Annotated in this window: 51 protein-coding genes (1 of these 51 running past the window's edge); 37 read left to right on the forward strand and 14 right to left on the reverse strand. The window is 42.7% G+C overall.

The annotated features are described in order from the left end of the window. A partial coding sequence (locus tag ABWP91_RS16875) for an inverse autotransporter beta domain-containing protein (RefSeq protein ID WP_353244207.1) occupies window positions 1–3,650 on the reverse strand: 3,650 nt, incomplete at its 3' end. A gap of 246 nt (window positions 3,651–3,896) precedes the next feature. On the opposite strand from ABWP91_RS16875, the gene rnz reads away from it, so the two are divergent. Then, window positions 3,897–4,811: a ribonuclease Z gene (rnz, locus tag ABWP91_RS16880; RefSeq protein WP_353244208.1), complete on the forward strand. Its 915-nt coding sequence runs from the start codon at window positions 3,897–3,899 to the stop codon at window positions 4,809–4,811. A 38-nt stretch (window positions 4,812–4,849) separates the two neighbouring features. Here the strand turns inward: rnz and deoR are convergent, their stop codons facing one another. After that, window positions 4,850–5,629, reverse strand: a complete 780-nt coding sequence (gene deoR / locus ABWP91_RS16885; RefSeq protein WP_219245562.1) for a DNA-binding transcriptional repressor DeoR — start codon at window positions 5,627–5,629, stop codon at window positions 4,850–4,852. A 55-nt stretch (window positions 5,630–5,684) separates the two neighbouring features. After that, the gene (gene deoC / locus ABWP91_RS16890; RefSeq protein ID WP_353244209.1) at window positions 5,685–6,353 is read right to left on the reverse strand and encodes a deoxyribose-phosphate aldolase; all 669 of its coding nucleotides are present in this window, start codon (window positions 6,351–6,353) and stop codon (window positions 5,685–5,687) included. A gap of 168 nt (window positions 6,354–6,521) precedes the next feature. Here deoC and rbsK point away from each other — a divergent pair, with 168 nt between their 5' ends. From rbsK to ABWP91_RS16905, 3 genes are all read left to right on the forward strand, one after another. Next, a complete protein-coding gene (rbsK, locus tag ABWP91_RS16895; protein ID WP_219245564.1) occupies window positions 6,522–7,451 on the forward strand; it encodes a ribokinase in 930 nt (309 codons plus the stop codon). A 107-nt stretch (window positions 7,452–7,558) separates the two neighbouring features. Next, a complete protein-coding gene (gene fucP / locus ABWP91_RS16900; protein ID WP_353244210.1) occupies window positions 7,559–8,866 on the forward strand; it encodes an L-fucose:H+ symporter permease in 1,308 nt (435 codons plus the stop codon). A 56-nt stretch (window positions 8,867–8,922) separates the two neighbouring features. Continuing rightward, window positions 8,923–9,939 carry an aldose 1-epimerase family protein gene (locus tag ABWP91_RS16905; protein ID WP_353244211.1) on the forward strand — a complete coding sequence of 339 codons (1,017 nt, stop codon included), beginning with the start codon at window positions 8,923–8,925 and terminating at the stop codon, window positions 9,937–9,939. Window positions 9,940–9,973: 34 nt separating this feature from the next. Here ABWP91_RS16905 and ABWP91_RS16910 read toward each other — a convergent pair whose 3' ends face one another. Further along, window positions 9,974–10,381 carry a DUF2750 domain-containing protein gene (locus tag ABWP91_RS16910; RefSeq protein ID WP_353244212.1) on the reverse strand — a complete coding sequence of 136 codons (408 nt, stop codon included), beginning with the start codon at window positions 10,379–10,381 and terminating at the stop codon, window positions 9,974–9,976. A 142-nt stretch (window positions 10,382–10,523) separates the two neighbouring features. Here ABWP91_RS16910 and ABWP91_RS16915 point away from each other — a divergent pair, with 142 nt between their 5' ends. The 8 genes from ABWP91_RS16915 (at window position 10,524) to dusA (ending at window position 18,775) form a co-directional block, all read left to right on the forward strand. After that, window positions 10,524–11,543 carry a mechanosensitive ion channel family protein gene (locus ABWP91_RS16915; RefSeq protein ID WP_353244213.1) on the forward strand — a complete coding sequence of 340 codons (1,020 nt, stop codon included), beginning with the start codon at window positions 10,524–10,526 and terminating at the stop codon, window positions 11,541–11,543. A 272-nt stretch (window positions 11,544–11,815) separates the two neighbouring features. Then, entirely contained in the window at window positions 11,816–13,975 is a 2,160-nt protein-coding gene (locus tag ABWP91_RS16920) for an ornithine decarboxylase (protein ID WP_353244214.1), read from the forward strand. A 97-nt stretch (window positions 13,976–14,072) separates the two neighbouring features. Continuing rightward, a complete protein-coding gene (gene uriH, locus ABWP91_RS16925; RefSeq protein ID WP_353244215.1) occupies window positions 14,073–15,008 on the forward strand; it encodes a uridine-preferring nucleoside hydrolase UriH in 936 nt (311 codons plus the stop codon). Window positions 15,009–15,011: 3 nt separating this feature from the next. Next, the gene (locus ABWP91_RS16930) at window positions 15,012–15,485 is read left to right on the forward strand and encodes a DUF6882 domain-containing protein (RefSeq protein ID WP_219245571.1); all 474 of its coding nucleotides are present in this window, start codon (window positions 15,012–15,014) and stop codon (window positions 15,483–15,485) included. Window positions 15,486–15,582: 97 nt separating this feature from the next. Next, window positions 15,583–16,377, forward strand: a complete 795-nt coding sequence (locus ABWP91_RS16935; RefSeq protein WP_353244216.1) for an inositol monophosphatase family protein — start codon at window positions 15,583–15,585, stop codon at window positions 16,375–16,377. Between the two features lie 224 nt (window positions 16,378–16,601). Beyond that, window positions 16,602–16,811 carry a YdgH/BhsA/McbA-like domain containing protein gene (locus ABWP91_RS16940; RefSeq protein WP_219245572.1) on the forward strand — a complete coding sequence of 70 codons (210 nt, stop codon included), beginning with the start codon at window positions 16,602–16,604 and terminating at the stop codon, window positions 16,809–16,811. 138 nt (window positions 16,812–16,949) lie between these two features. Beyond that, window positions 16,950–17,576 carry an isochorismate family cysteine hydrolase YcaC gene (gene ycaC, locus ABWP91_RS16945; RefSeq protein WP_353244217.1) on the forward strand — a complete coding sequence of 209 codons (627 nt, stop codon included), beginning with the start codon at window positions 16,950–16,952 and terminating at the stop codon, window positions 17,574–17,576. 185 nt (window positions 17,577–17,761) lie between these two features. Then, window positions 17,762–18,775 carry a tRNA dihydrouridine(20/20a) synthase DusA gene (dusA, locus tag ABWP91_RS16950; protein ID WP_353244218.1) on the forward strand — a complete coding sequence of 338 codons (1,014 nt, stop codon included), beginning with the start codon at window positions 17,762–17,764 and terminating at the stop codon, window positions 18,773–18,775. Between the two features lie 140 nt (window positions 18,776–18,915). On the opposite strand, the gene ABWP91_RS16955 is transcribed toward dusA, so the two are convergent. Next, the gene (locus ABWP91_RS16955; protein WP_353244219.1) at window positions 18,916–19,899 is read right to left on the reverse strand and encodes a quinone oxidoreductase; all 984 of its coding nucleotides are present in this window, start codon (window positions 19,897–19,899) and stop codon (window positions 18,916–18,918) included. A 214-nt stretch (window positions 19,900–20,113) separates the two neighbouring features. On the opposite strand from ABWP91_RS16955, the gene dnaB reads away from it, so the two are divergent. The 3 genes from dnaB (at window position 20,114) to ABWP91_RS16970 (ending at window position 24,427) form a co-directional block, all read left to right on the forward strand. Then, window positions 20,114–21,526, forward strand: a complete 1,413-nt coding sequence (gene dnaB, locus ABWP91_RS16960; protein WP_219245576.1) for a replicative DNA helicase — start codon at window positions 20,114–20,116, stop codon at window positions 21,524–21,526. A gap of 521 nt (window positions 21,527–22,047) precedes the next feature. Beyond that, window positions 22,048–23,130: an alanine racemase gene (gene alr / locus ABWP91_RS16965; RefSeq protein WP_353244220.1), complete on the forward strand. Its 1,083-nt coding sequence runs from the start codon at window positions 22,048–22,050 to the stop codon at window positions 23,128–23,130. A 100-nt stretch (window positions 23,131–23,230) separates the two neighbouring features. Then, window positions 23,231–24,427, forward strand: a complete 1,197-nt coding sequence (locus ABWP91_RS16970; RefSeq protein ID WP_353244221.1) for an amino acid aminotransferase — start codon at window positions 23,231–23,233, stop codon at window positions 24,425–24,427. 114 nt (window positions 24,428–24,541) lie between these two features. Here ABWP91_RS16970 and ABWP91_RS16975 read toward each other — a convergent pair whose 3' ends face one another. Then, window positions 24,542–24,985 carry a VOC family protein gene (locus ABWP91_RS16975; protein WP_353244222.1) on the reverse strand — a complete coding sequence of 148 codons (444 nt, stop codon included), beginning with the start codon at window positions 24,983–24,985 and terminating at the stop codon, window positions 24,542–24,544. A gap of 112 nt (window positions 24,986–25,097) precedes the next feature. Continuing rightward, window positions 25,098–25,886 (reverse strand): DJ-1/PfpI family protein, encoded by a 789-nt coding sequence (locus tag ABWP91_RS16980; protein ID WP_353244223.1) that lies wholly within the window; start codon window positions 25,884–25,886, stop codon window positions 25,098–25,100. A gap of 97 nt (window positions 25,887–25,983) precedes the next feature. On the opposite strand from ABWP91_RS16980, the gene ABWP91_RS16985 reads away from it, so the two are divergent. Both ABWP91_RS16985 and ABWP91_RS16990 read left to right on the forward strand, forming a co-directional pair. Further along, entirely contained in the window at window positions 25,984–26,595 is a 612-nt protein-coding gene (locus ABWP91_RS16985) for a TetR/AcrR family transcriptional regulator (RefSeq protein ID WP_353244224.1), read from the forward strand. Between the two features lie 58 nt (window positions 26,596–26,653). Next, window positions 26,654–26,794, forward strand: a complete 141-nt coding sequence (locus tag ABWP91_RS16990) for a hypothetical protein (protein ID WP_502935823.1) — start codon at window positions 26,654–26,656, stop codon at window positions 26,792–26,794. A 158-nt stretch (window positions 26,795–26,952) separates the two neighbouring features. On the opposite strand, the gene uvrA is transcribed toward ABWP91_RS16990, so the two are convergent. Then, a complete protein-coding gene (uvrA, locus tag ABWP91_RS16995; protein WP_353244225.1) occupies window positions 26,953–29,787 on the reverse strand; it encodes an excinuclease ABC subunit UvrA in 2,835 nt (944 codons plus the stop codon). A gap of 453 nt (window positions 29,788–30,240) precedes the next feature. Here uvrA and ABWP91_RS17000 point away from each other — a divergent pair, with 453 nt between their 5' ends. Continuing rightward, entirely contained in the window at window positions 30,241–30,762 is a 522-nt protein-coding gene (locus ABWP91_RS17000; RefSeq protein ID WP_353244226.1) for a single-stranded DNA-binding protein, read from the forward strand. 259 nt (window positions 30,763–31,021) lie between these two features. On the opposite strand, the gene ABWP91_RS17005 is transcribed toward ABWP91_RS17000, so the two are convergent. Further along, window positions 31,022–31,429, reverse strand: a complete 408-nt coding sequence (locus tag ABWP91_RS17005) for a helix-turn-helix domain-containing protein (RefSeq protein ID WP_219245580.1) — start codon at window positions 31,427–31,429, stop codon at window positions 31,022–31,024. Between the two features lie 254 nt (window positions 31,430–31,683). After that, window positions 31,684–32,853, reverse strand: a complete 1,170-nt coding sequence (locus ABWP91_RS17010) for an MFS transporter (RefSeq protein WP_353244227.1) — start codon at window positions 32,851–32,853, stop codon at window positions 31,684–31,686. A 336-nt stretch (window positions 32,854–33,189) separates the two neighbouring features. Here ABWP91_RS17010 and ivbL point away from each other — a divergent pair, with 336 nt between their 5' ends. The 4 genes from ivbL to ABWP91_RS17030 all read left to right on the forward strand — a co-directional run bounded on the left by ivbL (window position 33,190) and on the right by ABWP91_RS17030 (window position 36,195). Next, entirely contained in the window at window positions 33,190–33,279 is a 90-nt protein-coding gene (ivbL, locus tag ABWP91_RS17015; protein ID WP_219249565.1) for an ilvB operon leader peptide IvbL, read from the forward strand. Between the two features lie 103 nt (window positions 33,280–33,382). Continuing rightward, entirely contained in the window at window positions 33,383–35,080 is a 1,698-nt protein-coding gene (ilvB, locus tag ABWP91_RS17020; RefSeq protein ID WP_353244255.1) for an acetolactate synthase large subunit, read from the forward strand. A gap of 2 nt (window positions 35,081–35,082) precedes the next feature. After that, complete coding sequence (gene ilvN, locus ABWP91_RS17025; protein ID WP_047756595.1) at window positions 35,083–35,367, forward strand: acetolactate synthase small subunit; 285 nt, start codon at window positions 35,083–35,085, stop codon at window positions 35,365–35,367. A 165-nt stretch (window positions 35,368–35,532) separates the two neighbouring features. Beyond that, window positions 35,533–36,195 (forward strand): alanyl-tRNA editing protein, encoded by a 663-nt coding sequence (locus tag ABWP91_RS17030; protein WP_353244228.1) that lies wholly within the window; start codon window positions 35,533–35,535, stop codon window positions 36,193–36,195. Here ABWP91_RS17030 and ABWP91_RS17035 read toward each other — a convergent pair. After that, window positions 36,192–36,752: a helix-turn-helix domain-containing protein gene (locus ABWP91_RS17035; protein WP_353244229.1), complete on the reverse strand. Its 561-nt coding sequence runs from the start codon at window positions 36,750–36,752 to the stop codon at window positions 36,192–36,194. The genes ABWP91_RS17030 and ABWP91_RS17035 overlap by 4 nt on opposite strands. 211 nt (window positions 36,753–36,963) lie before the next feature. On the opposite strand from ABWP91_RS17035, the gene ABWP91_RS17040 reads away from it, so the two are divergent. After that, entirely contained in the window at window positions 36,964–37,716 is a 753-nt protein-coding gene (locus ABWP91_RS17040; RefSeq protein WP_353244230.1) for a sulfite exporter TauE/SafE family protein, read from the forward strand. 187 nt (window positions 37,717–37,903) lie between these two features. Continuing rightward, complete coding sequence (locus tag ABWP91_RS17045; RefSeq protein ID WP_353244231.1) at window positions 37,904–39,100, forward strand: MFS transporter; 1,197 nt, start codon at window positions 37,904–37,906, stop codon at window positions 39,098–39,100. A 30-nt stretch (window positions 39,101–39,130) separates the two neighbouring features. On the opposite strand, the gene ABWP91_RS17050 is transcribed toward ABWP91_RS17045, so the two are convergent. Next, entirely contained in the window at window positions 39,131–40,816 is a 1,686-nt protein-coding gene (locus ABWP91_RS17050; protein ID WP_353244256.1) for an ArnT family glycosyltransferase, read from the reverse strand. 640 nt (window positions 40,817–41,456) lie between these two features. Between ABWP91_RS17050 and ABWP91_RS17055 the strand changes: the two genes are divergently transcribed. From ABWP91_RS17055 to ABWP91_RS17065, 3 genes are all read left to right on the forward strand, one after another. Beyond that, the gene (locus ABWP91_RS17055) at window positions 41,457–42,803 is read left to right on the forward strand and encodes an NCS2 family permease (RefSeq protein WP_353244232.1); all 1,347 of its coding nucleotides are present in this window, start codon (window positions 41,457–41,459) and stop codon (window positions 42,801–42,803) included. Between the two features lie 258 nt (window positions 42,804–43,061). Then, window positions 43,062–44,711 carry a Na+/H+ antiporter gene (locus ABWP91_RS17060; protein ID WP_353244233.1) on the forward strand — a complete coding sequence of 550 codons (1,650 nt, stop codon included), beginning with the start codon at window positions 43,062–43,064 and terminating at the stop codon, window positions 44,709–44,711. 57 nt (window positions 44,712–44,768) lie between these two features. Further along, a complete protein-coding gene (locus tag ABWP91_RS17065) occupies window positions 44,769–45,668 on the forward strand; it encodes a carboxylate/amino acid/amine transporter (protein WP_353244234.1) in 900 nt (299 codons plus the stop codon). Here ABWP91_RS17065 and metR read toward each other — a convergent pair. Continuing rightward, window positions 45,553–46,509, reverse strand: coding sequence for an HTH-type transcriptional regulator MetR (metR, locus tag ABWP91_RS17070; protein WP_353244235.1), 957 nt, complete (start codon window positions 46,507–46,509; stop codon window positions 45,553–45,555). The two genes, ABWP91_RS17065 and metR, sit on opposite strands and share 116 nt — an antisense overlap. A gap of 108 nt (window positions 46,510–46,617) precedes the next feature. Here metR and metE point away from each other — a divergent pair, with 108 nt between their 5' ends. After that, window positions 46,618–48,897: a 5-methyltetrahydropteroyltriglutamate--homocysteine S-methyltransferase gene (gene metE / locus ABWP91_RS17075; RefSeq protein WP_353244236.1), complete on the forward strand. Its 2,280-nt coding sequence runs from the start codon at window positions 46,618–46,620 to the stop codon at window positions 48,895–48,897. A 218-nt stretch (window positions 48,898–49,115) separates the two neighbouring features. Here the strand turns inward: metE and ABWP91_RS17080 are convergent, their stop codons facing one another. After that, entirely contained in the window at window positions 49,116–49,508 is a 393-nt protein-coding gene (locus tag ABWP91_RS17080) for a YidB family protein (protein WP_353244237.1), read from the reverse strand. Between the two features lie 448 nt (window positions 49,509–49,956). Here ABWP91_RS17080 and udp point away from each other — a divergent pair, with 448 nt between their 5' ends. The 9 genes from udp to tatB form a co-directional block, all read left to right on the forward strand. Next, on the forward strand, window positions 49,957–50,715 hold the full coding sequence (udp, locus tag ABWP91_RS17085; protein ID WP_353244238.1) for a uridine phosphorylase: 759 nt from the start codon (window positions 49,957–49,959) through the stop codon (window positions 50,713–50,715). Between the two features lie 275 nt (window positions 50,716–50,990). After that, on the forward strand, window positions 50,991–51,773 hold the full coding sequence (locus ABWP91_RS17090) for a tyrosine-protein phosphatase (protein ID WP_353244239.1): 783 nt from the start codon (window positions 50,991–50,993) through the stop codon (window positions 51,771–51,773). A 137-nt stretch (window positions 51,774–51,910) separates the two neighbouring features. Then, window positions 51,911–52,441, forward strand: coding sequence for a DedA family protein (locus ABWP91_RS17095; protein WP_353244240.1), 531 nt, complete (start codon window positions 51,911–51,913; stop codon window positions 52,439–52,441). A 107-nt stretch (window positions 52,442–52,548) separates the two neighbouring features. Then, a complete protein-coding gene (gene rmuC / locus ABWP91_RS17100) occupies window positions 52,549–53,904 on the forward strand; it encodes a DNA recombination protein RmuC (RefSeq protein ID WP_353244241.1) in 1,356 nt (451 codons plus the stop codon). Window positions 53,905–53,978: 74 nt separating this feature from the next. Next, entirely contained in the window at window positions 53,979–54,734 is a 756-nt protein-coding gene (ubiE, locus tag ABWP91_RS17105; RefSeq protein WP_219245596.1) for a bifunctional demethylmenaquinone methyltransferase/2-methoxy-6-polyprenyl-1,4-benzoquinol methylase UbiE, read from the forward strand. 1 nt (window position 54,735) lies between these two features. Continuing rightward, a complete protein-coding gene (locus ABWP91_RS17110) occupies window positions 54,736–55,389 on the forward strand; it encodes a ubiquinone biosynthesis accessory factor UbiJ (RefSeq protein ID WP_353244242.1) in 654 nt (217 codons plus the stop codon). Continuing rightward, complete coding sequence (gene ubiB, locus ABWP91_RS17115) at window positions 55,376–57,010, forward strand: ubiquinone biosynthesis regulatory protein kinase UbiB (RefSeq protein ID WP_353244243.1); 1,635 nt, start codon at window positions 55,376–55,378, stop codon at window positions 57,008–57,010. Before ABWP91_RS17110 ends, ubiB begins: the two co-directional genes overlap by 14 nt. Window positions 57,011–57,123: 113 nt before the next feature. Further along, window positions 57,124–57,405 (forward strand): twin-arginine translocase TatA/TatE family subunit, encoded by a 282-nt coding sequence (tatA, locus tag ABWP91_RS17120; RefSeq protein ID WP_219245599.1) that lies wholly within the window; start codon window positions 57,124–57,126, stop codon window positions 57,403–57,405. A gap of 3 nt (window positions 57,406–57,408) precedes the next feature. Beyond that, window positions 57,409–57,671, forward strand: the 5' portion of a protein-coding gene (gene tatB, locus ABWP91_RS17125; protein ID WP_353244244.1) for a Sec-independent protein translocase protein TatB. It continues 298 nt past the right edge of the window; the window shows 263 of its 561 coding nt (coding positions 1–263); the start codon lies at window positions 57,409–57,411; the stop codon falls past the right edge of the window.

Raw genomic sequence — 57,671 nt, forward strand, 5'->3', positions numbered from 1 at the left:
TTCACCACACCTTGTTGGCCTGTCTGCCCTTGGTTGTTTGGTGAGACGGGCGCAGATGGCTGCACATTCAGCGTTTCTTGGTTCGAGTCCTTGCCGTTCACCGAGGCCTGAAGTTGTTTATCACCACTTTGCTGTGCAGGCAGCTCGGCGGTGTAACTGCCATCGGCGTTGGGGGTTACAGGCAAGGTGTGTGTGTTGCCATCAATGGTGACATCAATGCTTTGAATGTCTTTGACTTGATTGCCGTTTTTGTCGGTAAGTTCCACTTTAATGGTGGGCTTATCCCCTGCGTTCGGGGTTGTGGTGTTTGGCGTAACAACGATATTTTGCACACTGCTATCGCCCGTGGCGTTGCCCACAGTAATGTCAGTTTGTTGGCTGTTGATGCCGTTTAAGGACGCGGTTAAATCGATATTACCGAGATCTTTAAGGGGAACTTGAGCGGTGTAGCTGCCATCATTGTTATCGACCCAATTTAACGTGTCACCTTTCAGGTTGCCTAAGTTAAGGTTGTTTTTGTCTAACCCAGTGATGCCATTACCAAAAGCGTCGGTCGCCGTGACAGTGACCTCCAGCGTATCGCCAGACTTCAAGTTTGTGGTAGGGCCTGTTTTGATGTCGAGCGTATTCACCACACCTTGTTGGCCTGTCTGCCCTTGGTTGTTTGGTGAGACGGGCGCAGGTGGCTGCACATTCAGGGTTTCTTGGTTCGAGTCCTTGCCATTCACAGTGATATTGATTTCTTTGTTGCCACTTTGCTGTGCAGGCAGTTCGGCGGTGTAGCTGCCATCGGCGTTGGGTGTCACAGGCAAGGTGTGTGTGTTGCCATCAATGGTGACATCAATGCTTTGAATGTCTTTGACTTGATTGCCGTTTTTGTCGGTAATTTCCACCTTGATTGTGGGCTTATCCCCCGCGTTAGGGGTGGGGGTATTGGGGGTGATAACGATATTTTCAACTTTTGAAATATCAGTATTATGGCTGACCGTTAAAACGGTTTTTGGGCTAAATATGCCATTCACATTTGCAGTGATATCAATATCACCAAGCGTTGTTAAGGAAAGGTTAACAGCATAGTCGCTATGTCCATCATCACGCCAAGCAAGGTCTTTTCCTTTCATATTCCCTAGGTGAATGTGATCAAAGTCGATATCTTCGATTGCATTACCAAAAATATCTTTTAGTGTGACTAGGATCAGAGGGTTTTCACCAGATTTAAATGTCGTACGATCGGGGTTAATATCTATCTCGATGCTGGCGATAACACCTAACGCCCCAATTTGGCCACTTCCGTCAGGGGTAACTGATTTAACAGACGTTGCTACGCGAGTGGTAAAAGTATGCTCAAGAGAGATAACTTTGCCAATAGCAATTTGAATTTTATGATCTCCCGGTTGTTGACCTGAGATAGTCGAGGCATATATTCCTTTATCAATATCGGCACTCCAAATTTGAGTTAACTCTGTATTTTTATCAATAATGACCGTGACATCATTATTAGCATTAATGGTTGGGTTGCCTTGATTATCAAGTAATTGAAATAAAACTTGGCTTTCTCTACCTGCATAGACTTCATCTACTTCGAGGATAGAAATTTGATGTATTTTTCCACTCACGAATTCAACGGCCTTAGTTTCACTATGATGATTGACTGAAGCCGTAATTTCACTCACACCTGCTTTGAAACTAGTTAATGTCACTTCAACAATTCCATCTTCATTGGTGATTGCTTTATCGACAACGTTGGCATGGGTTGCTGAAAAGAAAACTTCTTGGTTAGTGATAGGATTTCCATTATTATCAGTAATATAGGCTTTGACTGAATTGGTTGTATTGCCATCAGCAACAGCCCCCGTCTGAGTCACGCTAAAGTGACGGATGTGTGCTTCAGTAATATCCGACTTGAAAACCACTTGAGTTTTGACAGGCTGATGGTTGCCAGTGTATGCGCCAATTTCGTATGTCCCCGCATTTTGTGACGTAAACTGTACTTGTGCTTCGCCTTTTGAATTGGTGGTTGCTGTGTATTCCCAGGGTTTAGCGACTTTCATCGCTTGCATTTTTTTTCGTAATTCCCGTTGAAATTCAGATTGGGTTACTGCGCCCGTTTTTGTTTTTTTGGCCGCAAGTTTTAGCGCGTTTGGCAAAATAAAAACAACTTTGGCGTTAGGAACGACGTTTCCATGGGAGTCTCTGGCTATTACATTGATGCTGTTGACATCATTACCATTGGCGAGACCTTTTCCTTGGTATTTAATATCATTGGGGCTAATGCTAATAACCCCCGAATTGGTAATTTCAATCAAAGTTTCTGCGACCGGAGAGGCATTACCTTTGGTATCAAAGGCGGTTCCTTGTAAGCGGTAACGGTTAAGTTTTTGAGCAGCTTCCAGCGTATTTGCCGTTTTATAAGTTGGTAAAATGACGGTTGCGGTTTGATCGGTTGAGCTAATAGAACCGCCTGCAGCTAGTAATTCAGGTGCTTGCCAGACAATCTGCTTAAGTGGATATTTGCTGGTGAAGGATTTAACGAGTGATACAGTTTGCCCTGTTTCGCCTTGAATTTTTGCAGGTAATGACAGGTGCAATAAGGTTTTCTTTTGGTAATCGAGAATAATATTGTTATTACGCTCGACAAAATCATAGCGATTTCCTGATAGGCGACGAGCGTCAGCCACTTTACTTGGGTCTAAATGATGAGCCAAGCTTTTACCAAGCGTCCACGTAAATTGAATTTTAGCTTGAGTCTCTTTTTTGCCCTGACTCCCGATTTTATGGTTAGCATTTAACGTTAAGAGTGGGAATGGTGTCCAGTGAGCTCCAAGTGTCGCGGCTTTCGGGTTTTTTTGACGTTTTGTTTTTCCGAAGAGCGCAACGCTATCACCATAATATTGTTCATATTTAAGGTTTCCACCTAAGTGTGGATAAGCAGGTAACCAGCCTTCAGCTTGAATATCCCAGCCATTAGCAGGCTTGGCATTGAAATCATGGTTTAATTCAGAGGCACTTTTCCATGAAGTCAGTGCGAAGTAGGTATTGGCGTTAACTTTAAGGTAATCTTGCCAGTATTCCACACCAACACCCGCACGGGTATGGTAGTGAGAAAGGTCGTGGTCGATAAAGGCATTAACACCAAAAGTATTTTTTTCCTGAAAGCGACGCAAACCAATGCCATTATTTGTTTGCAGTCGTCCATCATTGCGGTGAATACTATGTTGCGTAAATAACAGTGTATCGTTTTGGTCATACCAAGGGATCAGCCAATCCAACTGGGAGTTTTTAACCGATAATTTCTTATCAAGATTGATGCTTAGCTTGGCATTACCTGATTTGGATAACCAACTTTCAATCTCTTTTGTGGCTTCATTGGTCGCTTTATTTCGCGCGTAATTTTGCGCCATATCGGACAGATCTTTGGTCTTTTTCTTCTGTGAAAGAAAGGTTCCCAGTGTTTTACTGTATTCTGCGACTAAGCGCTCAGTATTATCTTCAGCAATAATATTATCACTGCCTAATGATGGCAGGTCATTGTTATCCAACATTTTTGCATAACTTGGGATAACGGGCATAATGGCGGATGACCAGATTGCCGTAAATATGACAAAGCCGTTAGCGATTTTTTGTTTAACGGTTAAAGACGCGGAGCTCATTCAATATATTCCTAATAGCTAAAATTAACGCGGCTATTTTGGAACGCACTTTAGGGTAAGAGCTTGTGAATTAATTTGACTTAAAGAGAAGCGGATTTTGCAAGTTGGAAAAGATAAGAATGTTAGGTCTTGTCGCGACGAAAATTACAATAGGAAAAATACAATGCAAAAAACAACGTAGATCCAATTGGAAAATTTTGGAATCTTTTCTTCTCAAGATAAAACAAAGAGATAAATAGAGGAATTATGGAACTGACTTTTTTGGGCACCAGTGCTGGCGTGCCAACGAAGGAACGGAATGTCACCAGTATGATATTAAATTTGGTCGGTATTCGAAAAAGTTATTGGTTGTTTGACTGTGGCGAGGGGACACAACACCGTATCCTCAATAGCCCATTTAAAGCGCCAAAAATTGAGAAGATATTTATTACCCATTTGCATGGTGACCATATCTTTGGGCTGCCGGGGCTATTGTGCAGCCGCTCAATGGGGGGCTCGACAGACCCTCTAACACTTTATGGGCCTAAAGGGCTCAAGCAGTATATTGAAACGGTGTTGTCCGTCAGTGTGTCTTATATGACTTATCCACTTGAAATTATTGAAATTGAAGCAGGGCAATTATTTGATGATGGTGAGTTGATTGTGACGGCTTACCCCCTTGATCACCGTGTAGAATGTTATGGCTATCGCATTGAAGAACACGCCAAAAGCGGGCAGTTAGAGGCGAATAAATTGGCGAGTGATAACATTCCCCGTGGCCCATGGATGCAAGCGCTTAAAGCAGGGGAAACGATTACCCTTGAAGATGGCCGTGTGGTGAATGGCGCAGATTACCTTGGTGAACCTATCCCCGGTAAGGTTATTGCCATTTTTGGTGACACACAACCGACACCGCAAGCCCTTGAACTGGCTAGAAATGCGGATGTGATGGTGCATGAAGCCACGTTAGAGGCAGCTTTTGCAGAAAAAGCGAATGAACGCGGGCACTCAACAACAGCCCAAGCGGCACAATTAGCCCGTGAAGCTGGGGTAAAACGTTTTATTGCCACTCATTTGAGTGGGCGTTATATGAGCGAAGATATTCCAAGGCTACTCGCAGAATGCCAAGCTGAATTTGCTGCGACCGAAATCGCGGAAGATTATTTGACGGTGAAGATTTGATTTTGCGGGCAATAGTGAGCCCGCCACCTATTTTTGACTCAGTAAATCACTTTCACAAAACCATTACGGCAATAGGTTTCATACTCATCGGAAAGCTGCCTGTTTGTGACTATCACATCAAATTGTGACAATTCCCCCATATTGGCTGTCGCGACTTCATCAAACAGGTTATAAGGTGCCAATAAAATTTTACGAATGGATTTTTCCATCGCTTTTTTCTTCATCGGCAAATCGTCGATATTATAACAAGTTACACCATAAGTGCCGTGGACACCTGCGGCAGAAATAAAGGCTTTTTTGGGGTTAATTGAGTCGAGCAAGGAAGGTAAAGAAGGGTTGTAAAATGAATCACTTTTGGGACGATACTCTCCGCCACATAATAAGGCTGTGGCGTTTTTTTTCTGACTAAGGGCAAGAAAAACGTTATGGGAATAACAAATCCCCGTAAAGCTGATTTCTTCGGGGATCAGCGAAATCAAGGTTGCCATTTCAATGCCATTATCAAAGAAAATAACGTCATCTTCCGTAACCATGCTGGCTGCGAGGTTAGGAATGTAGAGTTCTTCGGTTTGATCTGGCGTGAAAACATCGGCTTGCTGCTCTTGGGCAACTAAGTTAGCAGGTTGGGTAACAGAAACAATGTAGCCACCAAGCAGTGACATCGGAATAGGACCTTCTGCGTCTGCACTGAGGTCTCGGCGGATGGTCATTTCAGAGACTTCGAGTATCCTAGCGGCTTCTTTCAGATGAATGCGTCCTGAACGTTTCAAGCATTCACTTAAGCGGCGAAGGCGTTCTTTTTGTTTAGTTTCTATCACCCTACAATCCTTTTATGATATACAAAATTGGCGCGGTTAGACCGCGCCTCATCACTTAGTAGTCACTCGGCTTTGTTGCCGTTCCTGTGACAATCGAAACACTGGCACTTGCGCCAACACGGTTTGCGCCTGCTTCAATCATTTTAATCGCAGTTTCACGGTCACGTACGCCACCAGATGCTTTTACGCCCACTTCGCTGCCAACCACTTTACGCATTAATGCAACATGGTGTTCGGTCGCACCCATTGTACTGAAACCTGTTGAAGTTTTCACAAAACCGACGTTAATTGTGCGGCAAATTTCACAAACTTGTGTAATTTCTTCATCAGTTAACAGGCAGTTTTCTAAAATTACTTTTAATGTAGCATTACCGCAGGCAGCAAATACGGCTTCAATGTCTTTACGAACAAAGTCTAAATCACCGCTTTTTAACATGCCAACGTTAATCACCATATCCACTTCATCTGCACCGCGGCGTACAGCTTCAGCGGCTTCAAAGGCTTTTGCTTCGGTTAAACAAGCACCTAAGGGGAAGCCTACCACACAGCAAACTTTTACGTCGCTATTTTTTAAAAGCTCACTGGCTAAAGGGACGTAGCCTGTATTTACACATACGGAAGCAAAGTGGTATTCAGCCGCCTCTGCACATAATTTTGTAATATCACTGACAGTCGCGTTAGCAGCAAGTAAAGTGTGATCAATATATTTTGCTAAGTCTTGCATTTTCAACTTTCCTATATAAATGTGGGATAGACAACAAAGAATGAGGAAATGTGGTAGATGTAACACTTGATCATTCGTTATTCGAGATCCTAATCACAAATGATATTTTTGCAACATGATAATGTTACTATCATATCATTATGTGATTTATTTAACACGAGGGGCATCATGGATATAGCAGTTATTGGTTCAAACATGGTTGATTTGATCACTTACATCGATCAAATGCCAAAAGAAGGCGAAACGTTAGAAGCGCCCGCTTTCAAAATTGGTTGTGGTGGTAAAGGTGCAAATCAGGCGGTTGCTGCTGCTAAATTAAATTCGAAAGTGATTATGTTAACCAAAGTTGGGGATGACATTTTCGCGGATAACACCATCCGTAACCTTGAGTCTTACGGTATTAACACCCGTTATGTTGAAAAAGTGCCTTGCACATCGAGCGGTGTTGCGCCGATTTTCGTCAATCAAAACTCATCAAACAGTATTTTGATCGTTAAAGGGGCCAATAAATTCTTATCACCAGAAGATATCGACCGTGCAGCGGAAGATCTAAAAAAATGTAAGTTGATCGTCCTGCAGTTAGAAGTGCAGTTAGAAACGGTTTACCACGCAATTTCATTTGGTAATAAAAATGGCATCCCTGTGCTGCTTAACCCAGCCCCTGCGCAACGTTCGCTTGATTTGGATTTTGCTTGTCGCTGTGATTTCTTTGTCCCGAATGAAACGGAATTAGAAATTTTAACCAATATGCCAGTAGATACAATGGATAACGTCCGCCGTGCAGCACAATCTCTGCTGGATAAAGGGTTGAAAAATCTCATTGTGACCTTAGGGGAAAAAGGCGCACTGTGGATGACTCGCGATAGCGAGTTACATATACCGGCAATCAAAGTGAATGCCATCGATACGAGTGGTGCGGGGGATGCCTTTATCGGCTGCTTCTCTCATTACTATGTACACACGGGGAATATTGAAGAAGCACTGAAAAAAGCAGTGATGTTTTCTGCATTTAGTGTGACAGGGAAAGGGACTCAATCTTCTTATCCAAGTGTTGAGCAATTCAATGAATTTGTGCAAATCAACACTTCAAACGCATAGCTAAATAATAAAACTCAACGTAGCTGTATACCCTTTGATGGTTTAATCCGCCATTAGAGCTGAATAGGAACTCATAGGGTATAAATTATAAAAATATAAGGGTTACTATGAACATTAAGAACATCACTCAGTTACCTGATGGGTACCTGAGCCGGACTCCTCTATTCCAATTTATCCTACTATCGTGCTTATTCCCTTTGTGGGGATGTGCCGCAGCATTAAATGATATTTTAATTACCCAGTTCAAAAGTGTCTTTGAACTCAGTAACTTCGCGTCAGCTTTAGTACAAAGTGCGTTCTATGGCGGGTACTTTTTAATCGCTATTCCTGCCTCTTTAGTGATCAAAAAAACCAGCTATAAATATGCGATTATGGTGGGGTTAATTCTCTATATCGCTGGTTGCAGTATGTTCTTCCCTGCGTCCCATATGGCGACTTATACCATGTTCTTGGCGGCAATCTTTGCTATTGCGATTGGTTTAAGCTTCCTTGAAACCGCCGCGAACACTTATAGTTCAATGATTGGCCCTAAACAATACGCCACATTACGCTTAAATATCAGCCAAACCTTCTACCCAATCGGAGCTGCGGGTGGGATATTACTGGGCAAATATTTAGTGTTCTCTGAAGGGGATAGCTTACAAAGCCAGATGGCAGGCATGAATGCAGAGCAAATTCATGAGTTCCGTTTAGCGATGTTGGAAAACACCCTTGAACCATACCGCTATATGATTATGGTCTTGGTCGTCGTGATGATCCTCTTCCTTATTACCAAGTTCCCGAAATGTAAAGTGGCAGAAACCCAAGATCATAAACGCCCAACCGCATTAGAAACCTTAAGATATTTAGCAAAAAATAGCCGCTTTAGAAAAGGGATCATCGCCCAATTCTTATATGTAGGTATGCAAGTTGCGGTCTGGTCATTCACTATCCGTTTAGCGTTGGAAATGGGTGATATTAATGAGCGTGATGCTTCGAATTTCATGGTGTACAGCTTTGCATGTTTCTTTATTGGTAAGTTTATCGCCAATATATTAATGACTCGCTTTAATGCAGAAAAAGTCCTGATTATTTACTCGGTGATTGGTGCGCTATTCTTAATTTATGTTGCATTTATTCCTAGCTTCACTGCGGTCTATGCAGCGGTGATGGTGAGTATTCTGTTTGGGCCTTGCTGGGCAACAATTTATGCAGGTACATTGGAGACGGTAGATAACGAGCACACCGAAATGGCGGGTGCGGTGATTGTGATGGCAATTGTTGGTGCTGCTGTTGTGCCCGCTATTCAAGGATACGTGGCTGACGTACTGCACTCTCTGCAACTTTCTTTCTTAGTCTCCATGCTGTGCTTTGTATATGTCGGTATTTACTTTGTGGGTGAACGCCGCTTTAAAGCCAGACAAGAGGCTAAATAACGTCTAGCTTGGGCGGTGAAAGCTGCCCAATTCTGTTAACTCACGTGAGTATGAAAATGAATACACGAATTCCTCTTCACAAAAGCGTATTTACGGAAAACCCGACGCTTATTCTAAAAAATGACCAATTCACCGCCACTGCATTTCGTTATCACACTGGCGTGGAAGGTTTACGTATTGAAAACCAACAAGGTTACTTAACTATTTTGCCTTTTCTCGGGCAAATGATTTGGGATGCTGAATTTTGTGGCCAAAATCTGAAAATGGAAAATATGTTTTCAGCACCTAAATCAGTTCCTACGGTTATTGAGACCTATGGTTGTTTTGCTTTTCACTCAGGTTTAATTAGTAATGGCTGCCCTTCACCAGAGGATAACCACCCATTGCATGGTGAAATGCCGTGTGCCCCGATGGAGAGTGCTTGGCTAGAATTGACTGAAAATCGTTTAAAAATTTGTGGTGAATATGAGTATGTCATGGGGTTTGGCCATCATTACCGCGCTGCGCCGTTTGTGTCATTAAAGGCGAATAGTTCGCTGTTTGATATTCATATGTCTGTGACTAATTTGTCGTCAGTGCCAATGCCACTTCAATATATGTGCCATATGAATTATGCCTACGTGGATAATGCAACATTGACGCAAAACATCCCTGAACAGGCGATTAAACTTCGCGAATCAATACCAGGACATGTGCACCCAACGGAAAAGTGGCTCGAATTTAACGAGGCATTGAAATCTGGCACGATAAAATTAAATCAGCTTAACCAACCACAAATGTGTGACCCAGAAATTGTGTTCTTTATGGATAATCTGAGCCAATACACAGAAAACCCTGAGTTTAGAATGACATCACCAGCGGGGAACACCTTTGTCACGCAATTTAAGTCCAGCGAACTGAACTATGCAACACGGTGGATTTTATATAATGGCGACCAAAAAGTGGGGGCATTTGTATTGCCTGCAACGTGCCGACCAGAAGGTTTCTTGGCGGCGAAGAATAACCAAACCCTAATTTGGCTCGACGCAGGGCAAACCCGTGAATTTACGGTGACTACAGGTGTTGAACAGTAGTTTTTCACGACTAAAGGCAGCAAGATGCTGCCTTTTACTCATATTGCTGGCATTCATCTTCTAAATCGGCAAGTAGCTGTGCGGCATCATTCACAGGTGTTTTTTTCCCATCAGGTTGCATCATTAGCGCGACCTTAATATTCGCTTCATGCATATCAGGTAAAATTTCTGTCATTAAGTGTTCAAGGGTAAATGGCATTGGCGTAAAATTAGCCCATTCGCCTGTTAAGCACGACTCCACATACGCTTTTGCAGGCCATAGGGGGAGAGAGAGGCACTTGTCATTATCCCATGTCGTGACGAGGTTCTGCCCATCGCCGATGCTCCAAACTTGCTGCCAATCGGCGATTTTACCGACAAAATAGCGGTACTTTTCGGGTGAACTTAGCGCCGAAACATTTTGAATTTCTTTCTCATTAGGGGAAAATATTGGGTTATTCATTATTGGATGATCTAAAAAGTAATTGATAATTATTGGGAAAATAATATTTATAATTGTTATCTTAATAACACGATAACGTAAAACAACGCACAGTAAAACGATTAAAAAAATATCTATCAGATGAATTTTAGGGCGGTTAGAGATGATAGAAGTATTACTTGAAAAATATGCCATTGGCATGACTATTATTGCAGTGTGTCTCATGCTGTATGTTGGTTTCGAGATATTCCATAAGCGACGTAAACATAAGCACAAACATAAAAGCATTATTATTCACATTATTCAAACGGTTGTGTTATGTAGTGTCGTGGTGGTGGCTGCGCAATATGTTGATATGGCCGCGGCAGATTTTGATTTGAATTTTATTTCTACACCATTGGTTAATTTTATCACGATCGCATTGATTGCTTTGATTTTAATGCGAAAATTATTCCAGCTTGCCAACCGGTTAGAAAAGACACAAATTAAAAAAGGCAGTGACCCCACTTCGGCTCGTATCGTTGCTCGTGTGTTTAAAACTACCGTATTTGTCATTATGGTACTGCTATTTGGTGAACATTTTGGCTTGAGTCTGTCAGGGCTGATGGCGTTTGGGGGCATCGGCGGTATTGCTATCGGTATGGCGGGTAAAGATATCTTGAGTAACTTTTTCTCAGGATTGATGCTGTATTTTGACCGGCCGTTTAACATTGGGGATTGGGTTAGCTCGCCCGATCGAAACATAGAAGGCACGGTAGTGGAAATTGGCTGGCGGATCACCAAGATCATCACCTTTGACCATCGACCATTGTATATCCCCAACTCGGTATTTTCGTCCATTAGTGTGGAAAACCCTGGTCGCATGACCAACCGTCGGATCAAAACGGAAATCGGCTTACGCTACGAAGATTCCGATAAAATTGGCGCGATCGTCGACGATATTCGCACTATGTTGCAGCAAGATGAAAATATCGATACCAGCCAAACTCTGCTGGTGTATTTTGATACGTTTGCAGATTCATCGTTAAATATTATGGTGTACTGCTTTACCAAAACCACGGTTTGGGCTGAGTGGTTAGCGGCGCAACAGGGCGTTTATTTAAAGATCATTGAGATTGTTAAACGCCACGGTGCAGACTTCGCTTTCCCATCACAAACATTGTATGTGGAAAAAAACCACTAACGTCCCATACAGGATAAATTGACCGACTGATTTCATAGATTACGGTTATTAGTTGGTCATTTTATCTGTAAATTTAAAATTATTTGATTTTATATTTTGGGGGAGTTGCTGGGGGGCATGAGTATTTTTATGCTATTAACCAGTGGCTTATAAAAAATATTCGACTCCACGTATTTTCTGTTTTTTTACCGCAGCGCAAATCATTTCAATTCCCTGATCTATCAAGTATATTGACCGCCTCTTTTCCTCCGCTAACTAAGAGCCAGACTGCTATGAACAAAATCAATGTGGCATGTAGCCAGGGGGTCGCAATCTATTTCACTAACCAATTCCAGTGGGTAGATATTCGCGATGCACAGTTAAACAATATTGCTGCGGTGGTGCTATCTGAACAAGATGCCAACCAAGGGCTGTGGGAAAGGATCGCACAGAGTCAACTGAGTATTCCGCTGTTTATCATCAGTGATAAACAGCTGCCAACAGATGAAAACTTACCGCCTTATATCACGGCATTATTGCCACCCGCGCCCTCCGAGCGGGAAGAAAACAGCCGCCAATTGCTTGATGCTGCGAATCAGTATCTTGAGCAGTTATTACCGCCATTTTTTGCGCGAATGATGGATTATGCTGCGGGCCATAACGTCACGTTTGCTTGCCCAGGCCACCAAGGTGGGCAATTTTTCCGCCGCCACCCAACGGGTGAACAATTTTACCAATTTTATGGTGAGAATTTATTCCGTACGGATTTATGCAATGCGGATGTAGCGATGGGGGATTTGCTGATCCACGAAGGTGCAGCAAAAGAAGCCCAAAAGTTTGCGGCAAAAGTGTTTAATGCAGACAAAACCTATTTTGTCCTCAATGGCACATCGTCTTCCAATAAAGTGGTGCTTAATGCATTATTAACACCAGGCGATTTGGTGTTATTTGACCGCAATAACCATAAATCCAACCACCACGGCGCGCTAATTCAAGCAGGTGCAACCCCCGTTTATTTAGAAACGGCGCGTAATCCGTTTGGTTTTATTGGTGGTATTGATGCCCATTGTTTTGAAGAGCATTATTTACGTGAGCTAATCCAAGATGTGATGCCAGAAAAAGCCCAGCAAACACGGCCTTTTCGCTTGGCGGTGATCCAACTCGGTACTTACGACGGCACGGTGTACAACGCAAGGCAAGTGGTCGATAAAATCGGTCACTTATGCGATTATATTTTGTTCGATTCGGCGTGGGTCGGCTATGAACAATTCATCCCAATGATGCGCCAGTGTTCACCATTGTTGCTTGAATTAAATGAAAACGACCCAGGCATTATGGTTACTCAGTCAGTGCACAAGCAGCTGGCAGGCTTTTCACAAGCGTCACAGATTCACAAAAAAGATAACCATATCAAAGGGCAAGAACGTTTTGTTTCCCATAAGAAACTGAATAATGCCTTTATGATGCACGCCTCGACCAGCCCATTTTATCCCTTATTTGCCTCGTTAGATGTTAATGCGCGTATTCACCAAGGTGCAGCGGGTGAAATGATGTGGATGGATTGCGTGAAAACAGGTATTGAAGTGCGCAAATCAATTTTTCAGCACTGCCGCTATTTTAGGCCGTTTGTACCTGAATTGATTGAGGGCAAGGCGTGGCATGAATACCCGACAGAGCAAATTGCCTCTGAGCAACGTTTCTTTAATTTTATTCCAAAAGAGCGTTGGCATGCCTTTGAGGGGTATGCCCAAGACCAATATTTCGTCGACCCATGCAAACTGATGCTAACAACGCCGGGTATTGATGTGGAAAGTGGGGAATATGAGTCGTTTGGTGTTCCTGCGACTATTTTTGCGCATTTTTTACGTGAGCACGGTGTGATCCCCGAAAAATGCGACTTAAACTCGATTCTGTTTTTATTAACCCCTGCGGAAACGACGGAAAAACTCGCGCTGTTAGTCTCTCATTTGGTACGTTTTGAGCAATTATTGGATGAAGATGCATTATTAGAAGATGTACTCCCATCAGTATATCAACGCTACCAAGCGCATTATCAAGGTTATACGTTACGCCGTTTATGCCAAGAAATGCACCAATTGAGCGTTAATGACAATATCAAGCAGCTGCAAAAAGAGATGTTCCGCAAGGCGCATTTCCCTGAAGTAAAAATGAACCCACAACAAGCGCATTTGGAATTTATACGTGGTAACTGCGAATTATTGCCACTTGATGAACTTGAAGGACGCGTTGCGGTAGAAGGGGCATTGCCATACCCACCGGGTGTTTTGTGTGTTGTGCCGGGAGAGGTGTGGTCAGGCCCTGTGCTGCGTTATTTCAAAGCGCTTGAAGCGGGCATCAATGCACTACCGGGCTTCGCACCTGAGTTACAAGGCGTGTATATTTCGAAAAACGAAGGCGAGAAAAAACGTGTCTATGCGCATGTTTTAAAATAATTTCCTTCGTATTCAGACTTTAAGCGTAGATTTTGCCTTATAGGGTGGTTACATTGGAGTTAGGGCCATCTCTGACTCCAATTTTATAAGGTAAGGTATGAGCAAAAAAATCATCCTCGATTGTGACCCGGGCCATGATGATGCTATCGCATTATTACTGGCTTACGGTAACCCTGATATCGATTTATTGGCTGTAACGACCGTTGCAGGTAACCAAACCCTTGAAAAAGTCACTCATAATGCGCTGGCAATTGCGGAAATGGCCAAGATCACAGGCATTCCATTTGCCGCGGGTTCTGTTCGTCCATTAGTTCGAGATATTGAAGTTGCGCCAGATATTCACGGTGATTCAGGGCTAGATGGGCCTGTTTTACCCACCCCAACTTTGCAACTTGATGAAAGGCATGCAGTTTCATTGATTATCGATACCATCATGTCACATCCCCCTAAAACAGTAACATTAGTCCCGACAGGGGCACTGACAAATATTGCACTGGCTGCCCGCCTTGAACCGCGTATTGTTCAGCGGGTGAAAGAGGTGGTTTTGATGGGAGGCGGCTACCATGTGGGTAATTGGAGCGCCGTAGCTGAGTTCAATATCAAAATTGACCCTGAAGCGGCACATATCGTCTTCAATGAAAAATGGCCATTGACGATGGTCGGGTTAGACTTGACCCATCAGGCACTGGCAACGCCTGATATCGTGAAAGAAATTGCAGCGATTGGTAGTGATTGTTCGCAGTTTGTCGTCGAACTACTGGATTTTTTCGGCAAGATGTACAAACAAGCTCAAGGTTTTGATGCCCCACCTGTTCATGACCCTTGCGCGGTCGCTTATGTGATTGACCCTTCTGTGATGACCACGCAAAAGGTACCTGTGGATGTCGAACTGACGGGTTCGTTAACGCTTGGTATGACGGTTGCTGATTTCCGCCATTCTGCTCCAGCGGATTGCCATACTCAGGTTGCCGTCAAACTTGATCATCAGAAGTTTTGGCAGTTAATTGTGAATGCTTTAAAAAATATTGGATAATCAATGAGTAATGAATTAGAACAATTGCCTTACGAGGCATTGATTGAACGTAGCATGAACAGCTTACAAGCGAAAAACCAATTTCATTGTGAGACATGGAAGTTGGATGAGGCTGATTGGTCCGTTGACCAAGACGAAGGTACCATTATCTTTCATGCCCCTGATAACATTATGGCGACAGCACCCGTGCAGATTATTGGCACTTACGACCAAAGCCAAGGAAGTTGGATGTGGAGCTGGGCAAATACGTCAATTGATAGTGCGCTAGCTCAAGACGCGATTGCGGTAAAAGCCTATGGTGAGCGTAAAGACAATGCATTACTGACTGCACGCGTTAGCCAAATTGAAGAGTATGATGCGTGGCAATTAACAGCACTTGCGTGCGAGCTAAACCAGCAGCAAGGTGTTTACCGTGGCATTGCTGGGCATACCTTGATTTTTATGACATTTGGTGATGTTTCCCTCCAACAAAACTAGTTTTTTGGTGCCTTGTTGCTACTCAATAAGGCACTTTCGCATCCTCACTAATTGGCTCTATTTTTTATACTTATTTTTTCTAAACGGGAGCTGCCTTATGCTAACCATTGCACTCGACGCTGCAAATTCAGTCAAAAATCTCGCGCTTGATGCTTTCCAAAGTGCAGGGAAATTCGATTACAAACCAGACCGCTCGGTGGTCACCGAAACGGATTTGCGTGTTGAAGAACAAATTCGTGAACTATTTGCCAAGCGCACGCCAAACATACCCGTTTTAGGTGAAGAGTTCGGTTTTACTGGAGAGCAAAAATTTACTTCGGGCTGGGTGATTGACCCAATTGATGGGACTCGTGCATTTATCTATGGCGTGCCACTGTTTAGTACTTTGATTGCTTATGTAGAAAATGGTGAGCCATTACTCAGCGTGATCAGCTTCCCTGCGATTTCGACTATGGTATATGCATCCCAAGGAGAAGGGTGCTGGATAGATACCAGCGGGCAGCCGTTACGGCAGCTAACATTAGGGGAAAATTCGCCAAAATCACTTTCAAACTCGGTGATTAGTGCATCGGGTATCCATAGTAGCAGCTACAACAGCCGTGAGGGCACGCATGCGTATAACCTTGATGCGGTAGTGGGGCAAGCTCGTGATTTTATTTTCGCTAACGATGCATACCAGCATGCAATGGTTGCAGCAGGGCGCATTCATGGCGCGATTGATACCATTATGAAGCCATGGGACAGTGCCGCGTTAATTCCCTGTATTCGTGAAGCGGGTGGTGAAGTTTGTGCACTTAATGGCGAGCGAGAGCAAGCCATGTTTGCAGGGAGCCTTTTGTCTGCCGCTAGCCCTGAGCTTGCAGACCAACTCATTGAATTGCTCAATAGCTAATCATCAATGGCGGGGTTGGTTTACCTCGCCATATTGTTATCCATAATACTGACCCTTCTATTTTCCTTCATCATTAATTAAAACTAAGTGATTTTACTTATTCAATTTATTTGAGAAAGATAAGCGATTTTATTAGCTTTAACTCAAATAACCTTTGGGGCTATGATACATCCATCGAAGGCAACACGGGTTGCCTCCCCAAATAAACACCGAAGGAATTTATTATGAACATGTTTAAAACTCTGATGGCAGCTTCTGTATTATCTATGATGGCATTTGGTGCTTCAGCAGCAACCTTAACTGCAACAAGCGATACACTGGACTCAGCAGAAGCGATTATTGCCGCTAAAGCAAAAGCAGCAGGTGCAGATAGCTACACAATTACCAGTGCTCGTATGGGTAATGTAGTCACAATGAGTGCAGAAACCAAATAATTTGGTGAATAGACAAACTTATTGAAATATTTTATCTGAAATGGCAATTGATATTTTTAAATATCAATTGCCATCAATAAAATCATCTTCTTCTATACTATATAAGATGGCTTCCCCTTGTTTTAAGGAGTTGTTGCGATGAGCTTCAAATATAACCGTTTAGATAAAGACAATGCTGCAGTATTACTTGTTGACCACCAAACAGGTTTGTTATCACTAGTTCGTGACCAAGACCCTGATAAATTTAAGAATAGTGTTTTAGCATTAGCCTCACTTGCTAAGTATTTTAACTTACCAACGATTCTAACAACCTCCTTCGAAAATGGCCCTAATGGCCCATTAGTTCCTGAATTAAAAGAAATGTTTCCTGATGCGCCTTATATCGCACGTCCAGGGCAAATCAACGCTTGGGATAACGAAGAGTTTGTTAAAGCAGTGAAAGCAACAGGTAAAAAACAGTTAATTATTGCAGGTGTGGTAACAGAGGTCTGTGTGGCATTCCCTGCGTTGTCTGCTTTAGAAGAAGACTATGAAGTATTCGTCATAACGGACGCGTCGGGAACGTTCAACCCAATTACACGTGATGCCGCGTGGGATAGAATGTCCAAAGCGGGAGCTCAGCTCATGAGTTGGTTTGGTGCAGCCTGTGAATTACACCGTGACTGGCGTAATGACGTGGAAGGTTTAGGAACGCTATTCTCAAACCATATCCCTGACTACCGTAACCTGATGACTAGCTACGCATTACTTTCAGAGAAAAAATAGCTTTTATTTTAATCGGATAACGAATATATCAACCCTTGGTACCAAATGGTACTGAGGGTTTTTTGCTCATCAAAAACACGAGTTAGCCATCACACAACGAGAGCGCTATGGTATACTCGCACATCGTTTTTCCTTGGCCCGTTATTTTTTGGGCTATCCCATTGATTTTATAAAGCAAGTAAACCATGCAGCAAAATACACCAAAACAAGGTTATCAAAATTTAAACCGCTTTTCCGTTGCTCCTATGCTCGATTGGACAGACCGCCATTGTCGCTATTTCCATCGCTTATTAAGCAAAAATACCTTGTTGTACACCGAAATGGTGACAACGGGGGCTATCATTTATGGAAAGGGAAACTACCTTGCGTTTAGTGAAGAAGAACACCCTGTTTCATTGCAACTGGGTGGCAGCGACCCTGCGGCGTTAGCCCAGTGCGCTAAGCTTGCTGAAGAACACGGTTACGATGAAATTAATTTAAACGTGGGTTGCCCATCTGACCGTGTGCAAAATGGCCGTTTTGGTGCGTGCTTGATGGGGGATGCGCAGTTGGTGGCGGATTGCATTAAAGCGATGCAAGACGTGGTATCCATTCCTGTGACGGTTAAGACCCGTATTGGTATTGATGAGCAAGATAGCTACGAGTTTTTGTGTGATTTTATCGAAACCGTTTCTACCAAGGGCGGTTGTGAAATGTTTATTATCCATGCACGCAAAGCATGGTTATCAGGCCTAAGCCCAAAAGAAAACCGCGAAATCCCCCCTTTAGATTACCCCCGTGTTTACCAATTAAAGCGTGATTTTCCGCATTTAACGATGGCGATTAACGGCGGCATTAAAACGCTAGAAGAAGCAAAAGAACACCTTCAACATTTAGATGGCGTAATGGTGGGGCGCGAAGCGTATCAAAACCCGTCTATTTTAACGGCGGTTGATAACCAATTGTTTGGTGAGCACTTTCCTGTGACAAATGGTATTGACGCAGTGCGGGCGATGTACCCGTATATTGAAAGTGAATTGGCTAAGGGCGCTTATTTAGGCCATATGACACGCCACATGTTAGGTATCTTCCAAGGTATCCCGGGGGCTCGCCAATGGCGTCGCCATCTAAGTGAAAACGCCCACAAAAAAGGCGCTGACTTAGCGGTGGTTGAACAGGCTCTGGAGTTTGTAACTCGCGGTGAAGAGCAGGTTGGATAGGTTTTGAAAATAAACTAGGAAAATCAACTCATTGATTTTCGGCGGATAACACAAAGCAGGAAAAACCACGCTTTTATCCTGCTTTGTCAACAACCTAAATGCGCCTAAATAGGCGCTTTTTTTGAATGACGAGAAAGCCATTACGGGATCAACAAGCTTGACCCTTGGGTTTTTCTCGACTCAATCGTGGTGTGGGCTTTTTGCGCGTCTTTCAGGGCAAAAATTTGCGATGGCGGTACATCTACATTCACATTGCCACTTAAAATCATATCAAACAACGCATTACTGGCTTGGTCTAGCTCAGCACGGTTCGTGACATACACGCCCAAAGATGGGCGAGTGACGTATAAACCGCCTTTTTGGTTGAGAATGCCCAAATTCACCCCTGTCACAGGGCCCGAGGCGTTACCAAAACTCACCATCAACCCGCGACGTTTCAGTGAATCTAAAGAGGCAAGCCATGTGGATTGCCCCACAGAGTCGTATGCGACACTGACTTTTTCGCCTTGCGTGATCTCTTTAACGCGCGCTGAAATGTCCTCGGTTTGGTAGTTAATCACATCCCATGCGCCAGCTTCTTTTGCACGTAATGCTTTATCCGCAGAACCCACAGTACCAATCATTTTTGCGCCAAGTGCTTTTGCCCATTGGCAGGCAATTAAGCCCACACCACCCGCGGCAGCGTGGAACAAAAACACTTCATCACGTTGGAGTTGATATGTTTGATGGAATAAATAGTAGACTGTCATACCTTTGAGTGAGCTCGCCGCGGCTTGTTCAAAGGTAATACCATCGGGTAAGTGGGCAACAGCGTGCTCAGGCACATTGTGTACTTCGCTGTATGCACCCAGTGGGCCTTGGGCGTACACCACGCGGTCACCGGGTTTGAAACCCGTGACGTGGGCGCCAGTTTTGACGACCACACCAGCCGCTTCGGTACCGAGGCCACTGGGTAATTTAGCCACAGGGTAGAGGCCGCTGCGAACATAGGTGTCGATAAAGTTGATGCCGATTGCGCGGTTTTCGATTTGAATTTCGTTATCGGCAGGTGCGGTTGGGGAATAATCTACAAAGTTTAGAACGTCAGCGCCGCCATGCTGCGCGAACTCGATACGTTTTGCCATGACAATCTCCAATAAGAACCATTCAGTTTCGTTTACAATATCAATCGTTTTACTATAACGCCATGTTTCAATCAGAAGAATTATTGGTTTGTGCTTTTTGTTGAAAACGTTAGCAGGCAATTCTCTCGCCTGAAAGCGCAAAGAAAGCCACAACAAAAATCAGATTGGCGTATACTAGAAGCTGTTCGTTAATTATAGACTTGGAAGCAAATGTATGGCTAAAAAACCCTCATCGAATTTTAAAACAGATGCCCCACGGGATCACCAAATGGAAGGTTTGAAACTTCCCCCGCACTCTCTTGAGGCGGAGCAATCTGTTTTAGGCGGTTTGATGTTGGATAACGAACGCTGGGATACCGTTTCTGAACGGGTCACGCACGCTGACTTTTTTAGCCGTCCTCACCGCACGATTTTCTCGCAGATGCAAATATTGCTAGAGCGGGGCAAGCCTATTGACTTAATAACCTTGTCAGAATCGTTAGAGCAAGAAGGTGAGCTTGATAGCGTCGGGGGCTTTGCCTACCTAGCTGAGTTATCAAAAAATACGCCAAGTGCGGCGAACATCAATGCTTATGCGGACATCGTCCGCGAACGTGCCGTTGTGCGTGATATGATTTCTGTCGCTAATGAAATTGCAGATGCGGGTTACGACCCACAAGGGCGTAGCAGTGAAGACTTGCTGGATTTAGCAGAAAGCAAAGTTTTCCAAATCGCGGAGTCGCGCGCGAACAAAGATGAAGGGCCAAAAGGCATTGAAGCCATTTTGTCCGAAACGGTTGAAAAAATTGAGCAGCTCTACCAGCAACCTCATGATGGGGTGACAGGGGTTTCTACAGGTTATCAAGACCTTGATAAAAAAACTGCAGGGTTACAAGGCTCAGATTTAATTATCGTGGCAGCACGTCCATCCATGGGTAAAACCACCTTTGCGATGAACTTGTGTGAAAATGCGGCGATGACAGAAGAAAAGCCGGTGCTAATTTTCAGCTTGGAGATGCCCGGTAACCAGATCATGATGCGTATGCTCGCGTCACTTTCGCGTGTTGACCAAACGCGCATTCGTACTGGCCAATTAGACGATGAAGATTGGGCGCGTATTTCCAGCACAATGGGAATTTTGATGGAAAAGCGCAACATGTATATCGATGACTCATCTGGTCTGACGCCTACAGAGGTACGTTCCCGTGCGAGGCGTATTTACCGTGAACACGGCGGCTTAAGCCTGATCATGATTGACTACCTTCAGCTAATGCGTGTTCCTTCGCTCTCCGATAACCGTACTCTTGAAATTGCCGAAATCTCACGATCGCTCAAAGCCTTAGCGAAAGAGCTTAATGTGCCTGTGGTGGCGTTATCACAGCTTAACCGTAGCCTTGAGCAACGTGCAGATAAACGCCCTGTTAACTCCGACTTGCGTGAATCAGGGTCTATCGAGCAGGATGCGGACTTAATCATGTTTATCTACCGTGATGAGGTTTACCACGATAACAGCGAGCTCAAAGGGGTTGCGGAGATTATTTTAGGTAAGCAACGTAATGGGCCGATTGGTACGGTAAGGTTGACGTTTAACGGGCAGTGGTCGCGCTTTGATAACTACGCGGGGCCTGCGTATAACGATGAAGACTAAATACTCGTCATATTTTGCGCTGTCGCGGTGTTGGCTACACTCAGCTACGCGGGTCACATACTTGTGTATGCTCCCCGCGATATCTTCGTTTGCCGCCTAGCGACAACTCAAACTATTTAGAGCATTGGAATTATTCGTCATATTTTGCGCTGTCGCGGTGTTGGCTACACTCAGCTACGCGGGTCACATACTTGTGTATGCTCCCCGCGATATCTTCGTTTGCCGCCTAGCGACAACCCAAACTATTTAGAGTATTAAAATTACTCGTCATATTTTGCGCTGTCGTGGTGTTAGCTGCACTCAGCTACGCGAGTCACACACTTGTGTATGCTCCTAGGATTAGCTCAATCGCGGCCTAGCGACGACCCAAACTATTTAGAGTATTAAATGATCCATAAAAATAAAAAAAACTATCGAATGGAAATTGATATTATTTAGCGTATAACAAATAGAGAATATATTGAGCTGCCAACGTGCAGCTTAATTTTTGGCCAAATTAGAGAGAAACAAACGAGGGGATCATGAAAGCGGCAACCGCATTGATAAACCGCCGCGCTCTGCGACACAACTTGCTACGGGTGAAAGAAATTGCCCCAAATAGCCAACTGATTGCAGTTGTTAAAGCGAACGCTTATGGTCATGGGTTAGTTGGAGTGGGAAGTACAGTGGAAGCGTTGGTTGATGGCTTTGGTGTGGCAAGGTTGAATGAGGCATTGCTACTGCGCCAACATGGCATCACAAAACCCGTTGTCTTGCTGGAAGGTTTTTTTGAGCAAGCAGACCTCGAGTTGATGGCAGAGCGCAAAATTGACACCGTTATTCACTGCGTTGAACAACTTGAAATGCTTGAAGCGGCTAAGTTACCGCATTCCCTCAAAGTTTGGATGAAATTGGATACTGGAATGCACCGCCTTGGTGTATTGCCAAAAGACGCTGAGGCTTTTTATCAACGCCTACAACGCTGCCAAAACGTTGAATTACCTATCAATATAGTGAGTCACTTCTGCCAAGCAGATGCACCACACTTACCAACCACTCAGCACCAAATTGACTGCTTCAGACAGTTTATCGCAGGAAAAGAGGGTGAAAAGTCCATTGCGGCATCCGCAGGTATCCTATTATGGCCTGAAGCGCACTATGACTGGGTTCGTCCCGGGATCATGATGTACGGCGCTTCACCTCAAGAAGGAAAAAGTGCGGCGGATTTCGGCTTACAGCCAGTCATGACCTTAAAGTCCACCTTAATCGCCGTGAGAGAACATTCAGCAGGCCAATGTGTTGGCTATGGTGAAACGTGGTGTAGTGAGAAAGATACTCGCCTTGGGGTTGTTGCCATTGGTTATGGGGATGGCTATCCACGTAATGTGCCCTCAGGGACGCCAGTCTTAATTAATGGGCGAAAAGTGCCGATTATTGGCCGTATTTCGATGGATATGACTGTCGTGGATTTAGGGCTAAATGCCACCGATAAAGTGGGTGATGACGTGGTTTTGTGGGGGAATGGGCTGCCAGTTGAAGAAATTGCCGCACAAACGGGCATTATCAACTATGAGTTACTCACCAAATTGACCTCACGAGTTGCGATGGAATATGTAGACGAATAGTCAACAAAGGGTTATTTTCAAGTAACAACGTAATAATCACGCTGAATAACGCTATGAGCGCTAACACTACCAGCGCCAAATAATGATTAGGAGATGTCCTGTGTTTGAACATGTTGATGCTTATCCGGGCGACCCAATTCTGTCGTTAATGGATGAATTTAATAAAGATACTCGCGATAACAAAATTAATTTGAGTATTGGTCTTTACTACGATGGCGAAGGTAAAACGCCTGAGCTGGCAACGGTGGGTACCGCTAAAGCGTCACTCAACAAGTTACCTGCAAGTGCCTCTTTGTATTTGCCAATGGAAGGTTTAAAAGATTACCGTCTTGAATTGCAAAAACTGGTATTTGGTGAAGATTGCCCGTTAATCGCACAAGAGCGTATTGCAACAGTGCAAACTATCGGCGGTTCTGGCGCATTAAAAATCGGCGCTGATTTCTTACATCAATACTACCCTGACTCAGAAGTTTGGTGCAGTGACCCAACGTGGGAAAACCATGCGTCTATTTTCTCTGGTGCGGGTACAAAAGTTCATTATTACCCATACTTCGATGAAAAAACCAAAGGTGTTAAATTCGATGAAATGCTTGCAACGTTCAAGAAATTGCCAGCAAATAGCATCATTTTAATGCACCCATGCTGCCATAACCCAACGGGTTCTGACTTAACGCCAGCGCAGTGGGATGAAGTCACTAAAGTGGCGATTGAACACAAACTGATCCCATTCTTAGACATTGCTTACCAAGGTTTTGCCGAAGGTATCAACGAAGATGCTTACGCGATTAGAGCGATGGTTAAAGCAGGCTTGACTGTGTTTGTCAGTAATTCATTCTCTAAAATCTTTGGTATCTACGGCGAACGTGCGGGTGGGTTATCAGTTATTTGTGAAAATACCGATGAGCGCGACCGCGTATTAGGTCAACTAAAAGCGGGTGTACGCCGTTTATATTCGAGCCCTCCATCTAATGGGGCAAAAATTGTGGCTGCGGTACTGACCAACAGCGCAGAAAAAGCAAAATGGTTAGCAGAAGTGGAAGAAATGCGTTTACGTATTTTAGATATGCGTACTGTGCTGGTGGATGAACTGAAAAAAGCGTTACCAGCCAAAAACTTCGACCATCTATTGAAACAGCGCGGAATGTTCAGTTATACCGGCTTCACTAAAGAACAAGTGGCTCGCCTAAAAGATGAGTTTGCAGTGTATTTAGTGGGCACAGGCCGTGTATGTATGGCAGGCGTCAACCGTCATAATGTAAAACGTATCGTTGAGGCATTTGCTGCTGTTAGCCAGTAAAGTGCTCTTATTCAACTAACTCAAATATTTTCAAAACCTATCCAACCTGCAGCCAAACCTAATCGGTTTGTCAGCAGTCTGAAGGGAGCTAAGCTCCCTTTTTAATGGTAATTTCTAACTGTGATTAGGGCTCTTTGCATGAATAATTTCGAGTCCCACGCGCTGACCATCAGAAAGCTCAAGCGTATTCCCGTCGGGATCAGCAAAGAAGACATAGTAGCCAACAGGGTAGCCTAGCTGCTCTGGTTCTTTGCGCAACACACCTTCAGATCGTGCCATTACTATTTTTTTATCAATCTCTTCTTTACTCGCACAAGCAACACCAAGGTGACCGAAAGGGCCTAATGGCGTATCCTCAGGTTGATCTTCTTCAACGAGTACTAGCGCAAATGAACGGGTGAGATCGCTTAGCCAAGCGACTTTGCGTGCAGTTGGTTGATTAGGTTCTCGCTGGTGAATAACGACCATTGAAGTGTAGCGAGTATAAAAATCAATACTACGAGAGAGCGATCGTACGCTGAAAGCGACATGGGTAAAACCGACATCGACAGGTTGCATAAAGCCTCCATTATTCGAAGTGAAAATAGCCCTATAAAAGTGAGCTATTTTCAAACTATTCGTTTTTCAATTTGAGCTAGTTACCCGTTTCCGCTGTATAAAAATGAGTAACTTAAGTATTTTTTGTATTTTTTTGATACAACGCGTAGCCTTGTTGCGATGAAATACTGTACTGCCTGTTTAATGGCGCAATCATGTCCTGCGCTATTTTTGTCATAATCGGGCCTGCGAGCTCAGGTGATCCTGTACCAAATGGAGGCCGAGGATCGTATTCAATCGCCAGTTCTACCATGGCAGCCAGATCCTGACCCACCAAATCTTTTAAGGCGAGCAGTGAAGCATCAAAAGAACCTGTTGCAGGGCCAGAAGTGTATATATTACCGTCAATAACGACATCGCTACCCGCAACAGCTATAGCACCTAGGTCTTCTAACATATTGACTACATTAGCATTACTTGTTGCTCTCTTACCAACAAGCAGGCCTGCTGCGCCGAGCATTAAGGAGCCTGAACAAGTGCCAATGACACACTTGGCTGTTTTTCCTTTTTCCGCAAAAAAATTGATAACTTCAAGATCTTCCATCACTTCTGGTGGGATCATACCCACAGTAAGAACATCAAGGTCATCAGGGCACTCCTCGAAGGTCATCGTTGGCATAGTTGGCCAGCCACTATAGCCTTCAATGAGCTCTTTACGTTTCCAAATAAAATGGATTTCTGCATTGACGATGGTGAAAACAGAATGGGTGCCATTGATATCCATGGGTAAAAAACCAGGGCATACGAAAATGCCTACTTTTAGCGGTTGAGGTTGATTTTCTCTACCATCAGATACAAATTTCTGAATTGACCGTGCATTTAGTCCCCAAGGGGTATCAACGGTATAGCTTTCTTTTACCATGTAAATATTCTCTTTCTATGGTGATGTTTTATACTGATCGGTAATATAATCATGGTATTGATCAATGTAAATTATTTTTATACTAATCGGTAATAAAATGGCACAAAAAGGTAGGCCTCGAAATTATGATAGTGATCGTGCGCTCGATGAGATCATGATGCAGTTTTGGCGTAAAGGATACACAGCAACGTCAATGGATGATCTCGCCACAATAACTGAAATGAAAAAACCGAGTCTTTATGCCGCTTTTGGCAATAAAGAACGGCTCTATCAATTGGCGATAGACAAGTTTAGTCAGGTGGCACAACAGCGCTATACGGCAGCTTTGAACCCTAAATATGAAGGAGAACCGTTATACGAAAAACTGAGTCGTTTTTTACAGACTGCGATTGTTTTTTATACTGAAAATGAGGGTCTACAAGGCTGTATGGTCTTATCGACGGCGGCAGCCGAAGTTCATCATCCACAAATACAAACACTCTTATCTCAAGTTGTCTGTGCACAAGAAAAAATGATTTTTGATTATCTAACGAGAGAGAAAGATGCTTTACTTGAACCAGCTACAATCCCGTTATTAGCCAAAACGTTATTGGCTTTTTTACATAGTATTTCTGTGCGAGCGAGAGCGGGTGAAAATAAGGAGCAGCTATCTGGAATGTTAGACGCAGGGCAACAATTCTTACGCTTTGTGCTCAAAATAGAAAAATAGCACATAATAGACTAGCTCAGTTAACTCATTGGAAGCCTGTGAATTAATGAGGGAGAGAATGTATGTTATTCCGCAAGGAGTGATGGATAAAACCAGTGCTAATTCTGAGGTGCAAATCATGATCATCGAGCCTCGTGGCATCTTCAACACAGGTGACGAAGAAAGCACGAGAACCGCAGAAAATGACGTATGGATTTAATCATATAATGATTGCCGTGTTGAGTGATGGGATTGGCATCAGTCCATATAGTTTAAATGACGTAACGTATTTGTAGAATAAAAATGCCCGATGAAAATATCATCGGGCATTTCTAGACTTAACGAGATGGAGACAAGCAATGAATAGTGAGGGTTTATTTAGTATCCACGCTCTAAAATAGTTTTTAAGAACCTTGAAGTATGGGATTTCTCGCATTCAGCTACTTCTTCTGGCGTACCTGCAATGAGAATTTCACCGCCGCCGCTGCCCCCTTCTGGACCTAAATCAACAATCCAGTCTGCTGTTTTAATCACATCAAGGTTATGTTCAATGACCACAATGGTGTTGCCTTGGTCACGTAGCTGATGCAGAACGACCAAAAGCTGTTGGATATCCGCAAAGTGCAGGCCTGTCGTTGGCTCATCCAAAATATAAATGGTTTGTCCAGTGCCGCGCTTGGAGAGCTCTTTCGCCAGTTTAACACGCTGTGCTTCACCACCTGATAAGGTGGTCGCTGACTGACCAAGGCGAATATAAGATAAACCCACATCCATCAAGGTTTGCAGCTTACGAGCAAGGGCAGGAACCGCATCAAAGAACTCACGAGATTCTTCGATAGTCATATCGAGAACTTCATGAATGCTCTTACCTTTGTATTTGATTTCCAAGGTTTCGCGGTTATAACGCTTACCTTTACACTGGTCACACGGTACGTAGACGTCAGGTAAGAAGTGCATCTCAACCTTGATAACGCCATCACCTTGGCAGGCTTCACAGCGCCCGCCTTTTACGTTAAAGCTAAAGCGACCTGGGTTATAACCACGGGTACGGGACTCTGGTACCCCTGCAAATAATTCACGAACTGGGGTAAATACACCAGTATAAGTCGCAGGGTTAGAACGCGGTGTTCGCCCGATTGGGCTTTGGTCAATATCGATGACTTTATCGAAATGCTCTAAGCCTTCAACATCCAAATAAGGCGCAGGGGTGATGGTGGTTGCCCCATTGAGTTGGCGTTGAGCAATTGGGAATAATGTGTCGTTAATCAGTGTGGATTTACCTGACCCTGATACACCTGTAACACAGGTAAATAACCCAACTGGCACTTTTAAGGTTACATTTTTCAGGTTGTTACCTTTTGCGCCAAATACCGTCAGCATTTTGTCCTTATTGACAGGAACACGCTGTTTCGGAATTTCAATTCGGCGCTCGCCACTTAAGAATTTACCGGTTAAAGAGTCTGGATTAGCAACGATATCTTCTAATGTACCTTGAGCGACAATTTGGCCACCATGCACACCAGCACCTGGGCCGATATCAATCACATGATCAGCTGCACGAATAGCGTCTTCATCGTGCTCTACGACGATCACGGTATTGCCTAAATCACGCAGGTGGATCAAAGTTTCTAACAGGCGGTCATTATCCCGTTGATGCAGACCAATTGACGGCTCATCAAGCACATACATCACACCGACTAAACCTGCACCAATTTGGCTGGCAAGGCGAATACGCTGTGCTTCACCACCCGATAAGGTATCGGCAGAGCGTGACAAACTTAAGTAGTTTAAGCCAACGTTAACTAAGAATTTAAGGCGATCACCAATTTCTTTCAGAACTTTTTCAGCAATTTGTGCGCGCTGGCCACTGAGTTTTAAGTTTTGGAAAAACTCCATGGCATGGCCGATGCTATAATCCGCAATTTCAGGTAACGTGGTGTTTTCAACAAACACAAAGCGCGCTTCTTTACGTAAACGCGTTCCATTACAAGAAACACAAGGGCGGTTACTGATGTATTTCGCCAGTTCTTCGCGAACGGCGGTGGATTCCGTTTCTTTATAACGGCGCTCCATATTATTGAGGACACCTTCGAATGGATGGCGGCGAACGGTAATATCCCCGCGGTCATTACGATATTTAAACTCAATGGTTTCTTTGCCTGAGCCGTACAAAATAATTTTTTGTACTGCTGGGCTGAGTGAGTCATAAGGCGCTTCGACATCAAACTTATAGTGCTCAGCCAATGACATCAGCATCTGGAAATAATAAAAGTTACGACGATCCCAACCGCGAATAGCGCCGCCAGCTAAAGAAATTTCGGTGTTTTGCAGTACACGCTCAGGGTCAAAAAATTGCTGAACCCCTAAGCCGTCGCAGCTTGGGCAAGCCCCTGCTGGGTTATTAAAGGAAAACAGGCGCGGTTCTAATTCCACCATGCTATAGCCACAAACGGAGCACGCGAAATTAGCAGAGAAGACCAGCTCTTCTGCTTGTGGGTCGTCCATATCGGCAACAACGGCGGTGCCACCAGAAAGCTCTAGTGCGGTTTCAAATGACTCAGCTAAACGTTGGGCAATGTCATCGCGAATTTTAAAACGATCAACCACGACTTCAATGGTGTGCTTTTTCTGTAATTCGAGTTTAGGGGGATCTGACAGATCGCAAACTTCCCCATCAATTCGTGCACGAATATAGCCTTGGCTCGCTAAGTTATCGAGTAATTTAACGTGCTCCCCTTTACGCTCTTTGACGACGGGGGCAAGTAGCATCATGCGGCGATCCGTTGGCTGCGCTAAAACATTGTCAACCATTTGGCTGACAGTTTGCGCCGCTAATGGAATGTCATGATCAGGGCAACGAGGCTCACCAACCCGTGCAAACAATAACCGCAGATAGTCATGTATTTCAGTGATGGTCCCCACCGTAGAACGCGGGTTATGTGAAGTGGATTTTTGTTCAATCGAAATCGCAGGAGAAAGCCCTTCAATATGGTCTACATCAGGCTTTTCCATTAAGGAGAGGAACTGGCGCGCGTAGGCAGATAGAGACTCAACATACCGGCGCTGACCCTCTGCATACAGGGTATCAAAGGCTAAAGATGATTTTCCTGAACCAGACAAACCCGTGATAACAATTAGTTTGTCACGAGGAATAACGAGATTGATGTTCTTCAGATTATGCGTGCGTGCGCCGCGGACTTCGATATTATCCATTTACCACTTCCCGGATGATTTGATATTGAACAATCGCAAGCGATCATTATCACATAATTTTCCCTGAATGGATATACAGTAGTCGTTATATTTTCCTACTCGTCATATTTCAACCCACAGCGGTGTTGGCTGCGCTCAGCTACGCAGGTCACATACTTATGTATGCTCCCTGCGATATCTTTGCTTGCCGCCTAGCTGTGAATTGAACTATTTAGAGTAGGACGTTTTAATGATGAAATTGGGAAACAAAAGCCAGAATTTATCGAAAAGATAGATGCGGTGTATATTATTTTTTGTCTATACTGGCAAAAGCACTATGAAATTTAACTAAAAGCTGGAAAGCGTTTCGCAAGTTTAGATGCGCAATTTCAATTGTTGGTGCAAATCGGCTCGGTCGTTGGTAAACTTCAGGGCTAATCCAGAGATCAAAATTCAATGCATCAGGAGTAATAAATGGCCAGCAGAGGCGTAAATAAAGTAATTCTTATCGGTAACCTAGGGCAAGATCCTGAAATCCGTTATATGCCTAACGGCGGAGCGGTGGCAAACCTGACTCTGGCAACTTCTGAAAGCTGGCGTGATAAGCAAACTGGCGAGATGCGTGAAAAAACAGAATGGCATCGCGTGGTAATTTTCGGCAAATTAGCTGAGGTTGCAGGTGAATACCTGAAAAAAGGTTCACAGGTCTATATCGAAGGTTCTTTGCAAACGCGTAAATGGCAAGATCAAAGCGGTCAAGATCGCTACACAACCGAAGTGGTTGTGAACATTGGCGGTTCAATGCAAATGTTAGGTGGTCGTGGCGGTGATGCGCCATCACAAGGCCAAGGTGGTCAAGGTGGTTGGGGTCAACCTCAGCAACCACAAGCAGCTGCACAACAGTTCAGTGGCGGCGGGGCACCAGCACGCTCACAAGCGCCAGCTCCACAGACGAATGAACCACCAATGGATTTCGATGACGATATTCCATTCTAATTCGTTACTGTAATAAATTAACAATATTAAAGGCTTCTTAGAGAGGCCTTTATTTTATCTGAAAATCACATTTAAAATATTAACTGATAATAAAGTTTTTTTATTAGAATAATAAAATAAAATTTTTTCTTAAACCTTAAGAAATTATTAAATATGTTTTTTATAAATAATAAAAAAGCTCCAGTAATTAACTTACGTGGAGCTTTGTATTGAAGGTGGAATAAAAAAGTAAGTGCAAATTGTATTTTCATATTGCGTATCAGGCTACTTTAGGTTCCAGTAGTAAAGGGTCATTTTGACTTTCACCGGAAATTCGGTAGATTGACGGCGATGTGCCTAAATAAGCACGGAACCGCTTTGCAAAAGATTGTTGGGAGTCAAATTGATATTTTAATGCAATATCAATTACTTGTAGTTCTGTGGTGCAGAGGTCTTTTGCTGCCTCACAAATCCGTCTTCGGCGAATATATTCACCCAAGGGCATACCAACAACCTTACGAAATACTCTTTGTAAATGCCATTTTGTATATCCAGATTTTAGTGCGATGTCATCCAGTAATAGACGACTGGTTAAGTTCATTTCAATCCAAACGATTATTTCATTAACAACTGTAGATTGAAATTCTGTGTATTTCCCATTATAGGGAACAGGGATTTCTTTATACATAATGTTTTTCCTACTAGTTACTTTTTAATCATATCCCTCATTAAGTAAACCGCCAATAAATAAATACTAAACAAGTACAAATACAGGCTGTTAATTTGTTAAATGGCATTAATAGCGAATTTAAATTAATCTATAACCAGTAGTGTTTGCCTTAAGATAATATATTTATCAGGAAGCGGGCTAAATGAACGATAACTGTGCCTCGATCCTATGCTAAGCAATATAACCGTCAGGATCGAGACTGTTCATACCGATCAGTGTGTTGGAATGTATTTTTTGAGGCCCAAAAAACTGATCAAGATAGCGATTGAAATTGCAATGGATAATATATTCATTGTTTGCCATCCTAAGGTAAAAAAGAGTACACCCGCTCCTAGGCTACCAACACCACCAAAAAAGTAGATTAGAAAATCGGTCATTCCTTGCACTTTTGCTCTCTCGTGAGCTTCATAGCTGTGGGGAAGTAAATTAGTTGTACTGATTAAAATGAGATTCCAAGCCACCCCAACAAAAATACCTGCGAATAAATAGTGATAAAAATCATTACCTAATAAATTCATTACAGCAGATAAAATCAATAAAATGATGCCACATAAAATAATGCGTTTTGCCCCTAAATGGTGAATTAATGTTCCTGTAAAAAATGAGGGGGCAAACATTCCCAATACGTGAAACTGAAACACAATTGCAATTGATGAAAATGGAAAATCATGTTGCTTCATTGATAATGGGATTGACGCAAAAGTAAAGACGACAATGGCATAACCAATGGCGCTAACAATCGCGATTAATCTCAGAATAGGTTGTGAATACAATGTTTTATAACTTCGTTTAATTAAATTTTCATCGTGTGGTGCTTTCTCCACTTTTTTCAGCGGTACGATGAGCAATAAAATAAATGCGATAACATAAATACCCGCTAATGTGACGAAAGGGCCTGCGAACGGATACTTTGCAAAAAATCCTTGAGTCGTAATAGCCAGTGTTGGGCCAATTAAGGCAGCGGCGATACCACCGCTCATCACAAGGCCAATCGCTTTCGCCCGTAGGGAAACAGGGGCTTCTTCGATAGCGGCAAAACGAAATTGTTGTGCAGTTCCAATCGCAATACCCGTGAAAAATAAGCCAATAGAAAAATAGACTAAATTACTTTCTAAAACCCCCACGATGGATAAGCCAGCACCAATCAGGCCACCAATATTGCCAATAATAAACCCAATCCTTCTTGAGTATTTTTGCATCAAAAAGGCAATGGGAATTGTTGCCAGTATTAAGCCAACATACTGACTTAACAGAGGAATTGTTGCATTTTTTGGGTCGGTTGCGAGGTTTTCGCCAATGACCACGGCAACTGACAGAACAATAGCATTCCCTGTGATAAATAATGCAAGCGTAGTGGCTAACCACCAGACAGACCTTGGCATAGAAACCTCTTTCTTGTAAAGGTAATAAAATCAATTCATTAAGTATGATTTCTGTTTTAGAGTTCATGCTTTGAGCTTCTATGCTACAACTTCAAGTTAACTTTAAGTCAAGTGATAAAATGAACCTTAGTGGATTAGTTGATAAAACTTTATTTTGGCTAAAATTAAGTTAATAACGCTGATTTCATTGAGTGTGATGACGTTCGCATTTAGGAGGGATTAGGGCTGAAAAGCGAAAAAATGATTGTCAGGATAAAAAAATTATGTTTTCTTAAAGGGAGTTAAGAAAATAACAAAAACTAAGCAAACAGACTAAAACAGGAAAAACCCGTGAACATGACTTTTAATCACTCAAACCTACTACTAACCGCGCCACGTGCTGCGGTGGTCGTGCGTGTGGTGGTGGTCGTGGGCTTAGCGCCGTAACGGGTACAAATCAACGCAGATTTAGAAACCCCGCCGGCGCAAACCGAGCGGGGTTTTTTATTCACTCTCGCTCAAATCCGCAGGCTAGCAAAGGATAATTATGATGAGCGAATCGGGCAACACATCACCACAAAAAAAACGTTTTACGGGTGCAGAGTTAATTGTACATTTACTTGAAAAACATGGGATTACTATTGTTTCAGGTATTCCAGGCGGGGCAGCTCTGCCTTTTTATGACGCATTAGGAAAAAGTAAAAAAATTCGCCATATCCTTGCTCGTCATGAGCAAGGCGCAGGGTTTATTGCCCAAGGTATTGCTCGTACAACGGGCAAAGCTGCCGTGTGCATTTCGTCGAGTGGCCCTGGAGCAACCAATTTAGTGACTGCAATTGCCGACGCAAAATTAGATTCTATCCCATTGGTTTGTATTACAGCACAGGTGCCTTCTTCAATGATAGGGACCGATGCGTTCCAAGAAGTTGATACTTATGGTATTTCTATCCCTGTGACTAAGCATAACTATTTGGTTCGTAGCATCAATGATTTACCACAAGTGATTTGTGATGCTTTTCGTATCGCTGAATCAGGTCGCCCAGGGCCAGTCTGGATTGATATACCTAAAGATGTTCAAACCGCGACCATTGAATTAACTGAGATACCTGAAGTTTTACCGAAAGATAAAGCGCCAACATTTGATATGGAAAAAGTGATCCAAGCGGCGCAGATGATTAATGAAGCCAAACGTCCAGTGTTGTATTTTGGTGGTGGTGTAATCAGTTCTGCATCGACAGAAACGGCGGTTGCATTTGCTGAAAAAGCTTCTTTACCTACAACCATGACCTTGATGGCATTGGGTACTGTACCTATGCGACACCCGTTGTACTTAGGGATGCTTGGGATGCATGCCGCAGCAAGTACCAATATGGCTATGGAAGAATCGGATTTACTGATTGTTATTGGTGCACGTTTTGACGATAGAGCCATCGGAAAAGCCGAAAAATTCTGCCCTAATGCAAAAATTATTCACGTTGATATCGATAAAGCGGAAATCAGTAAAATTAAGCGCCCAGATATTGCTATCCATGCAGATGCAGGGCAAATTTTAGAATTATTACTGCCATTGGTTGAGCGAAATACGCGAACTGAATGGGTCAAACGAGTTGATGAGCTAAAAGAAAAATACCCATTAAACTTGAGTGAAGCAGATAACCCATTAAATCACTATGGGCTGGTGTTAGCGGCTGCCCGTGCAGCGGGTGAAGATGCCATTGTCACGACAGATGTTGGCCAGCATCAAATGTGGGCTGCGCAGGTATATCCGTTATCTCGTCCCCGCCAATGGTTGACTTCAGGTGGTTTAGGTACGATGGGCTTTGGTTTACCTGCTGCGATTGGTGCCGCTTTGGCTGAGCCTGAAAAAAACATCGTTTGTTTTTCTGGTGATGGCAGCCTAATGATGAATATTCAGGAATTAGCGACAGCAGCTGAGCACCAATTAAATATCAAAATTGTTTTGATGAATAACCAAGCGCTGGGCATGGTTCATCAGCAACAAGATTTATTTTTTGAAAATCGCATATTTGCTGCAGCTTATCCGTACCAAACTGACTTTATTAAGATAGCGGCAGGGTTTGGTTTACAAACCTGTGATTTGAATAATGAGGCAGATCCTGCAATGGCGCTGGAAGCAGTAATGAATACCAAAGGCCCTTGTTTAATTCATGCCCTGATCGATGTGAATCAGAAGGTATATCCAATGGTTCCACCGGGTGCCGCTAATATTGATATGATTGGAGCGTAATTATGGTACTTGAACATCACCCAATTGCTTTAGAATTAATTGTTCGTAACCACCCTGGGGTTATGTCGCATATTTGTGGCCTGTTTGCGCGTCGAGCATTTAACGTTGATGGCATTCTTTGTATGCCAATTAAAGATAAAGACGAAAGCCGAATTTGGTTATTAGTCCAAAAAGATGAACGCTTATCGCAAATGATTAACCAAGTTGAAAAACTCGAAGATGTTAGGGAAGTGCGTTTCAGCGATAACCTACAGCTGTTTGAAACAATGCAAAATTATTTGCAGTAATTCTTAAGCTTAGATTTCCAATAAGCTCATACTTTGGTATGGGCTTATTTTTTAGCCTAATAATATTAATCTCAGGGTTTCCTAAAACGAACGATGGTGGTATAACATTAAAAGATAAATAAAAAGTTTCTAAGTTTATGATGCCAAATAAAAGGAACAAAAGTGATGCAAAACAACATCTATCTTTCAAATACCTATCAATATGAAGTTGAAACAAAACTAGTTAATAAAGGGCGTGATGAGGAAGGGGACTGGGTTGCGCTTGAGGAGAATATTTTCCATCCTCAAGGTGGTGGCCAACCTGCGGATACCGCTTGGATTAATGGACTTGCTGTTCGTATTAAGAAACACTTAGATGGGTTGATTGTCGCTTATTTACCCGAAGGGACTTCTTTCAATGCTGAAGAAAGGGTCACTGCGAAAGTGGATAGTGAGAAGCGCCAACGTTATGCGGCACTCCATACTGCAGGGCATTTATTGAATTGGGAATTGCGTCGTTTTGGCTGGATGGCACAAAAAGGGCATCACTTCCCAGATGAGTCCCGGGTGGAATTTACCATGATGGAAAGTCAGGTAACACCTTTTGAAGAGCTGGATAGCGCACAAATTGAAGATATTATAAATCAAAGCTTACAGAGTGCTCGCAAGGTTGATATTAAACAAAATGGCGAAATGCGGATAAGTTACATCGACCAAACAGAAGAGATGCCATGCGGGGGAACGCATGTTGCTTCATTAGATAGCATTTGCCATTTTTCAATTAAGTCGATGAAATTTAAAAAAGGGACTTTACGTATCAGCTATGATGCGCAGCATGCCGTCGCTTAAACACCATCACTGATGTGTGAATATGTCATGACTACCGTAGCTTGAAGTTCTCCGTCCATACACAGGTAGGAATGCGGAAAATCACCACTGAATGCATAAAAATCCCCTGCTTCTAAGACAACATTTTGATCGTTGTTTAAGCGTAACATAAGCGAACCTGAGTTAACCATAATATGTTCATGGGTTCCTGTCATATGAGCGGGGCTATTAATGATTGCGCCTCGTTTCATTGTTAATTGCCAGATTTCCGAGATATTTCCCATGCTGATACGAAATTTAAATTGTTGGGAGTACTCGCTTTCATCACCCGGTGTAGATTTTACGAAATAAGGGTAGGCTTCGTGCTGTCGCGTAAATAAATCGCTTAGGGGAAAGCGAAGGGCAACGGCAATGGATTCTAATGTGTCGATGCGTGGGTTTGAATCACCTGATTCTAATTTTGATAGTGCAGCTTTAGATATGCCGGAAAGGCGAGAAAGTTCGTTAAGCGAAAGATTTCTCGCTTGTCGGAGTAAACGAACCTTTTGGCCAATTTTTATATTAATTTTTTTATCCACGTCATACCTTTCCCTGAATATTGGTTTATTGTGCTAATTCTACATCACTCAGTGAATCAAATCACATACTCTTGGTTATCCATACTATTTCAATGTGTTATTTGATTTTTTGATAGAGATTTGAATTTTTAAAAATCAAAAAAATAAAACTATTTAATAAATTTGATAGTAACTATAGTTTGAGTGTTAAAAACTTTCGGAGTTCAGTGCTATGCCGTTTGAATTATTCTCACCAGAAATGGCGATTTGTTTTGCGACATTGTTGTTTGCTTATATTGTTTTTGGAATGGCGGGGTTCGGCTCTGCACTCATTGCTACGCCTGTACTAGCAATGTATTTGCCATTGAATATGATTGTTCCTATTTTGGCTTTAATTGACTTAACAGCTGCTGTATTAAATTTATTTAAAGATGGAAAAAACGCGGATTATCAGGAAATAAAATGGATAATTCCACTCATGGTAGTGGGAAGCTTAATTGGCGCTGCCATTTTATTAAAAACACGGCCGGATATTTTAGTTTTATTATTAGGGGTTTTTGTTATTGGTTACGTATTGAATGCTTTTTTTTCAAAAAAAGCCCAAAAACCCTTTTCAAAAGCACTAGTTGTGCCCTTTAGCCTGATAGGGGGCGTTTTTAGCGCATTATTTGGTAGTGGTGGTTTTATTTATGCAATGTATTTATCAAGCCGTATTGAAGATAAACAGCGTTTTCGTATTACCCAAATGACGTTAATTGGCTTTAGTACACTAACTCGCGTGGTGATCTTTCTCGTTATGGGGGTGTATCTTAATCTTGATATTTTATTGATTGCATTAGCATTTAGCCCTGCAATGTTACTTGGAACTTGGGTGGGAAGGCATATTACATTAAAAATTTCCCGCGAAGCCTTTTTGAAAATTATTAATCTCGTTATTTTAGTTTCAGGTATTGTCTTATTATATCGATATTTCTTTGTTCTTTAATTATAAAATTTGCGTAAAGACGAAGATTTATTTTATAAAGATAAATAGCAGAATATAGGCGGCATGCTACAATCACCGCTGGCATTATTAGGTTTATTAATAATGCGGCGGTTTTTTATATTGTTAATAATTAATTTTATGGAGTTAAAATCTAATTCTTTAATTAAGGATTCAGATTAATACTAAAATGAGCTCTGATAATCAGTGTTTACACAATTTTCGACATTCCCCTTCATTTGCTATTTTTACCATTACTACCAGTATTGCCGTTATCGGTATCGTCATTGGGCTAAGTATTCCAATGGTGGCATTGAGATTAAACAATTATGGTGTTAATGAGCTCACAATCGGTATCATTTCCGCGGCACCAGCTTTAGGGATGTTTTTAATTGCTCCTGTTGTACAACGTATTGTGCAATGGTCAGGCAAGCGCAAGGCGATGTTAATTGCCACCATTATTTCAGGTATTAGTTTATTACCGTTATTAAGCTCACTGCCTCTTTGGTTATTATTTCCTTTACGGCTGATAACCGGGCTTGCCAGTGGTGTCATGATTTGCTTAGGTGAAACATGGATTAATGAGCTATCACCTGAAAATAAGCGAGGGCGAATTTTAGCGATTTATACCACAGTATTTACGGTGAGCCAGTTACTTGGACCTTCTTTTATTGCTTATTATGGTGTAGAAGATAAATCCCCTTTGCTTATTTGTACCCTGATCCACCTGATTTCAGTTGTGTTATTTATCTTAATGGATCAAAAAGTGGGTGACCGTATCGCAGCCACAGCAGAAAAATCAAATTTTTCCATTATCCAATTTGTGAAAGTTGCACCGGGAATTTGTGGGGGGATTTTATTTTTCGCCTTTTTTGATGGCACAATTTTATCCATGTTCCCTATCTATGGAATGGGGATGGGGCACACTGAAGCGGTGGCTGCACTGATGATCAGCGCGATTTTAGCGGGTGATGCAATCATGCAACTGCCTTTTGGTTGGCTTGCCGACCATATGAATCGAGAGAAACTCTATCGAATTTGTGGTGTAGTAACATTGGCTGCCAGTATTTTACTGCCATTCACCATCACTCAGCCTTATTTAATCTGGGTATTATTGTTTGTGTTGGGTGCAACGGCAGGTGCAATTTATACCATTGCATTGGTGCAAATTGGCCAATATTTTAAAGCGAATGAGCTAATTATTGCGAATGCGGCAGCAGCGATGCTATGGGGGATTGGTAACCTATCCGGCCCTCTACTCGCTGGGGTGGCGACATCAATTTCACCGTCAGGCTTACCTATTTTACTGATTTTGTCCGCGGCTATTTTCTTGTGGTTTACCCGTGAGAAATACAGTGCTCAAGTTGCTGAGCAAACAACATATTAGCTTTTAGCGGGTGTGTGCACCCGCTCTAGTCTATTCTGTGATTTTATAAACCACTAAGTTTTCACGGTATTCATCTGGCCTATGGCTATGCCAAAACAGTGTCATACCTTGTGGGGCAGGCTGTACCTCTTTTGATAACACAATTAACCAGCGGCAGTGCTCCGGTTTTTCGAACCTATCTTGCCTTTGGTGCAAAACTTTTGTGTAGTAGTAAAGCATTGGTGCTTCAGATTCCCCAATGTTATCGGATGCCATGCAATCATTTGCTGTATATTGCCCTGCTAAATGTTGTTCTAAATCGACAAAGACCCCTTCGAAACCTTTTGTGTAATCAATCCAACCCAAAAATAACGTTAAGATCACGCCCCAAACGGTGCAGAGGCCAAGCACCCAGTTTTTCATCATTTGAAAAGCAGGGGAAAGGTTTGGAATGATTCGGTTACGTAAGAACCAAACGAGTGTAATAAATACCCCGCAGAAAAAAGTGATAGCGGAAAAAGGCATTTGGTAACTCATAGGAAGCCAGCGGCTAAACAGTGTTAAGTATTCTTGATGGTGGCCCGTTAGTACAATGAAATAGCTGACCCACAAAAACACGACCAATAATGACCAAAATACCGCACAGAAGCGCGAAACCCCATTTACGATTTTTTCAGGAATGGTCAACAGTACAGGTGTGCCAATAATGGCCATCGGTGCAATAAAAGGAAGAAGGTATAATGCTCGACCTGAGGCCGAAATTTGCAAAAATACGATACCTAAGAGTGGAAATAATACCAGTAAGTAGGTGTTGGTATTCATTAAGCGTTTGATTGGGTGGCGTAAGAAGTAGGCCACGGATAATAAACCTGATGGCAATGCAAACAATGAAACGGCTGCGGGAATTCGTGTTAAATTCGCTTTTGCACCTAGTTTTTCAACAGAAAAGCCAAAAAAACGCCCGACATTATTTTCCCAAAACCAAACTATAAATAAATCTGGGTGCTGCAAGTAAAGCAGAATTGGCCAAGGGAGAATAGCAAGAAGGGCGACTAAGCCAGCAGCAACACTGTAGAGCCAAAATTGTTTTGTACGACATTGGGCTAAAAATACAGGGGCTAACAATAGACAAATCCACAGAACACCAGGAATAAAGACGCCTTTTGAGAGCATCGTTACAATGGTGCCTACGCAAAGCCAAACAGCAGACGTTCCCATTTTTTGTTGTTGAATCAAGCCTAATAACCCATAAAGCCCGATAGTTGCACCTGCTATTAGGGCGACATCAGTAAACATATCATGGCTATGGCGGATGATCCCCGGCGCACAAGCATACAGTGCAAATGCAATCCAAATACGAGTATCAGTAAAATCTTTTGCGATAAAAAAGCGACGAGCCAAAAGAATAAAAAATGAAAAATTAACCACCGAAAAAAACAGACTGGCGGTTCGTGCAGCATCATAAAGGGGCATAAACCCTGAAAATAAATGGGATGTTAGTGTGGCAACCCAATAATACAGCGGAGGTTTTTCCATAAAAGGCTCACCCGCGTTGGTTGGGACGAGCCACTGCCCCGTTTCATACATGGTTTGAATAATACCAAAACTGTAATTTTCATCTTGTTTCCATGGGCTGTGGCTATAAATACCGGGGAGTAAATATAGGGCAAGAAAACCGATAAAAAGCAGTAAAACACCCCGTTGCAACGTGATGAATGGTGTATTTCTATTTGGCATATTCATTTAAGACTTTAATTCGTTGTGATAAAAATAAAATAGTAAACATGGTAAATAATAATTCAGTTTATATATTAAAAAATAATATTTACGGAGTAACAGATATATATATTCTGTTAAAAAAATATTATTTGATAACGCATGTTTAAACTATTTTACCATGAAATAATAATGAGTTAGCTAAACGTTTTGTAAGCAAATATTCAGTGATTGTACCAAAGAAAATAATCGCGTGGCCTAAACAAAGTCTATATGAAAATGAATTAGTTGTTTTTACCTGGTTTTATTTTTAATAAAGGGTGATAAATAATAAGCATAATTAACAGAACGCTCTTTATCAGTGGAGGCTTTATTCTATTTTTTGTGGTGGAAAATGGGGTGAATGTAGACAAAAAAACTAAAAACACTTGATCATTTACCTGCTTTCGAACGATAATTGCTCTCCTCACAATACGCCTTATTCTTATTTTTAAGCCAAACGATTGCGCCATTGTTTTGATTGGGTTTTTTTCTCAGTCAATTTAGCTTTTATAAAAACGTAATCGTTTACGTCAGCGGATGTATGATGAGCCAATAAGATGGGCATATAGACTTATTGGTTTTTAGAATGTCCGTTTACCATTAACAGCAGAGGTACACCATGTCAGGCCAACAGGCTTCATCCAACTGCAAATTGGATTCATTTTTTAAGATCACAGCTCGCGGCTCTTCTGTTCGCCGTGAAATCATCGCAGGGTTAACCACATTCTTAGCGATGGTTTACTCTGTTATTGTTGTGCCTGGTATGTTGGGGCAAGCTGGTTTCCCGCCTACTGCTGTGTTTATTGCGACTTGCTTAGTGGCAGGTTTCGGCTCGTTATTAATGGGTCTATGGGCAAATTTACCGATGGCCATTGGTTGTGCGATTTCACTCACCGCATTTACCGCTTTCAGCTTGGTATTAGGCCAGCAAATTAGTATCCCTGTTGCGTTAGGCGCAGTATTTCTCATGGGGTGCTTGTTTACCATTATTTCTGTAACAGGTATTCGTAGTTGGATTTTACGTAATATGCCAATGGGGATTGCTCATGGTACAGGGATTGGTATTGGTTTATTTTTATTATTAATCGCGGCAAATGGGGTCGGTTTAGTAATTAAAAATCCAAATGCAGGCCTACCGGTTGCTTTAGGTGAATTTACCTCCTTCCCTGTATTAATGTCTCTAGCAGGTCTTGCTGTTATTTTCGGATTGGAAAAACGCCGTGTACCAGGTGGCGTGTTATTAGTAATTATTGCGATTTCAATCATTGGTTTGATTTTCGACCCCGCGGTGAAATATCAAGGCCTATTTAAATTACCATCATTGGGTGATGATGGTCTTTCCTTGGTGTTCAACATGGATATCATGGGGGCGTTACAACCAATGGTATTACCAAGTTTATTGGCATTGGTAATGACCGCGGTATTTGATGCGACGGGTACTATCCGTGCAGTGGCTGGGCAAGCTAATCTATTAGACAAAGATGGCCAAATCATTGATGGTGGAAAAGCATTAACCGCTGACTCCGTAAGCAGCATTTTTGCAGGTGCAATTGGTGCTTCACCCGCGGCGGTTTATATTGAGTCCGCTGCCGGTACCGCCGCAGGTGGTCGAACAGGCTTAACCGCTGTTGTTGTCGGTGTTTTATTCTTGTTAATCCTATTCTTATCCCCATTGTCATACCTCGTACCAGCTTATGCGACAGCACCAGCACTGATGTACGTTGGTTTGTTAATGTTAAGTAACGTTTCAAAACTAGACTTTGATGACTTTGTTGATTCGATGTCTGGCCTGTTGTGTGCAGTGTTTATCGTCCTGACGTGCAATATCGTAACAGGTATTATGCTTGGCTTTGCTGCGTTAGTGATTGGCCGTATTTGCGCAGGTGAATGGCGTAAACTGAATATCGGAACTGTTGTGATTGCGGTACTTTTGGTGGCATTTTATGCTGCTGACTTAGCAATCTAAAGTTAATTCTATTTGCAAGGCGGGGGTTGTTACCGCCTTGTAACGCATTATTTCGATTAATCGCAATGTATAAATTTTTTTCCCATAGAACGGTAGCTAGGGATAGAATAGATATAGGGCGGTGAGTTAAGTGGATGGACTGTTTTTCCACTCGTAGCTGCTTGATTGTCATAATCGAGGTCTGGACGGTGCTATCTCTTACTATGCGGCGGCAGGCAATTTTGAGTTCTGGTCGTCAGGTTAATCAGTAAGGGCAACATGGAAATTTTCTTTACTATTCTTATTTTGATTTTAGCCGTCTCTGTTTCAGGGGTTGCTGCTAAAATTCTTCCTATCCATATTCCGCTTCCGCTTATTCAAATCGCTATTGGTGCGTTGTTGGCTTGGCCACAATTTGGCTTGCATGTCACGTTTGACCCTGAGCTGTTTATGGTTCTGTTGATCCCGCCTTTGCTGTTTGTTGATGGCTGGAAGACACCAACTCGTGAGTTTTTCCAAAATGGGCGAGAAATTTTTATTCTCGTACTGGTTTTGGTATTGGTTACCGTTATTGGTATCGGCTACCTAATTTATTGGTTAATGCCAGGTATTCCACTCATTGCCGCATTTGCCCTTGCTGCGGTACTCTCCCCAACGGATGCGGTTGCACTATCCTCCATTGTGGGGAAAGGGCGTATTCCTAAACGCATGATGAGTGTCCTTGAAGGTGAGGCATTGATGAATGATGCGTCTGGTCTGGTTGCGTTGAAATTTGCGGTTGCCATTGCAATGGGTACTATGGTGTTCAGTACGTCAGGGGTAACCATTGAATTCTTCAAAGTCGCTGTGGGGGGCTTGCTGGCAGGGATTGTTGTGACGTGGCTGTACAGTAAATCTTTACGGTTAATGAGTCGTTGGAGTGGCGATGATCCTGCAACGCAAATTGTCTTTATGTTATTACTGCCATTTGCCTCATACATGATTGCTGAGCACATTGGTTTTTCAGGTATTTTAGCCGCAGTTGCTGCAGGGATGACCATCACTAAATCTGGCGTGATCCGTAATGCACCACTGGCAATGCGCTTGCGTGCAGATAGCGTCTGGTCGATGTTAGAGTTTGTATTTAATGGCTTAGTTTTCATCATGTTAGGGCTACAGCTGCCGGGGATATGGCAAACCTCTGTCATCCAAGCGGATCTTGACCCAAGTGTTGAAACGTGGATGCTGTTTGCTGCTGTTGCCATTATTTATTTTGCTTTGTTACTACTGCGTTTTTGTTGGCTGTGGCTGATGAAAAGGTTTAGCCGCTTGTTCTTAAAGAAAAAACCGCTGCAATTTGCAAATTATACTGTGCGAGAGCTATGGCTGGCTTCTTTTGCGGGGGTGCGTGGGGCGATTACCTTAGCGGGTGTACTCTCTATACCGCTATTTTTAACGGATGGGTCACCGTTCCCCGCCCGATATCAGCTTGTGTTTATCGCCGCTGGGGTTATTTTGTTCTCCATTTTTGCGGGAGTGATCGCACTGCCGTTATTGCTACGTAATTTCAAAGTGGGTGACAAAGAAGCGGATGCTAGCGAAATTCGCATGGCGAAAGCAAAAATGGCCGAAGTAGCGATTGTCAGTTTGAATAAAATGGAGGAGCGTTTATCTGCGGATGTGGATGAAAAGCTCGACTCAGAAGATATCAGCGAGGTCGCTTCCCGTGTAACAGGTTACTTAAGGCGCCGTACGGCAGGGCAAGATGAAATTGAACATAACTTGCAAATTGAAGACCTTGAGCGGCGTTTTCGTCTGACGGCATTGCGTGCTGAACGTGGTGAACTTTATCACTTACGTGCGACGAAAAAAATCAGCAATGAAACCCTGCAATCTTTATTGGTCGATTTGGATTTATTAGAAGCCGTGCTGATCGAAAAAGAGCATTAAAACGAAAAACCGAGTATTCTACTCAACATTCTTTAGTTTGAGACAGAATACAGCATTATGTGGTTACTCGTTATCACGACGCTGCTTTGGGCGGCGTCTTTTAGTTTGATTGGTGAATATTTAGCAGGCCAAGTCGACAGCTGGTTTTCAGTGTTAGTCCGTGTTGGCCTTGCTTCACTGGTCTTTCTACCTTTCCTACGCTGGCGTCAATTTAGCGCTAAAGTGATTTCACTTTATATGTTAGTGGGCGCTTGCCAGCTTGGGATCATGTACCTATTTGTTTTCCATGCCTATCAATACCTAACGGTGGCGGAATTTTTGCTATTTACAGTATTAACGCCACTGTATGTCACGCTAATTTATGATTTATTAGAGCGTCAGCCACTGCGTAAAGGGTATTTATTTAGCTCTTTGCTGGCGGTGATTGGGGCAGCAATTATCCGCTATGACCATTTGAGTGAATCGTTCTGGTTAGGGCTCTTGTTCGTGCAGTTAGCGAATATCTTTTTTGCTATCGGGCAGGTGGGGTATAAGCGTTTAATGGAGGTACATCCCATTCCTCAACATCAGGCTTTCTCGTGGTTCTATCTGGGCGCAACCTTAGTGGCACTTATTGGCTGGTTGCTGTTTGGTAATAAATCCATGATGCCAACCACAAATCTCCAATGGGGAGTACTGCTGTGGCTTGGTGTTGCTGCATCGGGTATTGGCTATTTTATGTGGAACTATGGGGCGACAAAAGTGGATGCTGGAACCCTTGCTATCATGAATAACATGATGGTCCCAGCTGGCCTATTAGTGAATTTCGCCATTTGGCAGCAACATCCTAATTGGTTGAGTTTTACCATTGGATCGAGCCTAATAATTGCGTCTCTTTGGGTGCATAAGCGCTGGATACTTTCGCGGGTTTTACATACGAAAGGTTCTCCACAGCGTGATCCGTCGCGGTCTCGGTAAATGCCTCAATAGCTGGCTGGCGCTGTTCTCCTTCACGGCATGCAGCGTACAGTCGGCTCCACAAGCCACTTCCCAACGTTTTAGTCTTAATCAATCCTTGTTTTTCAAAGGAGTCGACTGCCCAATGGGGTAATGCGGCGATACCCATTTTGGCCGCGACCATTTGAATTAGAATCAGCGTGTTATCTACATTTTTTACGTTCGGTGAAACGCCTGCGGGTTGCAGAAAATGACGCCAAACATCAAAACGCTCCCGTTGCACAGGGTAGAGCAATAAGGTTTCATCCGCTAAATCGTGGGGGGCTATTTGCGGTTTTTTCGCAAGCGGGTGGTCACTTGCCACAATCAGTTTCACTTCATAATCGAACATTGGCGTGTAATGAATACCTTGGTCAGGCAGGATATCGGATGTCATCACAAGGTCAAGCTCTCTTGAAAGCAATTCAGGTTGTGGGTCGAAAGTTACACCTGATTTAAAATCGACACTCACTTGCGGCCAAGTCTGCCTAAACTGTTGTAGCGCAGGTGTTAGCCATTGAATACAACTGTGGCACTCGATTGCAATACGCAGTGCACAAACTCCCGGTTCATTACAGACACGAATGGCATCTTTGACCAATGGCAATACTTGCTGCGCTAATTGCAGTAACACTTCCCCTTGTGGCGTAAAACGTAATGGCTGGCTTTTTCGCACAAATAAGCGAAAGCCTAACCGGTGCTCTAAATCACTAAACTGATGTGACAGAGCCGATTGTGTTTGGTGCAAGTGTGTTGCTGTTGCCGCTAATGAACCGTATTGGCTGAGCGCTTGCAATGTTTTTAAATGTTTTAATTCGATCATGAGAAACCTTCACGGTGACAATGAAATATTTGCGCTTGTGCTTTATACAGTACCTGTTGATTATGGATGTGTAAACATCTAGACGGCTAAATATTTTAAGGGGTCAATATGTCTGTTATAAATCATACACTTGGTTTTCCACGCGTCGGTCTGAAAAGAGAGCTAAAACGAGCACAAGAAGATTATTGGGCAGGCAAGATTGACCAATCTGCACTTTTAGCGGTGGGTCATGAATTGCGTGTTCGTCATTGGGAACAGCAAAAAAATGCGGGTGTTGAACTATTACCCGTTGGGGATTTTGCTTGGTATGACCAAATTCTGACAACCAGTTTGTTATTAGGTAACGTACCACCACGCCATCAAAACGAAGATGGTTCTATTGATTTGGATACTTTATTTAGAGTTGCCCGTGGCCGTGCGCCAACAGGAACTCCCGCACCAGCAGGTGAAATGACAAAGTGGTTTAACACGAACTACCACTACATCGTGCCTGAGTTCCAAAAAGGGCAAAAATTCGCCCTATCTTGGAATCAATTATTTGATGAAGTTGACGAAGCACTTGCATTAGGGCACAAGGTTAAACCTGTCATTGTGGGGCCAATTACTTACCTATGGTTAGGAAAGGTCAAAGGTGAATCATTCGATCGCTTATCATTGCTGAATGAATTACTGCCTGTCTACCAACAAATATTGGCGCGCTTAGCTGAAAAAGGCATTGAGTGGGTGCAAATTGACGAACCTGCATTAGTGCTGGATTTACCGGTTGAGTGGCAACATGCCTACCAATCGACCTATCAAGCGCTATCTGGTCAAGCAAAGCTACTACTTACCACGTATTTTGATGGGATTAGCCATCATCTAGATATCATCAAACAGTTACCTGTACAGGGCTTACATATTGATGCTGTGGCGGGTTCAGATGATATTGAAAAACTGCACCAAGCGCTGCCTGCTGACTGGGTTTTATCGCTAGGCGTGATTAATGGTCGTAATGTATGGAAAGCCGATCTGGGTGAAAAATTTGCCCAAGTAAAACCACTGCTAGGCCAGCGTCCTGTATGGGTTGGAACCTCTTGTTCACTGCTGCATAGCCCAATTGATTTGAATGATGAAACGCGTTTAGATGCGGAAGTGAAAAGCTGGTTTGCGTTTGCATTACAAAAATGTGCGGAGCTTGCCCTGCTGAGTAAAGCACTTAATCAACCCACTGATGCCAACATTGCAACGTTAGAAACATACAGTGCTCCAATTCGTGCTCGTAAAACATCAACTCGAGTGAATAATGTTACTGTAGCACAACGTTTAGCGGCAATTCGTGAGGGGGATGCAGAACGTGCTAGCCCATATCCTCAACGTGCGCAGCTTCAGCGCGAACGTTTCAACTTACCGTTATGGCCAACGACTACGATCGGTTCTTTCCCACAAACCAGTGAAATTAGAACATTAAGGTTAGACTTCAAAAAAGGTAATGTGGATAAAAACAATTACCGTACAAATATCAGCGAGCACATCAAACAAGCGATTAAAGAACAAGAAATTTTGGATATCGATGTGTTGGTGCACGGTGAAGCTGAACGTAATGACATGGTGGAATATTTCGGTGAACACTTTGATGGCTATGTGTTTACGCAAAATGGCTGGGTACAAAGCTATGGCTCGCGTTGTGTGAAGCCCCCAGTGATTATCGGCGATATTAACCGCCCAGAGGCAATTACCGTTGAATGGGCGAAATATGCGCAATCGCTAACGGAAAAACCTGTCAAAGGCATGTTAACGGGTCCTGTCACCATCTTGTGTTGGTCATTCCCACGTGAAGATGTTAGCCGTGAAACCATTGCAAAACAAATCGCACTTGCGCTGCGTGATGAGGTGGATGATTTACAAAAAGCGGGTATTGGTATCATTCAAATTGATGAACCTGCGTTACGTGAAGGCTTACCTCTACGTAGGAATGAGTGGGCGGCATACTTAACATGGGCTGTCGATGCTTTTAAACTGAGTGCGGCAGTTGCCGAAGATGACACGCAAATTCATACCCACATGTGTTATTGCGAGTTCAATGACATCATGGATTCGATTGCAGCACTTGATGCAGACGTGATTACCATTGAAACATCTCGTTCAGATATGGATTTATTGGATGCATTTGAAGATTTTGATTACCCAAATGAAATTGGGCCGGGTGTGTACGATATTCACTCACCGAATGTGCCGAATGTAGAATGGATTGTTGCACTGCTCAGAAAAGCGGCAAAACGTGTTCCTGTTGAGCGTTTATGGGTCAACCCAGACTGTGGACTGAAAACTCGCGGTTGGACGGAAACGCGCCAAGCTTTAGCCAACATGGTTGAAGCTGCGAAACTGCTAAGAAATGAGCATACATCTTAAATACGGAATAAAAGGCAGGGAAATCTGCCTTTTGAGGTTGTTGACAAAGCAGGATAAAAGCGTGTTTTTTCCTGCTTTGTGTTATCAGCCGAAAATCAAAAAATTGATTTTCCTCGCCTATTTTCAAAACCTATCCAACCTGCGGCCAAACCTAATCGGTTTGTCAGCAGTCTGAAAAGGCAGGGAAAACCGCCTTTTGGCGTGTGCGGGTAGTTAACTTATTGACCAAATAATTTTGACTTCAACAGATTCATACCAATAGATGCTAGATCAAGGCTTTCAGGCAGTTCGCCATTCGGTGTTGCACTGTCAACCAGTTGAGGCAGGTATTTCGCCACTAAATCTGAGGTCGATTGTGTATCTAAGCCCACTGATTGCGCGAGTTCTTGGATATTAACGTTACCAAAAACTTGCATTAATTGGCTTCCATCAATCGGTAAGTTTGCTCCTTCGCTAATCCACGAAGTAATAATGCCACCTAAGCCTTGCTCGTTAAATTTATCAACGACACCAGAAAGGCCACCTTGATTTTCAATCCACTTAATAACAGATTGAAATTGTTGCATTTTGTCGCCAGCAACCATGCCTAACATTTGATCTAATAGCCCCATTTTTGACTCCTAGGTAACATGCCAATTGATGCTCTCATTCATAGTATGGAGCATTATTCGAAAAATTGTAGGTCGCTATTTTGATCAATTTATTTTTCAGGTCAATGAAAATGAACCATTGTGTATAACTAAATGTATAAAAACATAATTTAATGCTTTGAATGGACGCGATTAACACAAAAATTATAAGCTAACTTATCAGTAAGAGGGAAGATAAAGCTCCCTTTAATACATTTTCGATAATCGCGTACATTCATCTATACTGATTGCATCTTAGCCCGACTTAGGCTGTAAGGCGCATTTAATGTGATTAAAATCACATTTTATTGAAAATAAAATGATGATGTTTTCATTAAAAGAGATACTCATCACTAAATTAACCTGTGCTTATCGCTATATTAATAGCAGCTAATTAATTCAATGATGCCATTGTGTAAAGGAGTTTGATATGTCCGACGTTTTCCACTTAGGTTTAAAGAAAAGTGACTTACAGGGTGCAACCGTAGCGATTGTTCCTGGGGATCCTAACCGTGTTGAAAAAATTGCACGTCTGATGGATAACCCTGTACACCTTGCGTCATTACGTGAGTACACTTCTTGGCGGGGTGAGCTCGACGGTAAAGCCGTTATTATTTGCTCAACGGGCATTGGTGGTCCATCTACCTCTATCGCAGTTGAAGAGCTAGCTCAATTAGGGATCCGTACCTTCTTACGTATTGGTACAACAGGTGCAATACAAGAAGATATTAATGTGGGTGATGTATTAGTCACTACAGGTGCAGTACGTTTAGATGGTGCTAGCCAGCACTTTGCGCCACTTGAATACCCAGCAGTGGCTGATTTTGATTGTACTAATGCATTGTTTGCTGCGGCAAAAGATGCGGGCGCAACCGTTCATGTTGGTGTAACAGCTTCTTCTGATACTTTCTACCCAGGCCAAGAACGTTATGATACCTATACGGGTCGTGTTATGCGCCATTTCAGAGGCTCAATGAAAGAGTGGCAAGACATGGGCGTCATGAACTATGAAATGGAATCAGCAACGTTACTGACTATGTGCTCAAGCAGTAAAGGTTTACGTGCAGGTATGGTTGCAGGGGTGATTGTTAACCGTACACAACAAGAAATTCCAAATGAAACATTACTGAAGAAAACAGAAGGTAATGTGCTAAGTATTGTTGTTGAAGCAGCACGTCGCTTATCGTAGTCAATGATTTACTGGCTCGCCTATTTAAAAATTCACTCGGTTGTGGAAAGACAATAGGCGGGCTTAGTCTTGTTCTTAAGTTATTCACTCTAGATATAACCCCGTCAAATTTTTAACAATTTGTAATGAATTTCCAGAAAATATCCTGATCCTCTTAGGCACTAGATCTGTTATTGTCATAAAAACAATTATCAATATTATGTGCCCTTTAATCGTTTGGGTTGTATCTTTTTTATTCGCAACTTGAACGTGTGCTGTGGGCAAAAGGAATAATTATGTCAACAACACCTTATCTTCACCCTTCCGTCCTTCCACTTAAAGGTGGTATTAACTTCCGCGATTTAGGCGGGAAAAAGCTATCAAATGGCAATAAAATCAAGCCTAGCGTGCTGTTCCGTTCTGGTGCATTAGACCGTTTAACTCAAGATGATGAATCTGTTTTACAGTCACAAAATCTTTTTCAAATCATTGATTATCGTGACGAAGTTGAAATTATTGCTAAGCCTGATGTGGTGTGGCAGGGGGCGCATTATGTTCATGCTCCAGCAAACCCATTAGCAAAAGAAGTTACCGCAAACTTAGATAAACTCACGCCAGAGATATTGGAACAGTTTGATCCGCAAGCCTTTATGTTCCGTTTGTATGAGTTATTGCCACTCAATAACCCTGCATACCATCAGTTGGTGAGTATGCTGCAACAACCAGAAAAAGGTGGAATTGTGCAACACTGCGCAGTCGGGAAGGACCGCACTGGCGTCGGCTCAGCGCTGGTTCTATTTGCGTTAGGTGCTGACCTCGACACGGTAATGGAAGACTATTTACTCACTAACGAAACATTAGCACCCTATCGTAAGCACCTACTTGAAGAACACGCAAAAACCATGAGTGAAAGTATCGTGAAAAAGTTCGAGTATGTGTATTCTGTCCGTGAAGAATTTTTACAGACAGCCTTGAAAAGCATTGAAAAACAGTATGGTAATGTAGATAAATGGTTGGAAGCAGATTTTGGCTTAGGGCTGAAACAGCGTGAAGATTTGCAACAACACTTCCTCGAATAATTGATGTTACGTTGGCTGATGTTGTGTAAATAAAGGAATGACTACATAACTCAGCTGAATTTATTATCCTGTTTAATCTTGATTTATACGTTTTTCGCTACTGTAATACATCAAACCATTGATGAAAGGAATGTGCTGTGACGCTCAATGAAATAGTGACCGTTGTGACGGACTTTACTCGCGAACATGAAGTATGGGCGTTACCAATTATTTTCTTTCTCGCCTTTGGTGAATCTCTCGCTTTTCTATCTCTCCTTTTACCTGCAACTGTGATTTTGCTGGCGCTTGGCGCTTTGATTGGCGAAAGCAATATTGTCTTCTGGCCTATTTGGCTAGCTGCTGCATTAGGCGCCTTCTTTGGTGACTGGCTTTCTTATTGGTTTGGTTTCCATTACAAAGAAAATGTCCGCAAGATGTGGCCAATTTCCCGTAACCCGCAAATGATTGATAAAGGGCAACGCTTTTTTGATCGTTGGGGGATCTGGGGAATTTTCTTTGGACGTTTTTTTGGGCCATTAAGAGCTGTTGTGCCTTTGGTCGCGGGGATTTGTGCGATGCCACAACGGCATTTCCAGCTTGCTAACATTGCTTCTGCGATGATCTGGGCATTTGGCATCCTTGCGCCGGGTGCGCTAGGCCTTAAATGGTTTGCGAGCTGGATAGGCTAAGCTTGCGAAGCGGCTCGCAAATAAACGGCTGTAAATGAAATTACCTCTGGACACTTATACAGTATCCCATTACCTTACTCTAGACTTTGTAAAGTAAGGATTTAATCGTGGATACCTCTCTTTTATATGCCGTTATTGGTGCGTTGAGTGGCATTTTAGTCGGTGGTTTAGCGACGTGGTTTTCTATTGCCCAAAAAATTACGCATAAAGATCAAGAACTGCAACAGGCTTACCGTCAACTTGCAGCCAGCGATGAAAAAAATGTGCATCTTGCTCAGTGGAAAGAGGAGTATGACAGGCTTGATCAAGAGCTTCGTACACAACGTGATATCAATCGAGAGCAAGAGGCTGAATTACGTGAAGTCATCACTCGGTTAGAGCAAAATCAACTCGCTAACGAAGAAAAACAACGCATTTTACAGAACAGCGAGCAGCGCTTGACGACTCAGTTTGAAAACTTAGCGAATCGTATTTTTGAACAAAATGAGCGTCGAGCCTCAGAACAGCAGCAAAAAAGCTTATTAGCCATGTTATCGCCTTTTCGTGAACAATTAGATGGTTTTCGTCAACAAGTTCAACAAAGCTTTGGCGAAGAAGCGAAAGAAAGGCATACATTGGCCTATGAAATTAGGCAGTTGCAGCAACTCAACAATCAGATGACCAAAGAGGCCGTTAACCTAACGCGTGCGCTAAAAGGGGATAACAAGATACAGGGTAATTGGGGGGAAACTATCCTAACTCGTATCTTAGAAGTTTCTGGTTTGCGCGAAGGCAGTGAATTTGAAACCCAAGTTAGTATCAATACGGGGTATAATAGCCGTTATCAACCTGATGTCATTATCCATCTCCCAGAAGGTAAAGATGTGGTTGTTGATGCGAAAATGTCATTGGTGTCTTACGAGCATTATTTCAATAGTGAAGATCCACATGAACAACAACAAGCGTTAAAAAACCATGTCGCTTCCATTCGTAATCATATGCGAATGCTGAGCCGAAAGGATTATCATCAGTTACCGGGAATCCGTTCGTTGGATTACGTTTTAATGTTCATTCCTATTGAACCAGCCTATTTGCTAGCGTTGAAAGAAGCACCTGAGTTACTTGATGAGGGGATAAGGCAAAATATCATGTTAGTTTGCCCATCAACCTTGCTAGTGGCGGTTCGAACAATTAATAATATATGGCGTTATGAGCGGCAAGGGCAAAATGCCCAAGAAATTGCGGATAAGGCAGCAAAAATGTACGACAAACTGCGTTTATTTGTGGATGATATGCAAGTTTTAGGCTCCAGCCTTGATAAAGCGAATAATACTTACCATTCGGCGATGAAACGTCTTGCTCAAGGGCGAGGCAATTTAATTAGCCAAGCGGAAAGTTTTAAGGAGCTTGGGGTAGAGATAAAACAACCTATTGAGCCTCAACTTGTTGAGCGCTCAGATTCGCCTAATTGTGCTGAATCGTAGACTTCTGATAGGGTTTTACCTCAAAGGCTGTTACACTTCCTACAAAGTTTGAATTATAAGCAGGCATAAGAGAAATGACTGAACCAACGAAAGAAACCATTGATTTTGGTTTCCGCACTGTCGGCAAAGAGGACAAAGCTGGCTTAGTAGCGAATGTTTTTCACTCTGTAGCATCAAAATATGACTTAATGAATGACTTGATGTCATTTGGTATTCATCGTATCTGGAAACGTTTCACGATTGAAGCAAGTGGTGTACGCCGTAACCAGCGTGTACTGGATCTCGCTGGTGGAACAGGTGACTTAACCGCGAAATTTTCACGTTTAGTCGGTGAAAAAGGGGAAGTCGTTCTGGCAGATATTAATGACTCCATGCTGAAAATGGGGCGTGAAAAATTACGCGACCTTGGCATTGTGGGGAACGTTAATTATGTTCAAGCTAACGCAGAAGAACTTCCATTCCCAGATAACCATTTTGATTGTATTACCATTTCTTTTGGCTTGCGGAACGTTACAGATAAAGACAAAGCACTACGTTCAATGTTTCGAGTACTAAAACCAGGTGGCCGTTTACTGGTATTAGAGTTCTCAAAACCAGTCATTGAGCCACTGAATAAAGCGTATGATGCCTATTCATTCCATATCTTACCACGTATTGGTCAAGCCATCGTCAATGACCCTGATAGCTACCGCTATTTAGCCGAGTCAATCCGTATGCACCCTAATCAAGAAACCTTGAAAGGGATGATGGAAAACGCAGGTTTCGAGCAAGTTTCTTATACCAATATGACCGGTGGCATTGTCGCCTTGCATAAAGGATTTAAATTCTAAGATGGAAGCACCATCAGTAAATAACGAAACTCAGCATACGGTTTTGTATTCTTTGATAACAGCAATGATGGAAACCTCTCTTAACCATATGCTGTTTAAAGAAAAAGTGTTACAGCCCGCAAGAATGCGCTTGGCGGGCAAAGTGATGTCCATTGAACTAAAAGAGCTCAATAAAACACTGACCCTGATTTTTGCTGAAAATCATGTTGATGTGCTGAGTGAATGGACTGAAGCGGCAGATTGCACCATTAAAACGTCATTGTTTACTTTAGTGAAGCTCAAAGACAAGCAGCAGTTATCCCAACTCATCAATCGTGGTGATATCGTGATTGAAGGGGATATGCAGATTGTCCAACATTGGTCTTCATTGTTGGATTTAGCGATTTGGAACCCTGCTCACTATCTATCACCTTATATTGGTGATGTTGCCGCTGAAGGGCTAAGTAAATTGCTAAATAAAGGCGTTTGTCTTGCATCTCATTTAGTTAAACGCCAAAAGACTTATGTAAAAGACGCACTGATTGAAGAGTGGAAAATGGCGCCGAGCCAACTTGAACTCGTACATTTTAGTGACGAAGTTGAGCAAATTGACAACTCAATGAGTACGCTGGAACAACGGCTAAGCCAGCTGGAGGAGAAGAATGACACCCGGTGAATTAAAACGACTTTACTTCATTATTCGGGTTTTTCTCTCTTATGGATTAGATGAGTTAATCCCCAAAATTAAACTTACGCTGCCACTTCGTATTGGCCGCTTAGGTTTTTTTTGGATAAGAAATAAGCATAAAGATAAAGATTTAGGTGAAAGACTTCGCCTTGCGTTGCAAGAGTTAGGCCCTGTCTGGATCAAGTTTGGCCAAATGTTATCAACTCGCCGTGATCTCTTCCCACCAGCAATCGCCGACCAACTCTCTCTATTACAAGACAAGGTTGCCAGTTTTGATGGTAAGTTAGCGCGTGGATATATTGAAGAGTCCTTAGGTGGGCCGCTTGAGCAATGGTTTGATAACTTTGATGAACAAGCACTTGCCTCAGCATCTATCGCTCAGGTTCATACCGCTATTTTAAAAGAAAATGGTAAAGATGTTGTTATCAAGGTTATTCGCCCTGATATTTTACCTATTATTAAAGCGGACATTAAGCTCATGTACCGTATCGCGAATTGGGTGCCTTTGTTACCAGATGGGCGCCGTTTGCGTCCAAAAGAAGTGGTTCGCGAATACGAAAAAACATTAATTGATGAGTTGAATCTTTTGCGCGAATCGGCGAATGCCATCCAACTGCGCCGTAACTTTGAAAACAGCGCTATGCTGTATATCCCAGAAGTGTACCCTGATTATTGCCGTGAAAATGTCATGGTAATGGAACGCATTTATGGGATCCCAGTTTCAGATATTGCTGCGCTCAAGGCGCAGGGAACCAATATGAAACTGTTAGCTGAGCGCGGTGTTAAAGTCTTCTTTACTCAAGTATTTCGCGACAGCTTCTTCCATGCAGATATGCACCCAGGGAATATTTTTGTTAGTTATGAACACCCTGAAGATCCACTATACATTGGTATTGACTGTGGCATCGTCGGCTCGTTAAATAAAGAAGATAAGCGTTATTTGGCTGAAAACTTTATCGCATTTTTCAATCGTGATTATCGTAAAGTCGCTGAGCTTCATGTGGACTCTGGTTGGGTTCCACAAGATACTAATGTGGAAGATTTTGAATTTGCCATTCGTACTGTATGTGAGCCTATCTTTGAAAAGCCACTCGCAGAAATTTCTTTTGGTCATGTACTACTGAATTTATTTAACACAGCACGCCGTTTTAATATGGAAGTACAGCCTCAGTTAGTACTATTGCAAAAAACACTACTGTACGTAGAAGGCTTAGGCCGGCAGCTCTATCCTCAACTGGATTTATGGAAAACAGCAAAACCATTTTTAGAGGATTGGGTGCATAGCCAAGTTGGTTTACCAGCAATTACACAGGCACTGAAAGAAAAGGCGCCTTATTGGGCAGAAAAAATGCCTGAACTGCCCGATTTAATATACGGTGCCTTGAAACAACACAAATATTTGCAGTCAAATATTGAGCAACTTGCACATCAACTGAAAGCTCAGCGTAGTAAACAACGAAAATCACAGTATCTATTAGGAATAGGGGCTACATTTATCCTTTGTGGTAGTTTATTCTTTATTTCTGATTTAACACGCCTTTCTGCAGTATTTATGGCTGCAGGCGCGTTATCTTGGTTGTTTGGCTGGTGTAAAGCAGGCGAAAATTAAGTAAACTTTGTTTTGCGACAAGTTTATAAGGCTGTGAACATTTCCGTATTTTGTGTTGGTTGTATATAATAGACCTAATAACACTTGATCCCAAAACTATAGAGGTATTAACAATGGAATCAACTATTGCAATGGCTGCTTTTGGTAGTCCTTGGCAACTCATTATTATTGCTTTGCTTATTATTTTAATTTTCGGCACCAAAAAATTACGTTCTTTAGGTTCTGATTTAGGTGAATCACTTAAAGGCTTCAAAAAAGCAATGAGTGATGACGAAAAAGCGAAAGCAGAACAAGAAAAGCAAGATGCTGATTTTGCGACCAAAAACATTACTGAACAACAGGCTGCTGAGAAAAAAGAAAGCCCAGTTGAGAGCAAAAACAAAGAGCAGGGTTAAACCGTGTTTGACATAGGTTTTAGTGAACTGTTGCTTGTTGCTGTAATTGGTCTTGTTGTTTTAGGCCCCGAGCGCTTACCAGTGGCGGTGCGAACTGTCGCTGGGTGGATCCGTGCCATGCGCTCGATGGCTGCTAATGTACAAAATGAGTTATCGCAAGAGCTGAAATTGCAAGAACTGCAAGAAACGCTGAAAAAAGTTGAGGAGAAAGCTAACTTAGAAGCGCTTTCACCAGAACTAAAGCAGTCTATGGAAGAACTGCGTAC

Source organism: Providencia sp. (assembly GCF_040396775.1).
In the GTDB taxonomy this organism is placed as follows: Bacteria; Pseudomonadota; Gammaproteobacteria; order Enterobacterales; family Enterobacteriaceae; genus Providencia.

Bases quoted from the DNA above. Each gene is read 5' to 3' on its own strand.
- rnz (WP_353244208.1), top strand. From the start codon at position 3,897: ATGGAACTGACTTTTTTGGGCACCAGTGCTGGCGTGCCAACGAAGGAA.
- deoC (WP_353244209.1), bottom strand. From the start codon at position 6,353: ATGCAAGACTTAGCAAAATATATTGATCACACTTTACTTGCTGCTAAC.
- rbsK (WP_219245564.1), top strand. From the start codon at position 6,522: ATGGATATAGCAGTTATTGGTTCAAACATGGTTGATTTGATCACTTAC.
- fucP (WP_353244210.1), top strand. From the start codon at position 7,559: ATGAACATTAAGAACATCACTCAGTTACCTGATGGGTACCTGAGCCGG.
- ABWP91_RS16905 (WP_353244211.1), top strand. From the start codon at position 8,923: ATGAATACACGAATTCCTCTTCACAAAAGCGTATTTACGGAAAACCCG.
- ABWP91_RS16910 (WP_353244212.1), bottom strand. From the start codon at position 10,381: ATGAATAACCCAATATTTTCCCCTAATGAGAAAGAAATTCAAAATGTT.
- ABWP91_RS16915 (WP_353244213.1), top strand. From the start codon at position 10,524: ATGATAGAAGTATTACTTGAAAAATATGCCATTGGCATGACTATTATT.
- ABWP91_RS16920 (WP_353244214.1), top strand. From the start codon at position 11,816: ATGAACAAAATCAATGTGGCATGTAGCCAGGGGGTCGCAATCTATTTC.
- uriH (WP_353244215.1), top strand. From the start codon at position 14,073: ATGAGCAAAAAAATCATCCTCGATTGTGACCCGGGCCATGATGATGCT.
- ABWP91_RS16930 (WP_219245571.1), top strand. From the start codon at position 15,012: ATGAGTAATGAATTAGAACAATTGCCTTACGAGGCATTGATTGAACGT.
- ABWP91_RS16935 (WP_353244216.1), top strand. From the start codon at position 15,583: ATGCTAACCATTGCACTCGACGCTGCAAATTCAGTCAAAAATCTCGCG.
- ABWP91_RS16940 (WP_219245572.1), top strand. From the start codon at position 16,602: ATGAACATGTTTAAAACTCTGATGGCAGCTTCTGTATTATCTATGATG.
- ycaC (WP_353244217.1), top strand. From the start codon at position 16,950: ATGAGCTTCAAATATAACCGTTTAGATAAAGACAATGCTGCAGTATTA.
- dusA (WP_353244218.1), top strand. From the start codon at position 17,762: ATGCAGCAAAATACACCAAAACAAGGTTATCAAAATTTAAACCGCTTT.
- ABWP91_RS16955 (WP_353244219.1), bottom strand. From the start codon at position 19,899: ATGGCAAAACGTATCGAGTTCGCGCAGCATGGCGGCGCTGACGTTCTA.
- dnaB (WP_219245576.1), top strand. From the start codon at position 20,114: ATGGCTAAAAAACCCTCATCGAATTTTAAAACAGATGCCCCACGGGAT.
- alr (WP_353244220.1), top strand. From the start codon at position 22,048: ATGAAAGCGGCAACCGCATTGATAAACCGCCGCGCTCTGCGACACAAC.
- ABWP91_RS16975 (WP_353244222.1), bottom strand. From the start codon at position 24,985: ATGCAACCTGTCGATGTCGGTTTTACCCATGTCGCTTTCAGCGTACGA.
- ABWP91_RS16980 (WP_353244223.1), bottom strand. From the start codon at position 25,886: ATGGTAAAAGAAAGCTATACCGTTGATACCCCTTGGGGACTAAATGCA.
- ABWP91_RS16985 (WP_353244224.1), top strand. From the start codon at position 25,984: ATGGCACAAAAAGGTAGGCCTCGAAATTATGATAGTGATCGTGCGCTC.
- ABWP91_RS16990 (WP_502935823.1), top strand. From the start codon at position 26,654: ATGTATGTTATTCCGCAAGGAGTGATGGATAAAACCAGTGCTAATTCT.
- uvrA (WP_353244225.1), bottom strand. From the start codon at position 29,787: ATGGATAATATCGAAGTCCGCGGCGCACGCACGCATAATCTGAAGAAC.
- ABWP91_RS17000 (WP_353244226.1), top strand. From the start codon at position 30,241: ATGGCCAGCAGAGGCGTAAATAAAGTAATTCTTATCGGTAACCTAGGG.
- ABWP91_RS17005 (WP_219245580.1), bottom strand. From the start codon at position 31,429: ATGTATAAAGAAATCCCTGTTCCCTATAATGGGAAATACACAGAATTT.
- ABWP91_RS17010 (WP_353244227.1), bottom strand. From the start codon at position 32,853: ATGCCAAGGTCTGTCTGGTGGTTAGCCACTACGCTTGCATTATTTATC.
- ivbL (WP_219249565.1), top strand. From the start codon at position 33,190: ATGACTTTTAATCACTCAAACCTACTACTAACCGCGCCACGTGCTGCG.
- ilvB (WP_353244255.1), top strand. From the start codon at position 33,383: ATGAGCGAATCGGGCAACACATCACCACAAAAAAAACGTTTTACGGGT.
- ilvN (WP_047756595.1), top strand. From the start codon at position 35,083: ATGGTACTTGAACATCACCCAATTGCTTTAGAATTAATTGTTCGTAAC.
- ABWP91_RS17030 (WP_353244228.1), top strand. From the start codon at position 35,533: ATGCAAAACAACATCTATCTTTCAAATACCTATCAATATGAAGTTGAA.
- ABWP91_RS17040 (WP_353244230.1), top strand. From the start codon at position 36,964: ATGCCGTTTGAATTATTCTCACCAGAAATGGCGATTTGTTTTGCGACA.
- ABWP91_RS17045 (WP_353244231.1), top strand. From the start codon at position 37,904: ATGAGCTCTGATAATCAGTGTTTACACAATTTTCGACATTCCCCTTCA.
- ABWP91_RS17050 (WP_353244256.1), bottom strand. From the start codon at position 40,816: ATGCCAAATAGAAATACACCATTCATCACGTTGCAACGGGGTGTTTTA.
- ABWP91_RS17055 (WP_353244232.1), top strand. From the start codon at position 41,457: ATGTCAGGCCAACAGGCTTCATCCAACTGCAAATTGGATTCATTTTTT.
- ABWP91_RS17060 (WP_353244233.1), top strand. From the start codon at position 43,062: ATGGAAATTTTCTTTACTATTCTTATTTTGATTTTAGCCGTCTCTGTT.
- ABWP91_RS17065 (WP_353244234.1), top strand. From the start codon at position 44,769: ATGTGGTTACTCGTTATCACGACGCTGCTTTGGGCGGCGTCTTTTAGT.
- metR (WP_353244235.1), bottom strand. From the start codon at position 46,509: ATGATCGAATTAAAACATTTAAAAACATTGCAAGCGCTCAGCCAATAC.
- metE (WP_353244236.1), top strand. From the start codon at position 46,618: ATGTCTGTTATAAATCATACACTTGGTTTTCCACGCGTCGGTCTGAAA.
- ABWP91_RS17080 (WP_353244237.1), bottom strand. From the start codon at position 49,508: ATGGGGCTATTAGATCAAATGTTAGGCATGGTTGCTGGCGACAAAATG.
- udp (WP_353244238.1), top strand. From the start codon at position 49,957: ATGTCCGACGTTTTCCACTTAGGTTTAAAGAAAAGTGACTTACAGGGT.
- ABWP91_RS17090 (WP_353244239.1), top strand. From the start codon at position 50,991: ATGTCAACAACACCTTATCTTCACCCTTCCGTCCTTCCACTTAAAGGT.
- ubiE (WP_219245596.1), top strand. From the start codon at position 53,979: ATGACTGAACCAACGAAAGAAACCATTGATTTTGGTTTCCGCACTGTC.
- ABWP91_RS17110 (WP_353244242.1), top strand. From the start codon at position 54,736: ATGGAAGCACCATCAGTAAATAACGAAACTCAGCATACGGTTTTGTAT.
- ubiB (WP_353244243.1), top strand. From the start codon at position 55,376: ATGACACCCGGTGAATTAAAACGACTTTACTTCATTATTCGGGTTTTT.
- tatA (WP_219245599.1), top strand. From the start codon at position 57,124: ATGGAATCAACTATTGCAATGGCTGCTTTTGGTAGTCCTTGGCAACTC.